The 57671-nt window shown below is 54.3% G+C and carries 50 protein-coding genes and 1 pseudogene (1 of these 51 cut by a window edge); 22 read left to right on the top strand and 29 right to left on the bottom strand.

Features of this window, described 5'->3' with window-relative positions; genetic code table 11:
- On the bottom strand, positions 1 to 1222 hold the 5' portion of the coding sequence (cpxA, locus tag ACS0RQ_RS26840; protein ID WP_039077317.1) for an envelope stress sensor histidine kinase CpxA. It extends 152 nt beyond the left edge of the window; only the first 1222 of its 1374 coding nucleotides appear in the window; the start codon lies at positions 1220 to 1222; its stop codon lies beyond the left edge, outside the window.
- A complete protein-coding gene (gene cpxR, locus ACS0RQ_RS26835) occupies positions 1219 to 1917 on the bottom strand; it encodes an envelope stress response regulator transcription factor CpxR (protein ID WP_039077316.1) in 699 nt (232 codons plus the stop codon). The genes cpxA and cpxR overlap by 4 nt, the downstream gene beginning before the upstream one ends.
- Before the next feature lie 151 nt (positions 1918 to 2068).
- Here cpxR and cpxP point away from each other — a divergent pair, with 151 nt between their 5' ends.
- The 6 genes from cpxP to ACS0RQ_RS26805 all read left to right on the top strand — a co-directional run bounded on the left by cpxP (position 2069) and on the right by ACS0RQ_RS26805 (position 8142).
- Positions 2069 to 2569 (top strand): cell-envelope stress modulator CpxP, encoded by a 501-nt coding sequence (gene cpxP / locus ACS0RQ_RS26830; protein ID WP_039077384.1) that lies wholly within the window; start codon positions 2069 to 2071, stop codon positions 2567 to 2569.
- 157 nt (positions 2570 to 2726) lie between these two features.
- Positions 2727 to 3611: a CDF family cation-efflux transporter FieF gene (gene fieF, locus ACS0RQ_RS26825; RefSeq protein ID WP_271850471.1), complete on the top strand. Its 885-nt coding sequence runs from the start codon at positions 2727 to 2729 to the stop codon at positions 3609 to 3611.
- A 201-nt stretch (positions 3612 to 3812) separates the two neighbouring features.
- Positions 3813 to 4775: a 6-phosphofructokinase gene (gene pfkA, locus ACS0RQ_RS26820; protein ID WP_039077314.1), complete on the top strand. Its 963-nt coding sequence runs from the start codon at positions 3813 to 3815 to the stop codon at positions 4773 to 4775.
- A gap of 147 nt (positions 4776 to 4922) precedes the next feature.
- Complete coding sequence (locus tag ACS0RQ_RS26815; RefSeq protein WP_271850470.1) at positions 4923 to 5912, top strand: sulfate ABC transporter substrate-binding protein; 990 nt, start codon at positions 4923 to 4925, stop codon at positions 5910 to 5912.
- Between the two features lie 96 nt (positions 5913 to 6008).
- Positions 6009 to 6764, top strand: coding sequence for a CDP-diacylglycerol diphosphatase (gene cdh, locus ACS0RQ_RS26810; protein WP_271850469.1), 756 nt, complete (start codon positions 6009 to 6011; stop codon positions 6762 to 6764).
- A gap of 73 nt (positions 6765 to 6837) precedes the next feature.
- Positions 6838 to 8142 carry an SLC13 family permease gene (locus ACS0RQ_RS26805; RefSeq protein WP_079498453.1) on the top strand — a complete coding sequence of 435 codons (1305 nt, stop codon included), beginning with the start codon at positions 6838 to 6840 and terminating at the stop codon, positions 8140 to 8142.
- Positions 8143 to 8212: 70 nt separating this feature from the next.
- Here the strand turns inward: ACS0RQ_RS26805 and ACS0RQ_RS26800 are convergent, their stop codons facing one another.
- Complete coding sequence (locus tag ACS0RQ_RS26800; RefSeq protein WP_271850468.1) at positions 8213 to 9139, bottom strand: LysR family transcriptional regulator; 927 nt, start codon at positions 9137 to 9139, stop codon at positions 8213 to 8215.
- Positions 9140 to 9220: 81 nt separating this feature from the next.
- Here ACS0RQ_RS26800 and ACS0RQ_RS26795 point away from each other — a divergent pair, with 81 nt between their 5' ends.
- A complete protein-coding gene (locus tag ACS0RQ_RS26795; RefSeq protein WP_271850467.1) occupies positions 9221 to 10174 on the top strand; it encodes an MBL fold metallo-hydrolase in 954 nt (317 codons plus the stop codon).
- 139 nt (positions 10175 to 10313) lie between these two features.
- On the opposite strand, the gene tpiA is transcribed toward ACS0RQ_RS26795, so the two are convergent.
- Both tpiA and ACS0RQ_RS26785 read right to left on the bottom strand, forming a co-directional pair.
- Entirely contained in the window at positions 10314 to 11078 is a 765-nt protein-coding gene (tpiA, locus tag ACS0RQ_RS26790; protein WP_334633643.1) for a triose-phosphate isomerase, read from the bottom strand.
- Between the two features lie 110 nt (positions 11079 to 11188).
- The gene (locus ACS0RQ_RS26785; protein ID WP_334633641.1) at positions 11189 to 11776 is read right to left on the bottom strand and encodes a DUF1454 family protein; all 588 of its coding nucleotides are present in this window, start codon (positions 11774 to 11776) and stop codon (positions 11189 to 11191) included.
- A 112-nt stretch (positions 11777 to 11888) separates the two neighbouring features.
- On the opposite strand from ACS0RQ_RS26785, the gene ACS0RQ_RS26780 reads away from it, so the two are divergent.
- Complete coding sequence (locus ACS0RQ_RS26780) at positions 11889 to 12308, top strand: DUF805 domain-containing protein (RefSeq protein WP_039077306.1); 420 nt, start codon at positions 11889 to 11891, stop codon at positions 12306 to 12308.
- Here ACS0RQ_RS26780 and fpr read toward each other — a convergent pair whose 3' ends face one another.
- The 4 genes from fpr to ACS0RQ_RS26760 form a co-directional block, all read right to left on the bottom strand.
- Positions 12309 to 13055, bottom strand: coding sequence for a ferredoxin--NADP(+) reductase (fpr, locus tag ACS0RQ_RS26775; RefSeq protein ID WP_271850465.1), 747 nt, complete (start codon positions 13053 to 13055; stop codon positions 12309 to 12311).
- Positions 13056 to 13151: 96 nt separating this feature from the next.
- Entirely contained in the window at positions 13152 to 14162 is a 1011-nt protein-coding gene (gene glpX / locus ACS0RQ_RS26770) for a class II fructose-bisphosphatase (RefSeq protein WP_271850464.1), read from the bottom strand.
- A gap of 196 nt (positions 14163 to 14358) precedes the next feature.
- On the bottom strand, positions 14359 to 15867 hold the full coding sequence (gene glpK, locus ACS0RQ_RS26765) for a glycerol kinase GlpK (RefSeq protein WP_039077303.1): 1509 nt from the start codon (positions 15865 to 15867) through the stop codon (positions 14359 to 14361).
- Between the two features lie 21 nt (positions 15868 to 15888).
- On the bottom strand, positions 15889 to 16737 hold the full coding sequence (locus ACS0RQ_RS26760) for an MIP/aquaporin family protein (protein WP_039077302.1): 849 nt from the start codon (positions 16735 to 16737) through the stop codon (positions 15889 to 15891).
- Between the two features lie 440 nt (positions 16738 to 17177).
- Between ACS0RQ_RS26760 and zapB the strand changes: the two genes are divergently transcribed.
- Positions 17178 to 17423 (top strand): septal ring assembly protein ZapB, encoded by a 246-nt coding sequence (gene zapB / locus ACS0RQ_RS26755; protein WP_271850463.1) that lies wholly within the window; start codon positions 17178 to 17180, stop codon positions 17421 to 17423.
- 192 nt (positions 17424 to 17615) lie between these two features.
- Here zapB and rraA read toward each other — a convergent pair whose 3' ends face one another.
- The 7 genes from rraA to priA form a co-directional block, all read right to left on the bottom strand.
- Complete coding sequence (gene rraA, locus ACS0RQ_RS26750) at positions 17616 to 18101, bottom strand: ribonuclease E activity regulator RraA (protein ID WP_039077301.1); 486 nt, start codon at positions 18099 to 18101, stop codon at positions 17616 to 17618.
- Positions 18102 to 18193: 92 nt separating this feature from the next.
- Positions 18194 to 19123 (bottom strand): 1,4-dihydroxy-2-naphthoate polyprenyltransferase, encoded by a 930-nt coding sequence (menA, locus tag ACS0RQ_RS26745; protein WP_271850462.1) that lies wholly within the window; start codon positions 19121 to 19123, stop codon positions 18194 to 18196.
- 71 nt (positions 19124 to 19194) lie between these two features.
- Positions 19195 to 20529 carry an ATP-dependent protease ATPase subunit HslU gene (gene hslU / locus ACS0RQ_RS26740; protein ID WP_271850461.1) on the bottom strand — a complete coding sequence of 445 codons (1335 nt, stop codon included), beginning with the start codon at positions 20527 to 20529 and terminating at the stop codon, positions 19195 to 19197.
- A gap of 9 nt (positions 20530 to 20538) precedes the next feature.
- Positions 20539 to 21069, bottom strand: coding sequence for an ATP-dependent protease subunit HslV (gene hslV, locus ACS0RQ_RS26735; protein WP_039077299.1), 531 nt, complete (start codon positions 21067 to 21069; stop codon positions 20539 to 20541).
- 90 nt (positions 21070 to 21159) lie between these two features.
- On the bottom strand, positions 21160 to 22152 hold the full coding sequence (gene ftsN / locus ACS0RQ_RS26730; RefSeq protein ID WP_193794800.1) for a cell division protein FtsN: 993 nt from the start codon (positions 22150 to 22152) through the stop codon (positions 21160 to 21162).
- 95 nt (positions 22153 to 22247) lie between these two features.
- Positions 22248 to 23273, bottom strand: coding sequence for a DNA-binding transcriptional regulator CytR (gene cytR, locus ACS0RQ_RS26725; protein ID WP_271850460.1), 1026 nt, complete (start codon positions 23271 to 23273; stop codon positions 22248 to 22250).
- A gap of 124 nt (positions 23274 to 23397) precedes the next feature.
- On the bottom strand, positions 23398 to 25593 hold the full coding sequence (priA, locus tag ACS0RQ_RS26720) for a primosomal protein N' (RefSeq protein ID WP_271850459.1): 2196 nt from the start codon (positions 25591 to 25593) through the stop codon (positions 23398 to 23400).
- Positions 25594 to 25799: 206 nt separating this feature from the next.
- On the opposite strand from priA, the gene rpmE reads away from it, so the two are divergent.
- The 3 genes from rpmE (at position 25800) to ACS0RQ_RS26705 (ending at position 28720) form a co-directional block, all read left to right on the top strand.
- The gene (gene rpmE, locus ACS0RQ_RS26715; protein WP_039055221.1) at positions 25800 to 26012 is read left to right on the top strand and encodes a 50S ribosomal protein L31; all 213 of its coding nucleotides are present in this window, start codon (positions 25800 to 25802) and stop codon (positions 26010 to 26012) included.
- Positions 26013 to 26387: 375 nt separating this feature from the next.
- A complete protein-coding gene (locus tag ACS0RQ_RS26710; protein WP_271850458.1) occupies positions 26388 to 27068 on the top strand; it encodes an oligogalacturonate-specific porin KdgM family protein in 681 nt (226 codons plus the stop codon).
- Positions 27069 to 27178: 110 nt separating this feature from the next.
- Positions 27179 to 28720 (top strand): MFS transporter, encoded by a 1542-nt coding sequence (locus tag ACS0RQ_RS26705; RefSeq protein ID WP_271850457.1) that lies wholly within the window; start codon positions 27179 to 27181, stop codon positions 28718 to 28720.
- Between the two features lie 422 nt (positions 28721 to 29142).
- On the opposite strand, the pseudogene ACS0RQ_RS26700 reads toward ACS0RQ_RS26705, so the two are convergent.
- Together ACS0RQ_RS26700 and metJ are read right to left on the bottom strand one after the other, a co-directional pair.
- Positions 29143 to 29259 (bottom strand): annotated as a pseudogene (locus ACS0RQ_RS26700) (YiiX family permuted papain-like enzyme); the annotation flags it as partial.
- Between the two features lie 95 nt (positions 29260 to 29354).
- Positions 29355 to 29672, bottom strand: a complete 318-nt coding sequence (metJ, locus tag ACS0RQ_RS26695) for a met regulon transcriptional regulator MetJ (protein ID WP_007369220.1) — start codon at positions 29670 to 29672, stop codon at positions 29355 to 29357.
- Between the two features lie 276 nt (positions 29673 to 29948).
- Here metJ and metB point away from each other — a divergent pair, with 276 nt between their 5' ends.
- From metB to metF, 3 genes are all read left to right on the top strand, one after another.
- Positions 29949 to 31109 (top strand): cystathionine gamma-synthase, encoded by a 1161-nt coding sequence (gene metB / locus ACS0RQ_RS26690; RefSeq protein WP_039077293.1) that lies wholly within the window; start codon positions 29949 to 29951, stop codon positions 31107 to 31109.
- A gap of 2 nt (positions 31110 to 31111) precedes the next feature.
- Positions 31112 to 33544, top strand: a complete 2433-nt coding sequence (locus tag ACS0RQ_RS26685) for a bifunctional aspartate kinase/homoserine dehydrogenase II (RefSeq protein ID WP_039077292.1) — start codon at positions 31112 to 31114, stop codon at positions 33542 to 33544.
- A 231-nt stretch (positions 33545 to 33775) separates the two neighbouring features.
- On the top strand, positions 33776 to 34666 hold the full coding sequence (gene metF / locus ACS0RQ_RS26680; protein WP_039077291.1) for a methylenetetrahydrofolate reductase: 891 nt from the start codon (positions 33776 to 33778) through the stop codon (positions 34664 to 34666).
- Positions 34667 to 34692: 26 nt separating this feature from the next.
- On the opposite strand, the gene nagA is transcribed toward metF, so the two are convergent.
- The 8 genes from nagA to ptsP all read right to left on the bottom strand — a co-directional run bounded on the left by nagA (position 34693) and on the right by ptsP (position 45324).
- The gene (gene nagA / locus ACS0RQ_RS26675) at positions 34693 to 35838 is read right to left on the bottom strand and encodes an N-acetylglucosamine-6-phosphate deacetylase (protein WP_271850456.1); all 1146 of its coding nucleotides are present in this window, start codon (positions 35836 to 35838) and stop codon (positions 34693 to 34695) included.
- A 4-nt stretch (positions 35839 to 35842) separates the two neighbouring features.
- Positions 35843 to 36586 (bottom strand): glucosamine-6-phosphate deaminase, encoded by a 744-nt coding sequence (gene nagB, locus ACS0RQ_RS26670; protein WP_271850455.1) that lies wholly within the window; start codon positions 36584 to 36586, stop codon positions 35843 to 35845.
- A 9-nt stretch (positions 36587 to 36595) separates the two neighbouring features.
- Positions 36596 to 37510, bottom strand: a complete 915-nt coding sequence (locus ACS0RQ_RS26665) for a glycyl-radical enzyme activating protein (protein WP_271850454.1) — start codon at positions 37508 to 37510, stop codon at positions 36596 to 36598.
- A gap of 13 nt (positions 37511 to 37523) precedes the next feature.
- The gene (locus ACS0RQ_RS26660; protein ID WP_271850453.1) at positions 37524 to 39947 is read right to left on the bottom strand and encodes a glycyl radical protein; all 2424 of its coding nucleotides are present in this window, start codon (positions 39945 to 39947) and stop codon (positions 37524 to 37526) included.
- 160 nt (positions 39948 to 40107) lie between these two features.
- Complete coding sequence (locus tag ACS0RQ_RS26655) at positions 40108 to 40857, bottom strand: DeoR/GlpR family DNA-binding transcription regulator (RefSeq protein WP_271850452.1); 750 nt, start codon at positions 40855 to 40857, stop codon at positions 40108 to 40110.
- Positions 40858 to 40993: 136 nt separating this feature from the next.
- Positions 40994 to 42097, bottom strand: a complete 1104-nt coding sequence (gldA, locus tag ACS0RQ_RS26650; protein ID WP_079498478.1) for a bifunctional L-1,2-propanediol dehydrogenase/glycerol dehydrogenase — start codon at positions 42095 to 42097, stop codon at positions 40994 to 40996.
- A 51-nt stretch (positions 42098 to 42148) separates the two neighbouring features.
- The gene (gene fsa, locus ACS0RQ_RS26645) at positions 42149 to 42811 is read right to left on the bottom strand and encodes a fructose-6-phosphate aldolase (protein ID WP_271850451.1); all 663 of its coding nucleotides are present in this window, start codon (positions 42809 to 42811) and stop codon (positions 42149 to 42151) included.
- Positions 42812 to 42822: 11 nt separating this feature from the next.
- A complete protein-coding gene (gene ptsP, locus ACS0RQ_RS26640) occupies positions 42823 to 45324 on the bottom strand; it encodes a phosphoenolpyruvate--protein phosphotransferase (protein WP_271850450.1) in 2502 nt (833 codons plus the stop codon).
- 307 nt (positions 45325 to 45631) lie between these two features.
- Between ptsP and ACS0RQ_RS26635 the strand changes: the two genes are divergently transcribed.
- From ACS0RQ_RS26635 to ACS0RQ_RS26615, 5 genes are all read left to right on the top strand, one after another.
- Positions 45632 to 46711 carry a PTS fructose transporter subunit EIIC gene (locus ACS0RQ_RS26635; RefSeq protein WP_271850449.1) on the top strand — a complete coding sequence of 360 codons (1080 nt, stop codon included), beginning with the start codon at positions 45632 to 45634 and terminating at the stop codon, positions 46709 to 46711.
- A gap of 14 nt (positions 46712 to 46725) precedes the next feature.
- On the top strand, positions 46726 to 47046 hold the full coding sequence (locus tag ACS0RQ_RS26630) for a PTS fructose-like transporter subunit IIB (RefSeq protein ID WP_079498482.1): 321 nt from the start codon (positions 46726 to 46728) through the stop codon (positions 47044 to 47046).
- A 63-nt stretch (positions 47047 to 47109) separates the two neighbouring features.
- Entirely contained in the window at positions 47110 to 49407 is a 2298-nt protein-coding gene (locus tag ACS0RQ_RS26625) for a formate C-acetyltransferase (RefSeq protein WP_271850448.1), read from the top strand.
- Positions 49373 to 50251, top strand: a complete 879-nt coding sequence (locus tag ACS0RQ_RS26620) for a [formate-C-acetyltransferase]-activating enzyme (protein ID WP_271850447.1) — start codon at positions 49373 to 49375, stop codon at positions 50249 to 50251. Before ACS0RQ_RS26625 ends, ACS0RQ_RS26620 begins: the two co-directional genes overlap by 35 nt.
- 1 nt (position 50252) lies before the next feature.
- Positions 50253 to 50609, top strand: a complete 357-nt coding sequence (locus ACS0RQ_RS26615) for a PTS fructose-like transporter subunit IIB (protein ID WP_193794813.1) — start codon at positions 50253 to 50255, stop codon at positions 50607 to 50609.
- On the opposite strand, the gene ACS0RQ_RS26610 is transcribed toward ACS0RQ_RS26615, so the two are convergent.
- The 3 genes from ACS0RQ_RS26610 to argE all read right to left on the bottom strand — a co-directional run bounded on the left by ACS0RQ_RS26610 (position 50596) and on the right by argE (position 55627).
- Positions 50596 to 51456, bottom strand: coding sequence for a helix-turn-helix transcriptional regulator (locus tag ACS0RQ_RS26610; protein WP_271850446.1), 861 nt, complete (start codon positions 51454 to 51456; stop codon positions 50596 to 50598). The genes ACS0RQ_RS26615 and ACS0RQ_RS26610 overlap by 14 nt on opposite strands.
- Positions 51457 to 51551: 95 nt before the next feature.
- The gene (gene ppc / locus ACS0RQ_RS26605) at positions 51552 to 54203 is read right to left on the bottom strand and encodes a phosphoenolpyruvate carboxylase (RefSeq protein ID WP_039077276.1); all 2652 of its coding nucleotides are present in this window, start codon (positions 54201 to 54203) and stop codon (positions 51552 to 51554) included.
- A 272-nt stretch (positions 54204 to 54475) separates the two neighbouring features.
- Positions 54476 to 55627, bottom strand: coding sequence for an acetylornithine deacetylase (gene argE / locus ACS0RQ_RS26600; RefSeq protein WP_271850445.1), 1152 nt, complete (start codon positions 55625 to 55627; stop codon positions 54476 to 54478).
- 172 nt (positions 55628 to 55799) lie between these two features.
- Here argE and argC point away from each other — a divergent pair, with 172 nt between their 5' ends.
- The gene (argC, locus tag ACS0RQ_RS26595) at positions 55800 to 56804 is read left to right on the top strand and encodes an N-acetyl-gamma-glutamyl-phosphate reductase (protein WP_271850444.1); all 1005 of its coding nucleotides are present in this window, start codon (positions 55800 to 55802) and stop codon (positions 56802 to 56804) included.
- 15 nt (positions 56805 to 56819) lie between these two features.
- Positions 56820 to 57596 (top strand): acetylglutamate kinase, encoded by a 777-nt coding sequence (gene argB / locus ACS0RQ_RS26590; protein ID WP_271850443.1) that lies wholly within the window; start codon positions 56820 to 56822, stop codon positions 57594 to 57596.
- The last annotated feature ends 75 nt before the right edge of the window (positions 57597 to 57671 follow it).

Here is a 57671-nt window from a genome sequence, read left to right as displayed (position 1 = left end):
CATCGGTACGGTAGAACGGGCGGAAGATCTGCTCGCGGTCTTCCGGGCTGACGCCCGGACCGTCATCGTCCACGTTAATGGTGATACCGTCTTTATCGACCGAGAAACTCACTTCAATTTTGGTGTGCGAATAACGCAGGGCGTTACGGACGATATTTTCCAGCGCGCTTTCCAGTGCGTTTGGGTTGCCGTACAGCGGCCACGGGCCAGGCGGGAAATTCACCGTCAGGGATTTACCCATCTGTTCCGCTTCGAACGCGGCGTTATCGAGCACCTCATTCCACAACTGATTGGCTTTGACCGTTTCACTGACCAGCGCGTTTTTCTGTTGATTACGCGACATGACCAACAGGTCGTTGATCATACTGTCCAGCCGCTGTGCTTCCGTTTCGATACGCTCCAGCTCTTTGCTCTCGCCGCTGCGACGACGCAACAGCGCGGTGCCGAGCTGTAGCCGCGTTAACGGTGTCCGTAGCTCGTGGGAAATATCGGACAGGAGCCGTTGCTGGGCGGTCATCATGCGCTCCAGCGCCATGACCATCTGGTTAAAACTGGTGCCCGCAGCGAGGAATTCTTGCGGCCCGGCTTCCAGCTCAGGATGCTGTCGCAAGTTGCCCTGTGCCACTTCATCTGCCGCGTTTTTCAGCTTACGCGCGGGTTTTGCCAGGCTCCACGCCAGCCACAGCAGCAGCGGCGAGCTGATAAGCATTGTGACAATCAGCAACAGGAGAGGGCGGTCAAACAGCAGGTTGATAAAGTCAGACTGAGAACTACTGGCAGGTCGAATAAGATAGAGCTGGTAATTGTCCTCACCATCGCGAACGGAAAAAGGCCCTACCAGCTCTACCCGACCATATTTTTTCTTTTGCGGGTGATCTGAGTTATCCGCCTGACCAATAAAGTTGCGGATAATCTGCATTTCATTGCGTTCGGCGCCAATCACTCGCCCTTCGCTGGTCACCAGCAACAAACGTTGCCCCGGAGGGGCCCATTTGTCGATTGCGCGAAACAGCCTGCGCCACCACATCAAATCGTTGGGTGGATCATTGGCCAGTTCCGCTTCAACGTGCTGTTCAATCATCACGCCCTGACGTTGTTCGCTATCAAGCAACTCCGTCATCTGGCGGGAATCAAGTTTTGGAACCATCAAGACCAGCATCAGCACCAGTGCCAGCGTTAACCAGAAAATGGCGAAGATGCGGGCGGTCAAACTTCCTATCATGAAGCGGATACCATCAAGTAGCCCCGGCCTCGTAAGGTTTTAAACCACGGATGACCATCTTTGCGGTCCGGTAACTTACGGCGCAGGTTAGAGATGTGCATATCAATCGCGCGGTCAAACGGCGTTAAGCGTTTACCCAGCACTTCCTGGCTTAAATGTTCACGGGAAACCACCTGGCCCAAATGCTGTGCCAGCAGATAGAGCAGGGTGAATTCGGTACCGGTCAGCTCCAGCGATTGACCATCGAAACTGGCCTCCTGGCGACCTGGGTTGAGGCTCAGGCCGTCGACTTCCAGCGTCGGCGAACCGTTGTCCGTATTCTGTTGCTGTTCGCTCCAGTGGGAACGGCGCAAAATCGCACGGATACGCGCAACCAGTTCGCGGTCGTTAAACGGTTTTGGCAGATAGTCGTCCGCGCCCAGCTCAAGGCCGAGTACGCGATCCAGTTCGCTGCCGCGTGCAGTCAACATAATGACGGGAGTCTGGTGTGTCTGGCGTAGCTCTTTAAGGGTATCAATGCCGTTTTTCTTCGGCATCATGACGTCGAGCAAAAGCAAATCGATGCTGTCATCAAGGAGGTTGAGCGCCTGTTCCCCGTCGTGGGCAACCAGCACGTTAAAACCTTCCATGTCGAGCAGCTCTTTTAACAGGGATGTAAGCTCTCGGTCATCATCTACTAAAAGAATTTTATTCATTGTTTAAATACCTCCGAGGCAGAAATTACGTCATCAAGGCTCGCTAATCCATGACTTTACGTTGTTTTACACCCCCTGACGCATGTTTGCAGCCTGAATCGTAGACTCATTATCGTTGATTCGCGACATAGAAAGTTCTTGGGAGCAAATGATGCGCAAAGTTACCGCTGCCGTCATGGCCTCAACACTGGCGCTAAGTGCTTTTAGCCAGGCTGCTGAAGTCGTAACAGGCGATAACTGGCACCCGACTGAGGGATTCGCGCAGCGTTCCAGTCAGAGCCATATGTTCGACGGCATACATTTAACCGAACATCAGCGTCAACAGATGCGAGATCTGATGCAGCAGGCAAGGCACGACAAGCCCCCTGTTAATGTTAGCGAAATGGAGACAATGCATCGCCTTGTCACCGCAGAAAATTTTGATGAAAACGCTGTGCGCGTTCAGGCCGAGAAAATGGCGCAGGAGCAGATAAGTCGCCAGGTTGAAATGGCGAAAGTCCGCAACCAGATGTATCACCTGCTCACTCCTGATCAGCAAGCGGTTTTAAACCAGAAACATCAGCAACGGATGATTCAACTGCGTGAAATGACGCAAATGCAGCAAAGTTCACCGTTGAGAGTATTGAGTAGTAGCACCCAGCGTTCCCAGTAGTCAGTAGTAATGAACCCTGTTTTCCTTGCCATAGACACCATCCCTGTCTTCCCCCTCATGATGAGGGGGTTTTTTTTGCTCCGAATTCAGCCACCTGATTTTCCTCCGATTGAGTTGCCTTTCGTTATACTACGCACAGAACAGCGTAGGAGCATTTATGATTGAATCTTATGGACGCCTGATCAGTCGCGCAGCTATCGCTGCGACGATCATGGCGTCGTCATTATTGGTCATTAAAATTTTTGCATGGTGGTACACCGGGTCGGTTAGTATCCTGGCCGCACTGGTGGACTCGCTGGTGGATATTGCCGCATCGCTGACCAATTTGCTGGTGGTGCGTTACTCGCTGCAGCCTGCGGACGACGAGCATACTTTTGGACACGGGAAAGCAGAATCGCTGGCGGCGCTGGCACAAAGCATGTTTATTTCAGGTTCAGCATTATTCCTGTTTTTAACCGGTATTCAGCATCTGGCGAACCCTGAACCGATGCGTGCGCCCGGTATTGGCGTTGTGGTGACGGTGATCGCGTTGGTCTGTACTGTGATACTCGTCACTTTTCAGCGTTGGGTTGTGCGAAAAACTCAAAGCCAGGCGGTGCGGGCAGATATGCTTCATTATCAGTCTGATGTTATGATGAACGGTGCAATTCTCATCGCTCTGGGGCTGTCATGGTACGGCTGGCATCGGGCGGATGCCCTCTTCGCACTGGGGATTGGCGGATATATTTTGTACAGCGCGCTGCATATGGGTTATGACGCGGTTCAGTCTTTACTGGATCGGGCATTACCCGATGCCGAACGGCAGGAAATTTTCGATATTGTCACTTCCTGGCCAGGCGTAAGCGGCGCGCACGATCTTCGCACGCGGCAGTCAGGGCCGACCCGCTTTATTCAAATACATTTGGAAATGGACGATAACCTTCCACTGGTTCAGGCGCATATTGTGGCTGAACATGTAGAGCAGGCCATTCTCCAGCGTTTTCCGGGATCGGATGTGATTATTCATCAGGATCCCTGCTCAGTAGTACCTCAAGGACGATAAGCGAATTAAGGCTGTCGTATTTCGTTGTAAAAGAAGTGAGTCAGACCCGATTTTTGTGTATAAATTACCGCCATATGGTCTGACCTGAATCAATTCAGCAAGCGGCAGTTGATATAATATTGCAGCATAGATGTTTACTCCCTCGCGGAGTTTTTTGGCCAACAGAACATTATTTTTGCATTCCTAAGTTCAGAGGTAGTCATGATTAAGAAAATCGGTGTGTTGACAAGTGGCGGTGATGCGCCGGGCATGAACGCAGCAATTCGTGGCGTGGTCCGTGCAGCATTGACTGAAGGTCTGGAAGTAGCGGGTATTTACGATGGTTATCTCGGCCTGTACGAAGACCGCATGATTCAACTCGACCGCTATAGCGTGTCTGACATGATTAACCGTGGCGGTACATTCCTTGGTTCTGCCCGTTTCCCGGAATTCCGTGAAGAACATGTCCGCGCCGTGGCTATTGAGAACATGAAAAAGCGCGGCATTGATGCGCTGGTCGTTATCGGCGGTGACGGTTCCTATATGGGGGCGAAACGTCTGACAGAAATGGGCTTTCCATGCATCGGCCTGCCAGGCACTATCGACAACGATGTTGCCGGTACTGACTACACCATCGGTTACTTCACCGCGCTACATACCGTGGTAGAAGCCATTGACCGTCTGCGTGACACCTCTTCTTCTCACCAGCGTATTTCTATCGTTGAAGTGATGGGCCGCTACTGTGGCGACCTGACACTGGCGGCGGCTATTGCAGGTGGTTGCGAATTTATCGTTCTGCCGGAAGTTGAATTCAGCCGTGAAGATCTGGTCGCTGAAATCAAAGCGGGCATCGCGAAAGGTAAAAAACACGCGATCGTGGCTATCACCGAGCACATCTGTGATATCGATGAACTGGCAAAATACATCGAAGCCGAAACGCAGCGCGAAACCCGTGCGACCGTTCTGGGTCATATTCAACGCGGCGGTTCCCCGGTTCCTTATGACCGTATTCTCGCTTCCCGCATGGGCGCATACGCAATTGAACTGCTGCTGCAGGGCCACGGTGGCCGTTGTGTCGGTATCCAGAACGAGAAGATGGTTCATCATGACATCATCGACGCTATTGAGAACATGAAGCGTCCGTTCAAAGGCGACTGGCTGGACTGCGCTAAGAAACTGTACTGATTACCTTAAACGCCCTCCCCTGAGAGGGCGTTTCTTTGCCTTCTGTTATTTCCTAAAGTTATAGCCAATCTTTTTTTATTCTTTAATCATTGGTCTGCTTTCTGGCAGGCTGAGCACATCAAAATAGATAACCTGAGAGAGTGGGCGATGAATAAATGGGGCGTGGGGTTAACTTTGCTGCTGGCATCCGGCAGCGTTCTGGCAAAGGATATTCAGTTATTAAACGTTTCGTACGATCCAACACGTGAATTGTACGAGCAATACAACAAAGCGTTCAGCGCCCACTGGAAACAGGAAACGGGCGATAACGTCACGATTCGTCAGTCACACGGCGGTTCAGGCAAACAGGCAACCTCGGTTATCAACGGTCTTGATGCCGATGTCGTGACCCTGGCGCTGGCGTATGATGTCGATGCGATTGCCGAGCGTGGCAGCATCGACAAAAACTGGATCAAACGCCTGCCAGATAACTCCGCACCTTACACCTCCACCATCGTTTTCCTGGTGCGTAAAGGCAACCCAAAACAGATTCATGACTGGAATGATTTAATCAAACCGGGCGTGTCGGTCATTACCCCGAACCCGAAAAGCTCTGGCGGCGCACGCTGGAACTACCTGGCTGCGTGGGGTTATGCCCTGCATCAGAACGGTGGCGATCAGGCTAAAGCGCAGGAGTTCGTGAAAGCGCTGTATAAAAACGTCGAAGTGCTGGACTCCGGTGCGCGCGGCGCGACCAATACCTTCGTAGAACGTGGTATCGGCGATGTGCTGATTGCCTGGGAAAACGAAGCGCTGCTGGCATCGAACGAGCTGGGTAAAGATAAGTTTGAAATCGTGACGCCAAGTGAATCCATTCTTGCAGAGCCAACCGTGTCTGTTGTCGATAAAGTTGTCGAGAAGAAAGGCACGCAGAAAGTGGCAGAAGCTTACCTGAAATATCTTTACTCCCCGGAAGGGCAGGAGATAGCGGCGAAGAACTTCTACCGTCCGCGTGACAAAGACGTGGCGGCAAAATACGCAAACGAATTCCCGAAACTGAAATTGTTCACCATTGACGATGTCTTTGGCGGCTGGACGAAAGCGCAGAAAGAGCACTTCTCTAACGGCGGCAAGTTCGACGAAATCAGCAAACGCTAACCTTAATCCTCCAGCGGCCCTTAACAGGGCCGTTTTCGTTTTATCCCAACCGATCTCTGCGCTATGCTTCCTGTTCCTCCCTGTAAGGAGAGATCGATGAAAACAGTGCGCCTGTTTGGCATAGCGTTGTTGATTGCGGTGGCTGCGGCCGTGGTGGGTAGCGAATACTGGTGGAACAGCAGTAAACGGGACGTATTGCGTCATATCGTGCTTGAGCAATGTGTGCCGAATCAGCGGAACAACCATCTACCCGCGCCCTGTGCGCAGGTCAATCTCGACAGTGGTTACGTGTTGCTTAAAGACCGCAACGGACCATTACAGTATCTGCTGATGCCAACGTACCGTATCAACGGTATTGAAAGCCCGCTGTTATTAAAATCCCACACACCCAATTTTCTCTGGCAGGCCTGGCAATCGCGCGGCGTGCTGGGTAAAACGCGGGGAGCACCACTCCCGGATAATGCTCTGTCGCTGACAATTAACTCTCGCGTCGGACGTACCCAGAACCATTTCCATATCCACATTTCTTGCCTGCGCGAAGATGTGCGTGTGAAGCTTGATCAGCAAGCCTCGCGTATCAGTAGTCAGTGGCTGGCCTTTCCGGGCGGCATTCTTGGGCATCCTTATCTGGCGCGCCGCGTAACGGAAGCTGAACTGGTACAGCGAAGCCCGTTCTTAATGCTGGCGGAAGAGGTGCCGACAGCGCGTGAACATATGGGGCGCTACGGCATGGCGATGGTACAGCAGGCTGATGGCTCCTTTGTGCTGCTGGCGACGGAGCGTAATCTGCTCGCCTTTAACCGTGGTTCCGCCGAGGAAATTCAGGATCATCAATGTAATATCCTGAAATAGCCCCACCAGTTTTGGCGTTTACCAGGCAAGCCTGTCGCCGTAGACTTGCCGATAAATTCTACAGGAGACAGGTATGTCGCTCTGGTTTACTCACCCTCTGTTTCTGCCTTCCATTATTATTGGCCTCACTATTGTGCTGTGGGCTACCTCGCTGCTACCGGAATTCATCACGGCGCTGCTGTTTTTTGCCGCCGCGATGGTGGCGAAGATTGCGCCGCCGGATGTCATTTTCGGCGGTTTTGCCTCCTCCGCTTTCTGGCTGGTATTTAGCGGTTTTGTCCTGGGGGTCGCCATTCGTAAAACGGGGCTGGCCGATCGGGCCGCGCGGGCGCTGTCGGCCAGGCTAACCGATTCGTGGTTGCAAATGGTCGCAAGCGTTGTATTGCTGAGCTATGCGCTGGCGTTTGTTATGCCGTCGAACATGGGACGTATTGCTCTGCTGATGCCAATTGTGGCGGCGATGGCGGCGCGTGCGGGCATCAACGAAGGGACGCGCTCCTGGTATGGCCTTGCGCTGGCGGTGGGGTTTGGCACCTTCCAGTTGTCGGCGACGATTTTACCCGCCAATGTGCCCAATCTGGTGATGAGCGGGGCGGCGGAAGGATCCTACGGTATTCATCTCAACTATCTGCCGTATCTGCTGCTGCATACGCCGGTGCTGGGCATTCTGAAAGGCCTCATCCTGATTGGTCTTATCTGCTGGCTTTTCCCCGGGCAGCCGCATGCGCCAAAAGACCTTACGCCGCCGGAACCCATGAGCCGGGAGGAGAAGCGCCTTGCCTGGCTGCTGGCGGTGGTCTTAACGATGTGGGTCACGGAGAGCTGGCACGGCATTGGCCCGGCCTGGACGGGGCTGGCTGCCGCCTGTATTACTCTGCTGCCGCGCGTTGGGTTTATTAATGGTGATGAGTTTTCCAGCGGGGTAAATATCCGCACCTGTATTTATGTTGCCGGGATCCTTGGGCTGGCCATTACGGTCACGCAAACGGGGATTGGGGCGGCGGTAGGGAATGCGCTGCTGCACATCATGCCGCTGGATCCGGCGCATCCTTTTACCAGCTTCCTGGCGCTCACCGGCACCACGACCGCGCTCAACTTCATTATGACGGCTAATGGTGTACCTGCGCTTTTCACCACGCTGGCGCAGAGTTTTTCTGATGCAACGGGCTTCCCGCTACTGTCGGTGATTATGATTCAGGTGCTGGGCTATTCCACACCACTGCTGCCGTATCAGGCGTCACCGATCGTAGTGGCCATGGCATTAGGCAAAGTGCCGGCACGGGCGGGGATGTTGTTGTGTATTGCCCTGGCGGTGGCAACGTATCTGGTGCTGCTGCCGCTGGATTATGCGTGGTTTAGTGTACTGGGGAAATTGTAGTTCTGGCGCGATCTGCCCCTCACACCGGCCTTTGTGGGGGGCTACCAAGTCTGTACAAAGACGAGGTGAATTACGGCAGTGCGTTTATGATTTTGTGTAATACCGTTCTTAGCCAGTTCAGCGGCATATCGTTATCACAACATTTATGCCACAGCAGCGAGAGGGCAATTTCCGGCGTCTCAACCGGAACGGGGCTACAGCGTAAACCGTAATGGGAAATCCAGTCGGCAGCCAGCCCGGAGGGGACGGTCGCTAAAGCGGGTATGCGTTTTAGCAGCGGCGGCAAAGAAGAAAAATGCGGCGTAACGTAGCGCACCCTTCGTGATTTCCCCAGCAATGCTAACTGTTCGTCGACGGCGCTCCATGCCGCACCGCGATAGGAAACCAGTACGTGGTCATGCTCCACGTAATCACTTACCGTCAGCGGTGCTTCCAGCGAAAGCTGATCGGGGTGCCAGAACGTACAAAAATTGAGTGAACGGAGATGTTCACGCCTCAAGGTGGCGGCGGTGCTCTGACCAACCGAAATCGCCAGGTCTATCTCCCTTTGGATCACTTGCTCACCATCCCGGAACGGATCGCTGGCCGTCACCTGCAAGGTGATTCCCGGCGCTTCGCGTGTCATGTATGCCTGTAATTCCGGCATCAGCCAGCGCTCCACCCAGTCGCTCATCCCCAGACGAAACACATGGCTTGCCTTCGCTGGGGTAAATGACGGTGGTTGAAAAAGAACATACTGCATCTGTTCCATCAGGGGGCCGAGTGAGGCAATAAGCGCTTCGGCACGCGGCGTCGGTACCATGCCTCCTGCGGTACGCACAAACAGGGGATCGTCGAACATGTCACGCAACCTGGCCAGCGCATTACTGACCGCCGGTTGCCCCAGATGCAGTTTTTCAGCGGTACGTGACACGCTGCCTTCCCGCTGCAGGACTAACAGTACCGTCAACAAATTCAGATCGATACGATGAAAATCATTTTCTCTGATAGTGAACATTATATTAATCAATTTGAGTGATACTGGTTTGCTGAGGATACTGCTGAGCACGGTTAAATGACACTGTGATGAGGCAATTTTATGAAAATGATACTGGCGCTGGTGGCGACACTTCTCTTTTCCAGCCAGCTTCTGGCCGCCGGGCAGACGAGTGCGCTGGATCAACAGGCTCCCGGTTACTATCGCATGAAACTGGGCAAGCTGCGGGTTACCGCCGTATCCGACGGCACGGTGACGGTCCCCCTGAATAAACTACTGACGAACATCTCACCGGAAAAATTACGCCAGGCGATGGCGGGCGAAGCAATGACGCCGCAAGCAGAGACCTCGATTAACGCCTATGTCATCGACAATGGCAAAAAACGTATTTTAGTGGATACCGGCGCCGGTGAGCTGTTCGGTAGTCAGGGCGGGCATCTGCTGGAGAACCTTGCCGCAGCAGGGTATCCGGCTGAATCCATTGATGATGTATTGCTGACCCATATTCATGCCGATCACTCTGGCGGTGTGTCACGTGCTGGCAAACCCGCCTTTCCGAATGCCGACGTGTATGTGGACAAACGCGATGTCGACTTCTGGCTTAACCCGTCAAACGTCAATAAGGTGGAGCCAGGTGAAGCGCACACTTTTGCTGAAAGTGAAAAGACGCTTCGTCCGGTTATCAATGCCGGGCGGCTAAAAACATTCCAGGCGCCTGCAACTCTCGTGGAGGGGATCAGTGCGGAATCTACCGCGGGTCATACGCCGGGAAGCGTACTGTATCGTGTGGAAAGTGAAGGTCAGACACTGGTTTTATGGGGCGATATTATCCACGCCAAAGCGGTACAAATGCCCGATCCGCACGTGGCAATACACTTTGACGTCAACCGCCAGCAGGCCATTAAAACGCGGGAGCGTGTGCTCAAACAGGCTGCGGAGCAGGGGTATTGGGTCGCCGCCGCACATATTTCTTTTCCGGGGTTTGGCCATGTAAAGCGCGAGGGGAACGGATATCGCTGGGTGGAAAGTAATTATACGACCCAGTTAGGACAATAACCTGCATTTATTCTGGATGCCCGCATCGATAAAGCCGGGGCGGTAACAGGTTATAGAGTGTATCTCTCCCCTTGTGGGGAGAGATAACGTGAACACTCCCTGCCTTAACAGGAAGTGAGTGCTCACAGGGGCAAGCGAATTACGCTTTTGCTGCTTCTGCCGCTTTAACGATCACCGCGAAAGCGTCAGCTTTCAGGGATGCACCGCCAACCAGCGCGCCGTCGATATCCGGCTGGGTGAACAGCTCAGCAGCGTTAGCCACATTAACGGAACCGCCGTACTGAATGATAACCTGCTCAGCCACTTTCGCGTCTGCTTTAGCAATGTGGTCACGGATGAATTTGTGAACCGCCTGAGCCTGAGCCGGCGTCGCGGATTTGCCGGTGCCGATTGCCCATACTGGTTCGTAAGCGATGACCGCGCCTTCGAATGCCGCTGCGCCCTGAGTTTTCAGAACTGCGTCGATCTGACGTGCACACACTTCTTCGGTTTTGCCCGCTTCGTTTTCTGCTTCGGTTTCACCGATGCACAGAACCGGAATCAGACCTTGTTCTTTCAGAACGGCGAATTTTTTAGCAATGAGTTCGTCAGATTCTGCGTGGTAAGTACGACGCTCGGAGTGGCCGATAATGATGTACTGCGCGCCGATATCTTTGAGCATTTCAGCGGAGGTTTCGCCGGTGAATGCGCCAGACAGGTTAACGTCGACGTTCTGAGCGCCCAGAATGATGTGGCTGCCTGCAGCGGCTTGCTTAGCCAGATCCAGGTACATAGCCGGCGGAGCGATAGCAACGCCACAACCTGTCACGCCAGCCAGCTCTTTACGCAGGTTAGCTACCAGTTCGTTTACCATGTGGCGGCTGCCGTTCAGTTTCCAGTTACCCATCACTAAAGGATGTCGCATTTGAATTCTCCACGCTATAAGAGCGAATTTAAGTAAGATGTCTGCCCGTCAGGGCAGTTTGGTCTGTGAAACAGTATAGAGATTCGTCATGGGAAAGGCTTTGCTTTTTGTCATTTATTGTCGCCTTCCAGGCTTTCAGATAGCGCCAGCTTAATCGGTTCAACAGCGAAGGTCAGCCCCTTTTCGCCGTCATCTGCTACAACATAACGGATAGCCCCTTCCGTTTCGGCATGCCAGAGCTTGTTTTTGCCGTTGTTCAGTAATTTTTGCAGCTTTTGCAGACTTTGCGCTTTGGTCAGCGTCGGTGAAAACGCGCGAATCAGCGCCGCCATATACTCCTGGGCTTTCGCTTTGGCCGCCTTTTGCTCTGGCCCCCGGACCGGTAGCCAGGTCATCTGCATGGATTTAATTTTCAGCGTACCGCGTTCCAGCGCGGTGGAGGCATACAGGTTGTCGTTAATTTTGGTTGCGGCGCGGGTCAGGCGCTCAGTATCACCACGCGAATCGACAGCGCGAAATTCATTGAGCTGCAGGTCGGGATTATCTTCGTTGAATTTTTCCCTGAACTGGCTGATGGATTGTTCGAAGGTGGGAGCACCCGGCAGCAGATACGGGGCCGCCGCCGCAGGTGGCGTATCCTCTGCGATGGCATAGTGATTGATGAAGAGCACCGTAAACAGGAGCCACCAGGTTTTCATTAACATCGTCCTCACTTCTCTTTGCTCACGATTAAAACGATAACAGTCTGGCTTGTCAAAAACTCACGCGACCAGGGTAAACTACGCAGCACTACAATTAAAGGAACCTTACATGGGTATTCAGCAGTGGTTGTTCTCATTTAAAGGCCGCATTGGTCGTCGTGATTTCTGGATCTGGACCGTTATCTGGGTGCTGGCGATGGCGGCGTTGTTTTACGCGGTCAGTTTTGAACTCCTGGCCAGCCAAAATGCCGCGTTTATGCTGGTTTGCCTGCTCTGGCCAACCGCGTGTGTGATTGTGAAACGACTGCATGACCGCAATAAGTCTGGCAGTTGGTCGTTATTATTTATTCTTGCCTGGATGCTGCTGGCAGGGCACTGGGAGATACTGGGCGGTACATGGCAATGGGTTGTTGGCCGCTTCGTGCCGGTGCTGATTATGGTGACAATGCTCATCGACCTGGGCGCGTTTATTGGCACCCAGGGCGAGAATAAATTCGGCAAAGATACGCTTGAAGTACAGTTCCGCTGATCACCAGTAGTGTTCGGCGGTAATGTGGCCCGGGCGGCGGCGCAGGTGTTTCGCCATCTGCCGGGTCTCTTTCAGTAACTGCTGGGTGTCGCGCACCATCTGCGGGTTGCCGCAGAGCATGACGTGGCTGGTGTCGCTGTTCATCGGCAATCCCACCGCCGCTTCCAGTGCGCCGTTCTCAATCAGCGCAGGGACACGTCCTGTGAGCGATCCGGGCACGGTTTCCCGGCTAACCACCGTTTGAATCCGCAATTTGCCTTCATAGCGTTTCTGCAGTTCGAGCATCAGCGGCAGATAGCTTAAATCCGCGGCATAACGCACCGCATGCACCAGCACCAGATTTTTGAAGCGATCCAGGTCCTTACCTTCCTGCAGGATAGACAAATAAGGCCCAATCGCGGTCCCGGTCGCCAGCATCCACAGCGTGTCACAGTCCGGCACCTCTTCAAGAACAAAGAAGCCTGCCGCCTCGCTGACGATCAATACCACATCGTCGGGCTGTAACGCAGCCAGGCGCGGGCTGAGTTTGCCCTCAGGGACGGTGACCAGATAAAATTCCAGGTCGGGGCTGCCTGGGGCGTTGACGTAGGAATAGGCACGCTGTACCCGTTCGCCATCGATTTCGAGGCCCAGTTTGGCAAATTGCCCGGCAGTGAAGGGATGAACGGGGGCATGAACGGTCAGGCTGAACAACGCGTCGGTCCAGAACTCGACTTTAACGACTTTTCCTGTAACCCAGTCGGCCATGATTTTCTCCTGTTCAGAATCATTGCCTTATCTTCGTCGTGAATGGGGAGGATTTCCAGCCCGGATGCGCCGGAAAGCTCTCCCTGATAAATAATCTTACAGAATGTGCGTCTGCACGTCCGGGTCTTTGCGATCCAGGTAGTGAATGGACTGGATACGGCGAATGGTGCGCGATTTCCCGCGGATCAGCAGGGTTTCGGTGGTGGCGATGTTGCCTTTACGGCTAATGCCTTCCAGCAGGTCGCCTTTGGTAATTCCGGTTGCGGAGAAAATCACGTTGTCGCTGCGTGCCATTTCATCCAGACGCAGTACTTTATCGGCCTCGATGCCCATTGCCTGGCAGCGTGCCAGCTCAATTTCCCCGATACGACGGTTCTCTTCGTTGTCGCCTTTCACGTGATGACGTGCCAGCAAGCGGCCATTCATATCGCCATCCAGCGCGCGGATGACGGCGGCTGAGACGACACCTTCCGGCGCACCGCCAATACCGTAGAGAACATCGACTTCACTGTCCGGCATACAGGTCAGAATGGAAGCCGCAACGTCGCCATCCGGAATAGCGAAAACGCGGACACCAAGCTTCTGCATTTCAGCGATGGTGGCGTCGTGGCGAGGTTTGGCCAGAATCGTTACCGTCAGCTCACTGAGCGGTTTACCGAGCGCATGAGCAACATTACGCAGGTTATCGGCAAGTGGCAGGTTCAGGTCGATAGTGCCTTTCGCGCCGGGGCCGACAATCAGTTTTTCCATGTACATATCCGGCGCATTGAGGAAGCAGCCTTGATCACCCACAGCCAGTACTGCCAAAGCGTTGGCCTGGCCCATGGCGGTCATACGGGTGCCTTCAATCGGGTCAACGGCGATATCCACCGCGTCGCCTTTACCGGTACCGACTTTTTCACCGATATAGAGCATTGGGGCTTCGTCGATTTCCCCTTCGCCAATCACAATGGTCCCGGCGATATTGACCTGGTTAAGCATGATGCGCATAGCGTGAACGGCAGCACCGTCGGCGGTATTTTTGTCGCCGCGACCCAGCCACTTATAGCCAGCCAGCGCCGCTGCTTCGGTCACGCGGGAAAATTCAATGGCAAGTTCTCGTCTCATAGCAAACTCGTGAAGTGAAAGAAATTGCGCGAAGTTTAACACACAGAGCAGGTCCGGGCGCGGTCTGGTCCCCTCGCCCTGGCACTCTCTCTAAAGGAAAGAGGGGCGAGCCAGCGTGACTTTTGGAGCAGAAGGTGAGCGAGCGTGCGGGGCAGGTTTTCACCCTCTCCCCCAAAAGGGAGAGGGTAGGGGGAGATTACTCGTCGCGCTCTTCCCATGCCAGCGCGCGTTTCACCGCTTTTTTCCAGCCCTCGTAACGGTAGTTACGTTCGGTGGTTTCGATGCCTGGACGGAATTCGCGCTCAATGACCGCTTTTTCCTGCAGTTCGTCCAGGTTTTGCCAGAAGCCAACTGCCAGACCCGCCAGGTAAGCTGCGCCCAGCGCCGTAACTTCACGCACTTCCGGACGCTCCACGCGGGTGCCCAGAATGTCCGACTGGAACTGCATCAGGAAGTTGTTGGCTACCGCACCGCCATCCACACGCAGGGCGTGCAGACGAATGCCGGAGTCAGCCTGCATGGCTTCCAGTACATCACGCGTCTGGTAGGCAATAGATTCCAGCGTTGCGCGAATGATGTGGTTTGAGTTTACGCCACGGGTCAGGCCGAAAATCGCGCCACGTGCATACGGGTCCCAGTACGGTGCGCCCAGGCCGGTAAAGGCAGGCACTACGTAGACGCCGTTGGTGTCTTTCACTTTGGTCGCGAAATATTCCGAGTCAAACGCATCGCTGATCAGTTTCATCTCGTCGCGCAGCCACTGAATTGACGCACCTGCCATGAATACCGCACCTTCCAGCGCGTAATTCACTTCGCCACTCGGTCCGCATGCGATGGTCGTCAGCAGACCATTTTCTGATTTCACCGCTTTTTCGCCAGTGTTCATCAGCATAAAGCAGCCAGTACCGTAGGTGTTCTTCGCCATCCCTTCTTTGACGCACAACTGACCGAACAGCGCTGCCTGTTGGTCACCGGCGATCCCGGCGATAGGAATACGTGTACCGCCTTTACCACCGATGTTGGTCTGGCCATAGACTTCGGACGATTTACGCACTTCCGGCAGCATGGCACGCGGGATATCCAGCGCATCCAGCATCTTGTCGTCCCACTCCAGGGTATTGATGTTGAACAGCATGGTACGGGAGGCGTTGGTGTAGTCAGTGACGTGTACGCGGCCCTGGGTCATTTTCCAGATAAGCCAGGTGTCGACGGTACCGAACAGCAGCTCGCCACGCTTCGCACGTTCGCGGGAGCCTTCAACATGATCGAGAATCCACTTCACTTTGGTGCCGGAGAAATACGGGTCAACCACCAGACCTGTTGCGTTACGCACGTACTCTTCCATGCCATCACGTTTGAGCTGCTCACAGATTTCTGATGTACGACGGCACTGCCAGACAATGGCGTTATAGATAGGTTTACCGGTTTCGCGCTCCCAGACGATGGTCGTTTCACGTTGGTTGGTGATACCAATCGCGGCGATTTCATCTGAGTTGATATCCGCTTTAGCCAGCACTTCTACCAGCGTGGAGCTTTGCGTTGCCCAGATTTCCATTGGGTCATGCTCAACCCAGCCTGGCTTAGGATAAATTTGTTCGAATTCGCGCTGCGAAACGCTGATGATGTTGGCGTCATGATCCATTACGACGGCGCGGGAGCTGGTGGTACCCTGGTCCAGCGCAACGATATATTTCTTTTCAGTCATGATTTATGTCCCGTAGTCACATTACAGCGGAGCTTTTTGTTGTGAAGTCGTGGTGGCGTCTTTGTCATCTTCCACAGCACAAACGTCACACGGTAAGTTACGGCCAATCAGTTTACGATAACCGAAGGCACCCAGTGATGCGCCGACAATAGGCCCAAACAGCGGTACGAGGAAGTAAGGAATATCTTTCCCACCGGTAAAGGCGACATTGCCCCAGCCTGCCAGCCAGGCGAACGCTTTCGGTCCGATATCACGAGCAGGGTTCATCGCAAACCCGGTCAGCGGACCCATAGAGGCACCAATAACAGCAATCAGCAGGCCAATCAGCAGCGGAGCCAGCGGGCCACGCGGGATCCCGTTGCCATCGTCGCCCAGCGCCATGATGACGCCCATCAGAACCGCGGTAATCACCATCTCAACAGCAAAGGCCTGGAAGAAATTGATGTGCGGGTTAGGGTAGGTTGAAAAGATGCCTGCCAGATCGAGGCTTTCGACGCTGCCACGCACCATATGGTGAGTTTGTTCGAAATCGAAGAAAAGATTGTAATAAAGCCCGTAAACAAGTGCGGCCGCGCAGAATGCGCCGGCAAATTGAGAAGCAATAAAGGGTACAACTTTGCGCCCGTCGAAGCAGGCAAACAGCCACAATGCAATGGTCACTGCCGGGTTAAGGTGTGCGCCGGAAACCCCTGCGGTCAGGTAGATGGCCATCGCCACGCCCAGACCCCAAATGATACTGATTTCCCACTGTCCGAAGCTGGCACCTGCTACTTTAAGTGCCGCAACGCAGCCCACACCGAAGAAAATCAACAACCCGGTGCCGAGAAACTCGGCGATGCACTGACCTTTTAAGGTTGAGGTTTGACTCATAATCGGATCCTGCAAAGAGTTTAATGGTTATAGTTTGCATGGAGGGAGAAGACTCCAAGATGCCGTGTAGACATACTGTTAATTTATCGTTAACGAGCAAAAACGAGAAATATCGAAATCAAAATGTGTGTACTGCGTCAATAAAATGAGCGTTTTCGCGCGATGAGGCGCGTTTGCGAAGGAGGGGGAAGTGTGAGCTGAATCATTTTTGTAACCCTCAATTTAACAATTTATTGAAGCGGACCGCAAATGCACCAGGTTTAGACTGAAAAGTGTTGCAAAGCGCGATCTGCGCGGGTTGTCGCTGGACAGGGGCTAAAGGGCTTCATACAATCGGGTACTAAGACCGTGCGCTAAATACATTAAGGCGTCGCCGTTCACGGAACGCGGATTTACCCGAGTGGTATATACCCATCAACGCCTTGCAATTCAGGAGAGGTATGACGATGTCATTAGAAGTATTCGAGAAGCTGGAAGCGAAAGTACAGCAGGCGATTGATACCATCACGCTGCTGCAGATGGAAATCGAAGAGCTGAAAGAGAAGAACAACAGTCTGTCCCAGGAAGTACAGTCTGCTCAACACGGCCGCGAGGAGCTGGAGCGCGAAAACCACCACCTGCGTGAACAGCAGAATGGCTGGCAGGAGCGGCTGCAGGCTCTGCTGGGCCGTATGGAAGAAGTCTGATTACGCGTCATCTTTCGTGCCGTAGCGGCGTTAGCTGCGCTCACTTTCCCCTGGCACGTCGTTGTCTGTGTTCCCGGGGATTCGCTCAGTTGTCAGCTTGCTACAACATGAAATTTTTCGCGTAGCTGCTCTGGCTTTCTTTTCCAGAACGGTACAGCGCATAAAAAAGGCACCTTGCGGTGCCTTTTTTGATCACTCGATATCCAGTGGATCTTCGGAAAGGATGATGCCGGTATTATCGGCATAGAGATGGTCGCCGGAAAAGAAGGTCACGCCGCCGAAATTGACGCGAATGTCGCTTTCGCCGATGCCTTCTCCAGCGGCACCCACCGGAATCGCGGCAATGGCCTGAATGCCAATGTCCAGTTCTTCCAGATCATCCACCTGGCGCACCGCGCCGTAGACCACAATCCCTTCCCACTCGTTTTGCAGAGCGATGCGCGCCAGGTCCGCATCAATTAACGCACGACGCACAGAACCACCGCCATCAACCAGCAGTACACGACCACGGCCATTTTCTTCGAGCAGATCGTACAGCAACCCGTTATCCTCGAAACATTTCACCGTGATGATTTGACCGCCGAACGACGACCGTCCACCAAAATTGGAGAACAGCGGTTCCACGACGTTGACATCTTCCTGGTAGATGTCACAGAGCTCAGACGTATCGTATTTCATAGGCTTAACGTTCAGTTGCTGCGAGAGTTGTCAGTATATCGCGCATCACGCATTGTTGGCAAAATCATCAATTGTTAATTGACTTTTGTCAGTTAAAAATGCGTCTGACTCAGCATAATCCCAATCACAAACAACAGGTTAGTCAGTAAAGCCCCTTTTACAGTACGTTCGAGCATCGGCGGCATGGCTTTCGGATCCCGCTCGCGCATCACAAAACGCGCCTGTTTTAGCAGCAACGGCGCGGCAAGAACGAACAGCCAACCCCATACGCTATGCAGTGACAGCAGGTTAAACAGCGCCAGACAGAGAAGTGCGCTGGCCAGCAGACCCGCATGGTAGCGGCGCGCGTTCACCGGCCCTAAGCGCACCACGAGCGTGATTTTGCCATTGGCGCGATCGCTGTCGATATCACGCAGGTTGTTGATATTCAGCACCGCAGTCGCCAGCAGGCCACACGCCGTAGCGGGTAAGATAATTGCAGGGATCAGCATATGCGTTTGCAGATACCAGCTTCCCATTACGCTCAGCCAGCCAAAGAAAATCAGTACCGAAACATCGCCAAGGCCGATATAGCCGTAAGGTCGTTTGCCGATGGTGTAGGTGATAGCGGCGATGATAGACAGCGCGCCAAGCACCACAAAGCCGATGAAATCCGTCAGGGTTTGCGAGGCGGCCAACAACAACAGCAGGCCGGAAATGCAGCTCAGGACAATGACAATGATGAGCGCACGCTTCATTTGCTCAAGCGAAATCGCCCCTTTTTGCATGCCGCGCAACGGCCCAATACGGTCGGGCTTGTCACTGCCTTTGACCGCGTCGCCATAATCATTGGCGAGATTGGAGAGGATTTGCAGCAATCCGGCGGTGCTTAATGCCAGTATGGCAACCAGCGGATCGAAGAAACCCTGCCACCAGGCCAGCGTCGTCCCTACCACGATAGCGGCAAACGCCAGCGGCAGTGTTTTTGGGCGCAGGCTTTCCAGCCAGGCCTGGGTGCGGCTCAAAGGTTGTGCATCAGTCATAGTCACCAGCCAGTCATAAAAAATGGGGGCATAAGCCCCCATCGGAAATGATGAAAACGTTGTGGCGGCGATTATAAGATAAAACGGCTCAGATCTTCATCTGCCACTAAAGCATCAAGGTGCTTACTCACATAGTCGGCGTCGATGATGATAGTTTCGCCATTCAGGTCGCTGGCGTCATAGGAAATATCTTCCATGAGACGTTCCAGAACGGTGTGCAGACGACGCGCACCGATGTTTTCGGTGGTCTCGTTCACCTGCCAGGCCGCTTGCGCGATGCGTTTAATCCCGTCGTCAGTGAAATCGATATTGACGCCTTCTGTTGCCATCAATGCTTTGTACTGCACGGTAACCGATGCATTTGGCTCGGTCAGAATGCGTTCAAAGTCTTGCGTGGTCAGCGCTTTCAGTTCAACGCGAATAGGCAGACGGCCCTGCAGTTCCGGGATCAGGTCGGACGGGCTGGCCACCTGGAATGCGCCGGAGGCGATAAACAGGATGTGGTCAGTTTTCACCATGCCGTGCTTGGTGGAAACGGTACAGCCTTCAACCAGCGGCAGCAGGTCGCGCTGAACACCTTCGCGGGAAACATCCGGGCCGGATGTGTTACCGCCGCGCTTACAGATTTTGTCGATTTCGTCGATGAAGACGATACCGTGCTGCTCAACCGCGTCGATTGCATCTTGTTTCAGTTCTTCCGGATTCACCAGCTTCGCGGCTTCTTCTTCAATCAGCAGTTTCATTGCATCTTTGATTTTCAGCTTACGCGACTTCTGTTTTTGCCCGCCCAGATTCTGAAACATGGACTGGAGCTGGCTGGTCATCTCTTCCATTCCTGGAGGCGCCATGATCTCTACGCCCATCGGTGACGCGGCCAGATTAATTTCAATTTCTTTATCGTCGAGCTGGCCTTCACGCAGTTTTTTGCGGAAAGACTGACGTGCAGCAGACGGCTCAGCAACGGTTTCCGGCTGGCCCCAGTTGTTTTTTGCCGGGGGGATCAGTACGTCCAGAATACGCTCTTCCGCCATCTCTTCGGCGCGATAGCGGTTTTTCTCGATGGATTGCATGCGGACCATTTTCACGGCGGCATCGGTAAGATCGCGGATAATGGAATCCACTTCTTTACCGACATAACCCACTTCGGTGAATTTGGTTGCTTCAACTTTGATAAATGGCGCGTTTGCCAGTTTCGCCAGACGGCGGGCAATTTCGGTTTTACCGACACCGGTCGGCCCGATCATCAGAATGTTTTTCGGGGTCACTTCATGGCGCAGCTCTTCATCAAGCTGCATACGACGCCAGCGGTTACGCAGGGCAATCGCCACGGAACGCTTCGCCGCATCCTGACCGATAATGTGTTTGTCCAGTTCGCTGACAATTTCGCGTGGGGTCATTTCAGACATGAGGAATCCTTACGCCTTGGTGGTCAATTCTTCGATGGTGTGGAAGTGGTTAGTGTAGATGCAGATATCACCGGCGATATTCAGCGCTTTCTCAGCGATATCGCGCGCGCTGAGGTCGGTGTTTTCCAGCAGCGCACGGGCAGCAGCCTGGGCATATGGGCCGCCAGAGCCAATGGCAATCAGGTCATTTTCTGGCTGCACAACGTCACCGTTACCGGTGATGATCAGTGAGGCCGTTTCATCGGCCACAGCCAGTAACGCTTCCAGCTTGCGCAGCATGCGATCGGTACGCCAGTCTTTGGCCAGTTCCACCGCCGCTTTCACCAGATGGCCCTGGTGCATCTCCAGCTTACGTTCAAAGAGTTCAAACAAGGTGAAGGCATCAGCCGTGCCCCCGGCAAAGCCTGCGATGACTTTGTCGTTATACAGACGGCGAACTTTCTTCACGTTGCCTTTCATAACGGTGTTGCCCAGTGTCGCCTGGCCATCACCAGCGATAACGACATGGCCGTTACGGCGTACGCTTACTATTGTTGTCACGAGCAGACCCCCTGGTTACGAATGCAGAATACAAGCCCCGTAGTGATACGGGGCACAATGCAAGTATAGATGGGGGAGATTTTGGGGGTTTCAACCCCCGGCGGCGAGACGGATGCAGTTTGTGTGACCGGCCAGTTTCAGACGGCTAATGGTGCCATCTGCGTTATCTTTGCCTTTAACCGGGCCGATAACCACGCGATTCCAGCCGTTATTGCTGGTGATGCGAGAGTCAAACCCTTCAAAGGCGAGCTGGGCACGAACGGTCTCTGCCTGGTCAGCACCTTTGAACGAACCACACTGTACCATCCAGCGGCGTTCGTCTTTTTTCTCGGCCGTTTGCTTCGGCGCTTCTTCATGCGTCACCGGAGCGGCCTGCTGCGTTTTCGGCGCGGCCGCCGTGGTATGGGCTGGCGTTTGCAGCAGATCCTGGTACGGCTGCTGGCTGGCGGCAGATGGCCTTTGCTGAGGCGTTTGCTTCGGTGCCTGCACCGGCGCGGTTTGCGCCGTGCGTGGTTGCTCCGTCACCCGTGGCGGCGTCCGTGTCGGTTGCTCAACCTGCACGTTGCTCCACTGCTGTTGTTGCATCTGCTGCTGTACCTGTTGCTGCGCCTGACGCTGGCGTTGCAGCGTTTGCTGGCGCTGTTCCTGCGTCTGCTCGTTCCACGGCACTTCGTTTAACTGCGTAGGCTGCTGGCGCATATCCGCCTGCATTTGCGCCAGCAACTGACGTTGCTCATTGGTCAGTTGCTCCGGTTTTTCCACTTCACCACCCGCAGATGGCTCGGTAGGCGCACGTACGCCTGGCTGGCGACTTTCCAGCTCTTTAATGTAACGCCAGCGCTCTTCCGGTTTTGGCGGCAGACCATTGCCTGCAACCTTCTGGCTTTGCAGCGTTTCAGATTCTTCTTTCTTGTGGTGGGTAATGAAGTACAGGCCACCGATAAAAGCTACCAGTACTGCGGCGGCAATCGCGACCATTGCGGGCGAGACAGCGGATACGCTACGTTGCTTCTTCCTTGAGCTACTCTTTTTTTGCCGCGAAGGAGCCGACTGGCTGCGGCGTACATAATCTCGTTGTGCCACTATCGTTTCGCTGTATTTATTTCGTTTGTCAGCCCGTCATGTTACTTAAGCGACGGGCTTTTGACCAGAAGAGGGATTCCGATAACGCATTTACGTTAAGTCAACGCCTTAGTTGACCCACGAATGACCAATTCGCAATCCAGTAATCGGGAACCGCTGCTTACCGTATGCCCTTGTAACTGTTCAAGTAATAACAGCATTGCTTCGCGACCAATATCGAAACGCGGCTGGGCGACGGTGGTGAGAGGAGGATCGCAAAATTCCGCCAGCGAGATGTTATCGAAACCAATAATAGACAAATCATTCGGCACTTTCAGACCACGGCGCTTCGCATAAGACAATGCGCCAAGCGCCATGACGTCGCTATGACAGAATACCGCAGTGGGCGGTTTCGGCAGCGAGAGTAACCGTTCCAGCGCCTCGCTACCGGCGGCAAAGGTAAAGTCGCCACGGGCAATATAGTGCGGGTCAACGGTAATGCCGGAGCGACGCAGCGCCTGTACATAGCCCTGCAGGCGATAGTGGCACAGCGGCATCTCTTCCGGGCCGGCGATGCAACCAATGTATTGATGCCCCTGTTCGCGCAGGTAATTCACGGCATTAAAGGCGGCGGTCAGGTTGTCGATATGTACTGTGGGCAGTTCCAGTTCCGGGGCAAATTCATTCGCCATCACCATTGGCGGCAGGTTACGCTGTTCTTCGATGCTGGCATCAAAAGGCAAGCGTGAACCGAGCAGCAACATGCCATCTATCTGCTTAGTGATGATTAAATCGATAAAGGTTTTTTCTTGCTGATTCTGATGAGCACAATCGCCGATCAATACCAGATAGCCCTTTTCTGCGGCAGTGACTTCAATACCACGGATAATTTCACTAAAAAACGGATCGCAAATATCCGGCACGATCACCAGGATCGTCCGGGATTCATTACGTTTAACGTTACGTCCCATCGACTGCGGCAAATAACCCACTTCCATTGCCGCCTGCTCAACCCGATTGCGGGTAGCCTGCGACACTTTATCCGGGTTCATTAACGCACGGGACACCGTTGCCGTGGATACCTTCGCTTTAACGGCAACATCTTTCATGGTCGCGGCTGCAACCTGATTCCTGGTCTTCACCTTCTTCTCCTCGCATGCGCGGCGCAGGCGCAGACACATTTTTATCAGATAGTTAATCTAATCGGTTACAGAATTTTCATTAAAAATGTGATGAAAGTTGAATTTTTCGAGGTGCCTCGCAACCTTAGCCCTCAATGGGGTCCACATCCAGCACCCACTTCACTTTGCGGGCTTCTGGTAAGGTGTTGATAAGCGTAAGCGTGCCGCTGACAATTTGTTGCAGGCGCACGCGGGAAGGATGTTGTAGCAGGAGCTGCCAGCGCCAGCGCCCGGCGCGTTTGGGAGCCAGTGCCGGAACCGGGCCAAGCACCCAGAGATGCTGGTCTGCCAGCGGGCTGGATTGCAGCAGATTTTTTAGCTGTTGCAGGAACAGCGGCGCCTGTTGGTTGTTATGATCTTCCGCACGGATGAGCACATGACTGGTCCAGGGGGGAAGCTGGAGCGTCTGACGTTCCGCCAGTGCCTGCTCCGCGAAGGTGTCGTAGCCTTTATGCAGAAGCGTCTGCAATAAAGGGTGTTCCGGATGGTGGGTTTGCAGTACCACTTCACCCTGTTTCCCCGCGCGCCCGGCACGCCCGGAGACCTGGGTATAAAGCTGCGCAAAGCGTTCAGCGGCGCGGAAGTCAGCGGAGAAGAGCGCACCGTCGACATCCAACAGGGCAACCAGCGTGACATCCGGGAAATGGTGCCCTTTCGCTAGCATCTGCGTGCCGATAAGAATACGCGCACCGCCGCGATGTACTTCCGCCAGGTGTTGCTCGAGCGCGCCTTTACGGCTGGTGGTGTCCCGGTCGATACGCGACAGCGGTACCCCCGGAAAAAGTGGGGCAAGCGCCTGCTCCAGTTGTTCTGTACCCAGTCCAACCGGCATCAGATGGGTTGAGCCGCAGGAAGGGCATTGCCGTGGCACCTGGCGCTGGCTGTCGCAATGGTGGCAGCGTAGATGCTGCTGGGCCTGGTGTAACGTGTAGTAATGATCGCAGCGCGGACACTCGGCAATCCAGCCACAATCATGGCACAGCAGTGCCGGCGCGAAGCCTCGACGGTTCAGGAACAAGATGACCTGATTGCCTGCCTGCAAGTGCTGGCGCATGCGATTCACAAGAGCAGGGGAGAGTCCTGCCTGTAGCGCCTGGCCTTTCAGGTCCAGAACATGCTGCATGGCGGGGCGGGCGTTGCCGGCGCGGCGCGTCAGGCGCAGCATCTTATATTTCCGCGCCCGTACATTGTGGAGCGTCTCCAGGGCGGGCGTCGCCGAGCCGAGTATTATTGGAATCTGCTCGCTGTGGGCACGATAGACGGCCAGGTCGCGCGCATGGTAGCGCCAGCCTTCTTGTTGTTTATAAGAGCTGTCGTGTTCTTCATCGATCACGATAACGCCCAAATTTTTAAACGGGGTAAACAGTGACGAACGTGTGCCAATGACAATCGCCGCTTCGCCGTTTTTGGCTTTTAACCAGGCCGACAGGCGTTCACTGTCATTGAGTCCGGAATGCAGTACCTCGACCGGGGCAGAAAAGCGTTCGCGAAAACGGGCGATGGTCTGCGGCGTCAGGCCAATTTCCGGCACCATCACCAGCGCCTGTTTCCCCTGTGCCAGCACATTTTCCAGCACGCTGAGATAGACTTCTGTTTTGCCAGAACCGGTTACACCCGCCAGCAGCCAGGCCGAGAACTGGTCCGCCGCGCTGTGAATGGCCCCCACCGCGGTTGCCTGTTCAGTGTTAAGACGCAGACGCTCGCCGCAGACGGAAAAGCCATGCCGCCAATCATGATGCGCGGGCTCCTCACTGTTGAGCTCTGCCAGCCCCTTGGTTCGCAGTGATTGTAGCGCGGCGTCATTGAACTCAAGCTCAGCAACCTGATGACGCCAGATGCGCCCCTGGCGCAGGGCTGCCAGCGCCTGCTGCTGCTTTGGCGAACGTTTAAGGCTATTAAGATCGACCGCCTGTCCTTGCTCGGTGGCAAACCAGAACCACTGTACTGCGGCACTGGCGGGTTTACCCTGGCGTAGCGGTACAGGAATAGCGTTGAAAAGCACATCGCCAATGGCGTGGTGATAATAATCCGCCGCCCAGAGCAGAAGCCGCCAAACCGGGACGGAAAAGACAGGAACACTGTCCAGCACTTCAAGCACGCTTTTCAGCTCATTGAGGGGCAATTCGCTGGTCTCACCGACGGAGACCACAATCCCCACCCGTTGCTGGGTGCCAAAGGGCACGCGTACCCGGCAGCCCGCGCTGGCGACCATGCTATCGGGAAGCAGGTAGTCAAAGGTGCGGGGCAACGGTACGGGTAGCGCTACATGGGCGACGGGCATCTCAGGATCCTGGCTTGAAAACTGGCGGGATAGTATACACATTGTTATAGGTGGGGCGCGGATCAGTTTGCATACGTTGGTTAATTTCTGTATGATTCGCCGCCTTTGGTGCGTATTCACGAGCCAGAGATCCACTAATACATTAACTCGCGTGGTGTCTGGCGTTAGGGCTGGAAGAGCGACGCGGCCTTAAACTGAGGTTTCCCATGAAAAAAGGTATTCACCCGAATTATGTAGCTATTACTGCAACCTGTTCTTGCGGTAATGTGATCAAAACCCACTCTACCGTGGGTCACGACCTGAACCTGGACGTGTGCGGCAACTGCCACCCGTTCTTTACTGGTAAACAACGTGTTGTTGATACCGGTGGTCGTGTTGAGCGTTTCAACAAACGCTTCAGCATCCCGGGCAGCAAATAAGTTGCCAGATGAAAAAAGCGCCGCAAGGCGCTTTTTTTGTCCCTGAATTCCGCCCCTTTCTGTGTAACTCCCTCTTGCTTTTCACGCCCTACTGCAATTTTTCGCAACGCCAGTTCTTGTGATTTGGCACGGTGTTTCTTTTTTAAAAATCCAATGTTTCAGTTGGTGACATCAAGCCGACATATCTTTGCTTTTTTGCCACTTAAACGGAATGCTGGCAAAAACTCAAAGGTTTGTATATTTACACTAAAATACAATTCCTCACGTTATTAGGACATTTTTAATTTGTAGCTGTCTTTCACTCGTTACGCTGGCCTGCGAATCCATAGCTACACGCTTTTCTTTTATTGAAATTTACGTCAAAGAGGAATTTCCATGAAGTTGAAATATGCGTTGTTATTACTGCCGGTACTGGCAGGAACAGCCCATGCGGGTTACGTAGACTATCGTCATGAATATTATGATGACGGGCGTAACTATGACCGCGTATATATGTCACAGCGTTTTGCCAGCGGCTTTGGGGTGGCCTTAGAAGGTATTTCCCGTTCTGATGATGCGGATGCGAAAAAGCCGCTAAATAATATGGAAACGAACGGGATTGAGTATACAGCCAACTACCAGTTTACCTGGAGCAACCTGGTCTGGTTGCCTGGTATTGCCATCGAAACGGACGAGAACCAAACCATTTATAAGCCGTTCGTGCGTGTTCAGTACAATATCAACGACAACTGGTGGACCGCCTTCCGTTACCGTTTCGAGTACACTCGTCGTAACGCAGAAGGTCGTGATGACCGTCGCGTTAATCGCCCGGAAGCGTGGATTGGTTATAATACCGGGAACTGGATGTTTGAGTTAAACGGCATTTATAAATTTGCTGAGTCTGAAAATCTTTATAACAATACTAAGCGTGATTACGAATATAACGGTCGTATTGCCTATAAATTTGGTTCCTGGGTGCCATTTGTTGAAGTAGGTAATGTGTCTTCTGGTTATAAAACGGCAACGACAGATGATCGCCAGACGCGTTATCGTGTCGGTATCGGTTATAACTTCTAATTACCTTTCTTTCTGTGTTCGAATAATGCGGCGGCAATAGATATTGCCGCCGTATCCGCTCGCAATTTTTAAGTCGGAATTTTATATTTCGCTAAGGATTGGGTTAAACAATGTCTACACGCAAAATTGGTTTAGTGAATTATCTGGCGTACGGCTCCGGAGATTTTCTGGGCGCGGGTACAACAGCACTGACCGCCGCATGGTTACTTTATTTTTATACAACGTTTTGTGGCTTAACGCCGATTGAGGCGACCTTCATTTTCGCCATGGCCAGGGTGCTGGATGCCGTTGTCAGCCCGCTGATGGGTTATCTGACCGATAACTTTGGCAATACCTGGTTTGGTAAACGCTTTGGTCGTCGTAAGTTCTTTATTCTGCTCGGTATTCCCTGCGTATTTTCCTATACGCTGATGTGGGTTGGCCACATGAACTACTGGTACTATTTATTCACGTACCTGCTGTTTGATGTGGTGTACACCATGATTCTGGTGCCTTACGAAACGCTGGTACCGGAGATGACCGATGACTTCAAACAGAAAACCAAATTTTCCGGGGCGCGTATCGCGCTGGCGCAGCTTTCCGCCATTCTTGCCGCATTCCTGCCGGGCATTCTGTTAAGCCATTTCGGCAAAGATAATGCCGTCTCCTTCTTCTATGCCAGTATCGTGTTCGCGGTGATTTGCGCGATCGTCCTGACGCTGGTGTGGACCTTCACCTGGGAGCGCCCGCGTGATGAAGAAGCGGAAGCGGCGAAACCGAAACTGACGCTTGGGCAAAGCCTGAGTCGTCTGATCATTGAGCTGAGTTCCACCTTCCGTATCCGTATTTTTCGTCAGCATCTGGGCATGTATCTTGGCGGGTATATTGCCCAGGACGTCTTCAACGCGGTCTTCACCTACTATGTGGTGTTTGTGTTGATGCAGAGCCCGACACTGGCCTCCAGCCTGATGGGAACCATGGCGATTCTGCAATTTATCGCGGTCATGGGGATGATACCGCTCTGTATTCGTTTCGGCGCAGCGCCGTCTTACCGTATTGTCGTAGTGCTATTTGGTCTGGCTGCGGTTTCGTTTGCCCTGCTGTCGTTGGCTGGACAGAGCGATAACATGTCGCTGCTGTTGTTTATTTCTGGTGTTGCCGGGTTAGGGCGTGGCGGCATCAACTATATTCCGTGGAACATCTATACCTATATCGCCGATGTGGACGAGGTGGTGACAGGTCAGCGTCGCGAGGGCATCTTTGCCGGGATCATGACGTTAACGCGTAAAGCCTCTCAGGCTGGCGCTGTGATGCTGGTGGGTATTGTGATGCAGATGTCCGGTTTTGTTTCCGGGCAGAGTACGCAGGTGCCCGGAGTGGGCCATACCATCCTGATGATTCTGAGTATCGGTACCGTGCTGGTGCTGTCGATCGGTTTCCTGGTGTCGTTGCGCTTCCGCCTGAACTTGTCCACGCACAGCGTTCTACGCGAAGAGACGGCAAAAATGCGTAGTGCGGGCCGCCTGACGCCGGAATCCATCACCCCACAAGCGCGTAAGACTGTGGAAATGCTGGCGGGTATGCCTTATGACCAGCTATGGGGCAACAACGATATCGGCTATATCAATCGCCAGAAGGCGCGTGAAGCGCAATCTCACGCCTCAGTCATATAGGCGATCATTTGAGCAATATTTTTGTGATGTATGTCACAAAAATATTGCCGATGAGGGTAAACAGGCATATGCTTTTCACTGCGAAAGAGGTTATCAACAACGTGTGAAAGGAAAATGAATATGCTGAATGCACTCAAAAATGTCGTTGTGTCTTACTTCACTTCTCTGGCAGAGGTTCACCCGGAAGTGACCCGCTTCTGATTCAGCCAGCGCAACAGACAGACAAACAAAAAGGCAGAAGATTTCTTCTGCCTTTTTGTTTGTCTCTGCTCCATTACTGGGGATAGCAGTGCTCATTCAGGCATGTTCTGTGGTTCTCCACTGCGCGTATAACACTTCCCGCCGTTAACGTAAGCGACGTATCCAGCGTCATTCCTGCGCTTTCCAGCCTCTGGCTGTGTAGGTATTCAGTATGCCGTAGCAGTGTGGCTAAAATGCGAACGAGTGGCTTGCTGGATAGCTTTACTTTGCGACGAGCGAGACATCTGAAAGATGATATCGCCCGTCTGCGGTTCATAAGCCAGAACCGGGAAAACCATCACCGCGAGCAGCAAGAGGACAAACTTCTTTGTCATGATTTACATCCTTGTTCGAGACAAAAAAGGCGATTCAATCCATGAGCCGCCTTTTTAAATCAGTACTCCCACGTATCGGGGTCGATACCCAATTCGCGCATAATCACTTTTGCCTCCTCCGGGATTTCATCGCTGCGCTCTTTACGCAGGTCTTCATCGTTGGGCAAAGGTTGGCCGGTAAACGCATGCAGGAATGCCTCACACAGCAGTTCGCTGTTGGTGGCATGACGCAGGTTGTTAACCTGACGACGGGTGCGCTCATCGGTGAGGATTTTTAACACCTTCAGAGGAATGGAAACCGTAATTTTTTTTACCTGTTCACTCTTCTTACCGTGCTCAGCGTACGGGCTGATATATTCGCCGCTCCATTCAGCCATGAGATACCTTTAATCCTCTCAGTCATTAATAAAAGGTCAGAACCTGATCAACGCAGCGCCCGGACCATAATCTCGCGTAGTTTACCGTAGAGTCAGTACCGTGACACGGTGTATCGCTCTGCGTCACTTCACTAAAGCATATAATTTTAACGGCTATTGCGATTTTGCTCAATCTATACGCAAAGAAGTTTAGATGTCCAGATGTATTGACGTCTATTATTCTTATGTTTACTCTGGTGCCTGACTTTTCATCCATTAAGCCAGGAAGCCTTCACCATGACGCGTAAACAGGCCACCATCGCAGTGCGTAGCGGATTGAACGATGACGAGCAGTACGGTTGCGTTGTTCCGCCCATCCACCTCTCCAGCACCTATAATTTCACCGGATTTAATGAGCCTCGAGCCCATGACTATTCACGCCGCGGTAACCCGACGCGCGATGTCGTGCAGCGTGCCCTGGCAGAGCTGGAAGGCGGTGCGGGTGCCGTGATGACCAACACCGGTATGTCGGCGATTCATCTGGTGACTACGGTTTTCCTGAAACCGGGCGACCTGCTGGTTGCGCCGCATGACTGCTATGGTGGTAGCTACCGTCTCTTCGACAGTCTGGCAAAACGCGGCTGCTATAAGGTTTTGTTTGTCGATCAGAATGATGAGCAGGCATTAAAATCGGCGCTGGCGCAAAAACCAAAGCTGGTACTGGTGGAAAGTCCGAGCAACCCATTGTTGCGCGTCGTGGATATTGCGAAAATCTGTCAGCTCGCGCGTGAGGCAGGTGCGGTCAGCGTGGTGGATAACACTTTCCTGAGTCCGGCGTTGCAAAACCCGCTGGCGTTGGGCGCTGATTTGGTATTGCATTCATGTACTAAATACTTGAATGGCCACTCAGATGTTGTCGCGGGCGTGGTGATTGCCAAAGACCCGGAAACTGTCACAGAACTGGCATGGTGGGCGAATAATATCGGCGTCACCGGTAGTGCCTTCGACAGCTACCTGCTGTTGCGTGGCCTGCGAACACTGTCTCCACGTATGGAAGTGGCGCAGCGTAACGCCCAGGCGATCGTTGAGTTTCTGAAAAAGCAGCCGCTGGTGAAAAAACTTTATCACCCGTCGCTGCCGGAAAATCAGGGGCACGAGATTGCTGCGCGCCAGCAGAAAGGCTTTGGCGCAATGTTGAGTTTCGAACTGGATGGCGATGAGCAAACACTGCGTCGCTTCTTAAGCGGTTTGTCATTATTTACGCTGGCGGAATCTTTAGGTGGGGTTGAAAGCTTAATTTCCCACGCTGCCACCATGACACACGCGGGCATGGCGCCGGAAGCACGTGCTGCCGCCGGGATTTCAGAGACGTTACTGCGTATCTCAACCGGCATTGAAGATGGTGAAGATTTGATTGCTGACCTGGAAAATGGCTTCCGGGTCGCAGCTGAGGGATAAACATGAGTGTGAATGCGCAGGCAGGGGCGAAGGTTCGTCAACTGCATAAGTTTGGTGGGAGCAGTCTGGCTGATGTGAAATGTTACCTGCGCGTCGCGGGGATCATGGCGGAATATTCGCAACCGGGCGATTTGATGGTCGTTTCGGCAGCAGGCAGTACCACTAACCAGTTGATTAGCTGGCTTAAATTGAGCCAGACCGATCGTCTCTCTGCGCATCAGGTTCAACAGTCGTTACGTCGTTACCAGAGCGAGCTGATTGCCGGGTTGTTGTCACCGGAGGTGGCTGATGGCCTGATTAGCGAGTTTATTCGTGACCTCGAGCGCCTGGCCGGGTTGCTGGACGGTGGCATTACCGATGCGGTCTACGCCGAAGTGGTGGGGCATGGGGAAGTGTGGTCTGCGCGTCTGATGTCTGCCGTACTGAATCAGCAAGGGCAAGCGTCGGCATGGCTTGATGCGCGCGAGTTTCTGCGCGCGGAACGTGCGGCACAGCCGCAGGTCAACGAAGGTGCCTCCTGGCCGCTGTTCCAGCAACTGCTTGCGCAGCATCCGGATAAACGTATCGTTGTGACGGGTTTTATCAGCCGTAACGAGGCGGGCGAAACCGTACTGTTGGGGCGTAATGGTTCTGACTATTCGGCAACGCAAATTGGTGCATTAGCCGGTGTTACCCGCGTGACGATCTGGAGCGACGTGGCCGGGGTGTACAGCGCCGACCCGCGTAAAGTGAAAGATGCCTGCCTGCTGCCTCTGCTGCGTCTGGATGAAGCCAGCGAACTGGCCCGTCTGGCAGCACCTGTACTGCACGCCCGAACCTTACAGCCGGTATCCGGCAGTAATATCGATTTGCAGTTGCGTTGTAGCTATAACCCGGAGCAGGGTTCCACGCGTATTGAGCGCGTGCTGGCATCGGGCACGGGTGCCCGCATCGTCACCAGTCATGATGATGTCTGCCTGATCGAGTTTCAGGTGCCTGCCGGGCAAGATTTCAAACTGGCGCAACGTGATATTGAGGTGATCCTCAAGCGCGCTCAGGTTCGTCCGCTGGCGACAGGCGCGCACGCTGACCGTAATTTGCTGCAACTCTGCTACACCTCGGAAGTGGTGGATAGTGTCTTTAAACTGCTCGACGAAGCCGGTCTGCCGGGCGAGTTGCGTTTACGTCAGGGGCTGGCGCTGGTGGCGTTGGTCGGGGCGGGCGTTTGCCGTAATCCGTTGCATAGCCACCGTTTCTGGCAGCAATTGAAAGGCCAGGCCGTGGAATTTGTCTGGCAGTCAGATGAGGGTATCAGCCTTGTTGCCGTGCTGCGTGTGGGGCCAACGGAAAGCCTGATTCAGGGGCTGCATCAGTCACTGTTCCGCGCGGAAAAACGCATTGGCCTGATGTTGTTTGGTAAAGGCAATATTGGTTCTCGCTGGCTGGAACTGTTTGCCCGCGAACAGAGCGCGCTGTCTGCCCGTACCGGGTTCGAATTTGTTCTCGCAGGGGTGGTGGATAGCCGCCGCAGCTTGTTGAATTACGATGGTCTCGACGCCAGCCGGGCGCTGGCTTTCTTCAATGATGAGGCGGTCGAGCAGGAGGAAGAGGCGTTATTTCTGTGGATGCGTGCGCACCCGTACGATGATTTGGTGGTGCTGGATGTCACCGCGAGCCCACAGCTTGCCGACCAGTATCTGGATTTCGCCAGCCACGGTTTTCATGTGATCAGTGCCAATAAACTGGCAGGTGCCAGCAGCAGTAATAAATACCGCCAGATCCACGACGCATTTGAAAAAACCGGACGTCGCTGGTTGTATAACGCCACCGTCGGGGCCGGGTTGCCGGTAAACCATACGGTGCGCGATCTTATCGACAGCGGCGACAGTATTCTGGCCATCAGTGGTATCTTCTCCGGTACGCTCTCCTGGTTGTTCCTGCAATTTGATGGCACCGTGCCGTTTACCGACCTGGTCGATCAGGCCTGGCAGCAGGGATTGACCGAGCCCGACCCGCGCGTCGATCTCTCCGGTAAAGATGTGATGCGTAAGCTGGTCATTCTGGCGCGTGAGGCAGGCTATGACATCGAGCCAGACCACGTGCGCGTGGAGTCCCTTGTGCCGACGAGCTGTGAAGAAGAATCTATCGACCACTTCTTTGAGAATGGCGATGAGCTGAATGAGCAAATGACACAGCGTCTGGAAGCCGCTCGCGAGATGGGGCTGGTGCTGCGTTATGTGGCGCGTTTCGATGCCAACGGTAAAGCGCGTGTGGGTGTAGAAGCGGTGCGTCCGGAACATCCGCTGGCGGCACTGTTGCCTTGCGACAATGTGTTTGCCATCGAAAGCCGCTGGTATCGCGATAACCCGCTGGTGATCCGTGGGCCGGGAGCCGGTCGTGATGTCACCGCCGGCGCAATTCAATCGGATATCAACCGCCTGGCGCAGTTGCTGTAGTCGGTAGGTTTTCTCCCTCTCGCTGTGTGAGAGAGTTGGGGTGAGGGCATCAGCGCGCACTCACCCCATACCGCCATGAACTTTTTTCATCTTCGCTGAACATTCCTCACGCATTATGATGATTTTCCTGTTGACGCCCGTCCGCTTTTCCGTCATTTTTACATCTGGACGTCTAAACGGATAGATGTTCGTAGCGCAATAAATAACAACACGCGATTGATGAGGTAAGGTATGAGCTTTTTTCACGCCAACCAGCGGGAAGCCCTGAATCAGAGCCTGGCTGAAGTGCACGGTCAGATTAATGTTTCATTTGAATTTTTTCCGCCGCGCACCAGTGAAATGGAACAGACCTTGTGGAACTCCATTGATCGTCTGAGCAGCCTCAAGCCGAAATTTGTCTCTGTCACCTACGGTGCCAACTCCGGCGAGCGCGACCGCACCCATAGCATTATCAAAGGCATTAAAGATCGTACCGGCCTGGAAGCAGTACCGCACCTGACCTGTATTGATGCGACCCGTGATGAACTGCGTGCTATCGCAAAAGATTATTGGGACAACGGTATTCGCCATATCGTGGCGCTGCGTGGCGATCTGCCACCGGGTAGCGGCAAGCCGGATATGTATGCTGCCGACCTGGTGACCTTGCTTAAAGAGGTGGCGGATTTTGATATCTCCGTTGCTGCTTACCCGGAAGTGCATCCAGAGGCAAAAAGCGCACAGGCAGATTTACTTAATCTGAGACGCAAGGTTGAGGCGGGCGCTAACCGTGCCATCACCCAGTTCTTCTTCGACGTAGAAAGCTATCTGCGTTTCCGCGACCGCTGTGCGTCCACGGGCATTGACGTTGAAATTATTCCGGGGATCCTGCCGGTCACTAACTTTAAACAGGCGAAAAAATTTGCCGATATGACCAACGTGCGTATTCCGGCGTGGATGTCACAAATGTTTGAAGGACTGGATGACGATGCCGAAACGCGTAAGCTGGTTGGCGCCAGCATCGCCATGGACATGGTAAAAATTCTCAGCCGCGAAGGGGTTAAAGACTTCCACTTTTATACCCTGAACCGCGCGGAAATGAGCTACGCCATCTGCCACACACTGGGCGTACGCCCGGCGGTATAAGCCAGCGCAAATGCCGGGTGAGCGCATCATCCGGCGACGCTATATGCCACCTCGCCACAACAGAACGTGGTGTGCACATCATAGTTATCCTCCAGCACTACAATATCGGCGTCATAGCCGCGCTGCAGTTTTCCTTTGTGTCCGTCAAGCCCCAGCAGCCGCGCCGGATTGATCGTGCAGGATTTAAGCGCTGCGCCAAACGGCACCATCGCGCCTTCGACCATATTGTATAAACCGCGATTCAGATGCAGCGTGCTGCCGACCAGCACGCCATTCTCACGTCGCGTGGCGCCATCTTCACCTAAAATCATCGGTTCGCCGCCAAACATATAACGTCCTGGCGGGCATCCCTTCGATTTCATGGAGTCGCTGATCATAATGACGTCGTCGTCATTCTTCACCCGGTACAGATGGGAGGCAGACACTAGGCTCACGAAGATACCATCGGCGATCACTTCCCCGTACAGACCATCCAGGCGAAAAGCAGCACCGAGCAGCCCCGGTTCGCGATTTACATATTTCGCCATGCCGTTATAGACATGGGTAACGTTTTTCGCACCGTTGGCGACCGCTTCCAGCACCTGATCAAACGAGGCATTCGAGTGACCCATGTTGACGGCGATCCCCCGTTGCGCGCAGTAACGGGTCAGGGCGAGGCCTTTATCGTTTTCTGGCGCCAGGGTAATGGCGACAATGCGGTTCTGTGCTGCTTTTTCGAAGGTCTGAAACTCAGCCACGCTGGCCGGGCGAATCTGTTTTTCTGGCTGTGCACCGCGGTATTTCTGGCACAGAAAGGGACCCTCGAGATGAATCCCGAGGATCTCCGCGCCCGCATAACCTTCATCCATCACGCGGGAAATATTCTCCAGCGCAGAGATCAGTGTGGCATCGTCGTCTGTCACCGTGGTGGGGCAAAAAGCTGTGACCCCTTCTGCCGGGAGGTTCGCCGCCCAGCGGCGTAAGCCTTCGGGATTATTCTCGTTGGTATCGTAATCCCATCCGCCGTGAGCGTGGCTATCGATAAGGCCGGGGATAATACGGCGCTTAGTAAAATCGAAGTTGGCGTTGTCAGACAGGCCCATGACGACATTGCTGATCCGGCCATTCTCTATGTGAATCGTTGCCGGATAAAAGCCGCCGGAAAGCCAGACACGCTCGCTTTGGATGATCATGATGTCACCTCAGAGAAGGAATAAGTGAAGCGGCTTCCCGGTCACAGATAATGGTGACATCGGGATGCAATAACAAAAAAGATGCCGGGAAAAGCGGGTCAATCGCCGTGCATTCATAGAGCTGTTTCATGACGTGCGCTTTTGACTTGCCGTTGGCAATCAGCACAATCTCTTTGCTTTTGAGGATAGTCCCCATGCCAAGGGTAATGGCCTGGCGTGGCACATCTTCACGGCGTTCGAAGAAACGGGCGTTGGCTTCGATGGTCTCGTCATTCAGATCGATAACGTGGCACACCGGGCTGTGTGTACTGTGGGGTTCGTTAAAACCGATATGTCCGTCATGGCCGATACCGAGGACTGCGAGATCGAAATTGCCGTGGTCCTGAATCACGCGTTCATAGCGGGCGCATTCAACCGCCAGATCGGCGGCCAGCACATCGGGCACAAAGCGGTTTTCAACAGGCAGGTTGGCATGCTGGTAAAAGTAATTTTCAAGGAACCAGTAATAGCTCTGTGGATCGTCTTTGGTCAGCGGGATGTATTCATCAATATTGAACGAATACGCCTGCGAAAAATCCGCTTCGTTGTCGCGAGCCATGCGGCTCATCTCTTGTAATAAGCCGATTGGCGTGCCGCCGGTGGGCAGCGCCATCACTAAATTGGGTTTACGCTCCAGCGCCTGTGCGACATGTTTTGCCGCCAGCGTGCTCATTTCAGCGTAGTTATCCGTCAGGGTAAAGTTCAGCATCTGTTTTCCTTAACCGCCGATGGTAGCCTTGAGGCCAATATCTTCGGCGTACTGTTTTATCTGTGCGATCATGTCCCGCTGAACGGGCGGGAGATCATGAAGAAGGTAAGGCATACCGAGCTTTTCATATTTGCCGATGCCATAAATGTGATACTCCAGAATATCCACCTGCTGTACGGCGCTGCCGAGGCTGTGGATAAAATCAAGCCGCTTGCGGATATCTTCCGGCTGATCGTTACGCGTCGGGACGATCACCATGCGCGCCAGAATGGGCTTTCCTGTGGCGGCGATCGCTTTTGCGTTTTCCAGGATCAACCGGTTATCCACTCCCGTACAGGCAAGGTGGATCTCCGGGTCGAACGCTTTAAAGTCGTAAGAAACCATATCCACCGTGTCCACCAGGGGCAGCAGCTTGTCACGGCGTATGTTACCGGCAGTGTCGAGACAAAGATGAACACCTTCTGCTTTTAGATGCTGTGCGGTCTGCGTGATAAATTCCGCCTGCAGTGCGGGTTCACCACCGGAGAAGGTCACGCCGCCGTGGCTTTCATCGTAAAAGGCTTTATCGCGTAACAGCAGATCTGCCAGTTCGCGGGAGGTCATCTCTTTACCGACTTTTTCGTAGGCGTCGTAAGGGCAAATATCGACCATCTCAAGCAGGTTGCTACACTGCTTACGGTCAATATTCACCCCCTCGCCAGGTGCGGCAAAGGTAATGGCGTTATTCGCTGCCGCCTGCACACAGGAACCGCACTGACGGCAACGTTCTTTAAACCAGAACACGTTAAAGCCAGGCTTGATGGTTTCCGGATTCGCACACCACTGGCAGCGCAAATTACACTGCTGCATGAATACGGTACTGCGTATCCCCGGACCATCTTTGGTCGAGTAGCGCTGAATGCGGGATATCAAACCTGTTTTCATGGTGCTCTCCGCCTTACCAGGCCAGTTCTGTGCGGGCGATAATCGCATCCTGCGCTTCCGGCATCAGCGTTGAGAACAGCGCACAATAACCGGCCACGCGGACCATCAGGTTCGGATAATCTTCCGGGTGTGCTTTCGCCGCCCGCAAAATATTTGAATCGATAATATTGAACTGGTTATGGAAGATATTTTTCTCGCGGCTGGTCTCCATGAAGGCGGTGAATTTCTCCAGGTTTTCGTCGCCTTCCAGCGCGCTCGGGGTGAATTTCATATTCAGCAACTGACCGCCAGCGATTTTCTGGTTTGGCAGTTTCGCCACGGAGTTAATCACTGCGGTCGGGCCTTCTTTATCCGCACCGAGGCACGGAGACGCGCCTTCGTTTAGCGGCAGAGTTGCCAGACGACCATCCGGCGTTGCCCCTACATCAAAACCGTTCGGTACGTAAGAGGTAATGTTGGATGTGGACATGGTATAGCCACAGCCCTTCGGTCCTTTACCGTAGCGATCGGTTTTGTATTTCGGCAGCAGTTTCAGGTAGGACTCGAATACGTCGGCGACAATATGGTCGACATAGTCGATATCGTTACCGAACTTCGGTGCGTTGCGGCACAGCTTACGCACGCGGGCGCCTTCAATGCCTTCGAAGTTACTGTCCATCGCGTCGCGCAGTTGTTTGAGCGTGAGTACCTTGTCATCAAAGACCAGTTTTTTCACTGCGGCGAGGCTGTCGCCCACCACGGAAGGTCCGATGTTGGAGGAACTGACAAAGTCATATTCCGCGCCGCCGTTTTTCAGGGTCTTGCCACGCTCCAGCGAGCAGTTAATGGTCGCAGAGGCAAAGGCATCGGCATCGTGATATTTCAGTGCGCGATCGCATACCAGATCGCAGTCCACCGCCAGATCGGAGTAGAACTCCAGCAACTGGTTCCATGCTGCCCAGACTTCGTCATAAGACTCATAATTGATCTCGCGCCCCTCTTTGCCGTTTATTTTGACCAATTGGACGCCGGTCGCCGGATCGCAGCCGTTGTTCATGACCAGCTCAAGGATTTTGCCGAAGTTCACATAGGTCATGCCGGTGGCGCGGTGCCCCCAGCGGCCCGGAATGGCGGTTTCCACGCAGCCCATTGAGGCATATTCGCGCGCCACTTCTTCCGTCAGACCAAGGGTCATCATCGCCGGGATCACCACTTCGTCGCAGAAGATAGACGGCATGCCAAAGCCTTTACGGATCAATTTTGCAGCGTCCTGCATCAGCGAATGCGGGGTGTCTTTGGAGAAACGCACACTCAGGTTTGGCTCCGGCAGACCGGTCAGCGCCATGGCTTCCAGCGACAGATAAGAGAGATCGTTGGTGCCGTCAGTACCGTCCGGCTTCATGCCCCCCACCATCAGGTTGGAGTAGAGCGGGTAGCCGCCGCTGTACTGGGTGTGGCCCCACGGACGTACTTTGTTCAGGCTGTTGGTCATGATGAAGAAGTGGGTCAGGATCTCCAGCGCCTTCTCTTTGCTGATTTTGCCGGCGTTAATGTCTGCTTCGTAGTACGGCCAGACGTACTGGTCAAAACGGCCGAAGGAAAAGGAGTGGCCGTTACTTTCGATCATCATTAGCAGGTGGGTCAGATAGACCGCTTCCACGGCTTCGTAGAAGCTCTGCGCTTTGCCTTCCATCAGATGGGCGAACATCTCACTCATTGCCAGCAGCTCTTCGCGGCGTTTGGTGTCGGTGGTTTTCCCGGCTTCTTCTTTTGCCAGTACAGAGAAGCGCTTGCAGTATTTCAGCGCCGCTTCCATGGTGATGATAACGGCCTGGTAGAAGTCGGTCTGTTCTTCGGTCAGGTCTTTATCTTCGGCCAGATGCTGTCTGGCGATATCGCGCATGCCGCCGTAGCCGACTTCCAGCACGAAATCATGATTGGGGATGATGTGACCGTCACCAGACATGCTGATGCCGCCACGGTGCAGAACGCCCTGTTTCTCCGCCAGGCGGTTAATTTGCGGCAGGTTTGCCAGCACCTCATCCTGGTGAGTTTTTCCCTGCCAGTAATCTTGCAACACGCGCAGGCGCGCTTTGGTCTCTTCTGAAACCTGGAAGCTGTCACCGGAGCGTTTGTCGAATTCGTCCAGCTCGTCGATAACCCAGTTGAAGGAAAATTCCGGGAAGACGGGTGCGGCGAAGTTTGCACTGGCCTGGTTACCGACGATCAGCATGTCCGGCTCAATGTAGATCGTCATTTTTTCCAGAATGTCGGCCAGCGCGAGGGCGCGGCGAATAACGATCGATTTCCCTTCTGAGCGTTTGAAGGAGTCGGTAATGATTTCGGCACGTTCCGGGCAGAGGGTCGCCACGCGATGGAACATCTGATCCTGTTTTTTGGCGATGCGCGCAAAGTCGCAATCATTGTTGGTGGGTTTGAAGCTGAGCAATCCGTTCATAAATTCCCTCACTGGTGAAATGGTTTTATTGCATTTCATGCCTGAGGTGTGCTTTTGTCAACCATAAAATGATCTATTGTGTTCTTTTTGTCACAAAAGAATCCAAATAGAACATTTAAAGGCACAAAAAAACACAAGCGCCCGTGAAGGGCGCAGAGGGTTATTCGACGGTATCGGCGAGGATGAGTTCAGCACAGTGGCGGGTAAGAAGGGTCAGGACGTCGGCAGAAATGCCGCTTTGGCTGATTACGACATCAAAATCGTCCAGTTGGCCATGACCGGCAAGGAAGGTCTGGCCGAATTTACTTTTATCGGCCAGCAGGAATTTTTGCCGTCCGGCACGCGCCAGCGCACGCTTCACATGGGCATCAGTGATTTTGGGGACCGTCAGTTCCCCTTGTTCGTTGATGCCCTGAGTGCTCAGAAACACTTTGTCGGCATGCAGCGTAGTGAAGAACTCAGCCGTGCTAAAAGAGACCATTCCCTGGGTGTCATCTTCATACTCGCCGGGTGCGACAATCAATTTGATGTTGCTGCGGCCCTTGAGCAGGTTAACCACCGGCACGGAGTTGGTGATCACCATGATTTTTTTATCAAAGAGACATTGAGCAAACGCCAGCGCCGTGGTGCCGCAGTCGATAATGATCGTGTCACCATCTTCCACCCGTTCAGCCGCTTTTTGTCCAATCAGGTGCTTATCATCAACCATCTGTACGGATTTGAGCTGAAAACTGGGTTCCACGCTGGCACCGCTTGTCAGATACGCGCCGCCGTAGCTGGTTTTCACAATGCCCTGCTTTTCGAAGAAGGAGAGGTCGCGGCGAATGGTCATTTTGGTGACGCCAAACTTCTCCGCCAGGTCATTGACCACGACCTTTTTGTCCTGCTGCAGAATGGCATAGATGCGCATTCTTCTGTCTGATGATTGCATGGTGCGGGTTCGCTAAGAGGAAAAACGCACTATAAAGCACATAAACTGCAGTGACAATATCGCCAGAAAGGAACATAAAGAAACACTCCCGGACACTGCCGGGAGTGTGAATGGGTTATTCCCACTCTTGAAGGAAGCGCTGACCGTACTGGTCGGCGACCAGGAGCGCGGCGTACACCTGATCTGCTGTTGCCCCACCCGGCATGTTGTGGATGGTTTCGCCTTCGGCACAGGCCGCTTCTGCCACGATGCGCATTTTTGCAGGAATGTCTTCGGTAATATCCAGCTGTGCCAGCGTAATGGGCAACCCAACGGCGTGAGTAAGCGCGGCGACGGTTTCAATTTCTTCCGCTGGCGCGTTTTCCAGAACCAGTTGTGTCAGCGTACCAAAAGCGACTTTCTCGCCGTGGTAGTAGTGGTGCGCATCGGGAATGGCCGTCAGACCGTTATGCACCGCGTGTGCCGCTGCCAGACCGCCGCTTTCAAAACCCACGCCGCTCAGATAGGTATTGGCTTCAATAACACGCTCCAGCGCCGGGGTGACCACGTGCTGTTCTGCGGCCAGCATCGCTTTTTCGCCCTCTTCAAGCAGCGTGTTGTAGCAAAGCTCCGCCAGCGCTAATGCAGCCTGAGTGCACTGACCACCTGCCATGGTCGTGGCACCGCTGCGCGAACAGGCGCGAGCCTCAAACCACGTTGCCAGCGCATCACCGATACCCGCTGCCAGTAAACGAGCCGGTGCGCCAGCCACAATTTTGGTGTCGACAATGACGCGGTCCGGGTTATTGGGCAGCAGTAGATAACGGTCAAATTCACCGGCGTCGGTATAGATAACCGACAGCGCACTGCACGGTGCATCTGTTGAGGCGATAGTCGGCGCGATGGCGACAGGTACGCCCATAAAGTGCGCCAGCGCTTTTGCAGTATCCAGCGTTTTACCGCCGCCAATACCGAGCACGGCGCCGCAATGTGCACTTTCCGCGATAGCACGCAGACGGTCTATCTCATTTTGTGAACATTCGCCGCCGAAAGGCACCACTTCGCAGGCCAGTCCGGCATCGGCCAGGCTTTTTTGCAACGCCTCCTGGGCAAAACCTAAAACAAATTTGTCTCCCACCACCAGCCAGCTTGCTGCCAGTGGTTTGAGATACTCACCGAGACGGGTGATAACGTCTGCACCCTGAATATACTTACCTGGGGATTGAATAATGCGGTCCATATATTTCCTCCATTGGCGATGCGGGCCACGTACCGTGACCCTGACGCCCGGTTACAGGTTGAGATTGCCAAATGCGTTATTCCAGTCCTGCTCAAACTTCGCTATTGCTGACTCTACCGCAGGGGTATCGAGCATTTGTTGCGCTACATCCAGGGGAAGCGTGATAGCTTCGCAACCTGCCAGCAGGCAATCGAGCGCCTGGCGAGGGGTTTTGAAGCTGGCTGCCAGCACTTTGCTTTCCGGGGCATGTTGTTCCAGCAGGCTTTGCAGTTCTTGCACGGTGCGAATACCGTCTCCGCCCTGAGCGTCGACACGGTTGACGTAAGGCGCCACATATTTCGCGCCAGCCAGGGCGGCAAGCAACCCTTGTGCCGCGCTGTAAACAGCAGTGCCGAGTGTCGGAATGCCTTCTTTTTTCAGAAGCTTAATGGCGGCGAGGCCTTCGGAGGTGACCGGGATTTTGACAACAACGCCGGGTACGGTATTGCTGAGGCGTCTGGCTTCTTCCACCATCCCCTGCGCGTCGCGGCTCATGGTCTGGGCGAACAGAATGCCTTGCGGCCCGATAGCCTTTTGCAGGCGTGGTAACACATCCCAGATGGATTCTTTACCCGCAGCAACAATGCTTGGGTTAGTGGTCACGCCCGCGATGGGGAAGATGCGCGCCAGACGTTCGACTTCTTTCACATTGGCGGTGTCCAGGTACAGTTCCATGATACGTCCTCTTAAAGTTCAAGTTCGTGTTGCAGCAGGCTGGCGATAGCGTCGGCAGAAGCGGCGTTGACCAGCGCGTTGCGGAATTCTTCGTGCATAATGCGGCGGGCCAGGCGTGAGAAAATACGCATATGCTGGTCGCCAGCGGCGTGTTTGTTGAGTGTCAGCATGATGATGAATTGCGCATCGTCATCGCCCCAGCGTACCGGCGCTTTCAGGCGCGCCACACTGATGGTGGACTGCTCAATATGTTCAGATTTGCTGTGCGGAATAGCGAAGCTAAAGCCTAATCCAGTGGAGAAAACCGCCTCGCGCGCCCACAGATCGGCTTCCAGCTTGCGCGGGTAGCGACAACGGCTTGCCAGCAGCAGGTTGTCGGTCATCCCTTTGATCACCTCTTCTTTGCTGCGCCAGTCGCTGTTCAGGGTGATGCATTGGGCGGTAACCAGCGGCGCGTCTTGCTGGGTCATGCGGAACTGCGCCAGCAGATGCTCTACCTCCAGCGAGGTGCGACAAGCCATTGCCTGGTTCAGTAACTGGCGGCAGGCGCGGCTGTCGAGTTGCGCCATCCGTGCTTTGGCTGCGGGAATTGACGGCGCGCTCATGCTTATCTCGTCCAGTCCCAGACCGACCAGCAGCGGGAGCACAGACCCTTTCGCGCCAAGTTCACCGCACAGGCCAATCCATTTGCCCTGACGGTGTACCGCCTGCACCGCGTAATCCAGCGCACGCAGGAAAGCAGGATTCAGGCTGTTGTAATGACGCGTGACTTTGGCGTTGTCGCGATCGACCGCCAGCAAATACTGCGTCAGGTCGTTACTGCCAATACTAAAGAAATCAATCTCTTCGCAGCATTGATCGATAATGAACATGACCGAGGGCACTTCCAGCATGATGCCGAGCGGGATCTTTTCATCAAACGGAATGTGTTCATTACGTAGCTGCTGTTTGGCCTCCGCCAGCTTCTCTTTGACCCACAGGATCTCTTCCATTGAGGAGATCATTGGAATCATAATTTTCAGCTTGCCGTGTGCTGACGCACGGAGGATCGAACGTAGCTGGGTGGTAAACAGCGTGGCGTACTCTTCATAAATACGGACAGCACGATAACCGAGGAACGGGTTGGCTTCGGCAGGAATATTCAGATAATCAACGGGCTTATCGCCGCCGATATCCATGGTGCGCACAATAATGCTGCGTCCCTGAGCGGACTCCAGCGCCTGGCAAAAAATGTTGTACAGCTCGTTCTCATCCGGCGCGCAGGCGCGGTCCATATACAGCATTTCGGTTCGGAACAGGCCAACGGCTTCCGCGCCATTGCCAAAGGCCGCCTGCGCTTCCACGGAGTGGGCGATATTGGCGGCAACTTCCATGCGAATGCCGTCAGCCGTGCGCGCTTCCTGAGTCAGCCAGATACGCTGCTGCTCGCGCAGGGCTTCTTGTACGCGGGCCTCCTGCTGATAGTAACGAGCAACGGGTTCATCAGGGGCAACGACGATGGCGCCTGCGTTGCCGTCGATATAAACCGTCTGCTGTAGCCATGGTGACAACGCCTCAATTTCCACGCCAACCAGCGTTGGAATGTTGAATGAACGGGCGAGAATAACCGTGTGCGAGGTGGTGCCGCCGCTTTTTAACAGCAGACCTTTGAGAAAGGTTTTGTCCAGTTCGAGAAACTGGCTTGGCGTGAGTTCATCGGCCATACAGACCGCGGGTTGGGTGAGTTTTCCCGGCGCCGGGAAGCGCTGCTCGCCATAGATTTGCTGTAAGAGCTGGAAGCAGACATCACGAACATCCAGCGCGCGCTCCTGTAAATAGCTGCTGCTGGAACGGGCGAATTCCTCGCAGAAGTGGCTGCCGCTTTCGACAATCGCCTGAGCGCAGCTTAACCCGCGGGAAACACCTGCCAGCAGATGCTGACGCAGTGAAGCGTCACCCGCCAGCGAGCGGTGAGCTTCCAGAATAGCGCTGGTGGCACCGTCGCTGTCGAGCAGGCGGAACTCAATATTCTTGATTAATAGCGTCAGACCATTATCCAGCGCGGATTGTTCTGTTTCCGCATCTTTAGCGGGCGGCAGGGAACCCAGCGCGTCGAGATCCAGTGAGGAGAGCCGCGTCAGAACGCCCCCGGCGCTGCCGGTGCATACGCTGCGGGCGCGGAAAATCTGCGGATTCAGGTTTGTTAGTGAGGCCGGAAGGGGATCCAGTTCACTGCTTTTAACCTCTGCCAGCGGCGCATCACAGTGCGGAAATTCATCACGTAGCCACTGGCTCAGGCGTTGATGGGCTGCCTGTTCGTCGGCCCCAGAAATCAGTAACTGACAACTGTCGCCCGCCAGCGTGTCGGTGCCAATGAGTGCCAGCGCGCTCTTCGCATTACCCTTCCGGTCGGTGCGCAGATTATGCCACTCAATCTGTGAGGTAAAGGTGTTGCAAAGCGTCTCAACGTGGCTTGCCGGACGTGCATGGACGCCATTGGGCAGCTCACAGGTAAATTCCACAACCAGGGCCATAGCCTCTCTCCCATAACGATTACTTGCTACAGGATAAAAGGCCAACCACTGAAGGTGCCACGCGACAAATCTGTCAAAAACTGGACAAATGTAATGTAACCCTCAAAGTGAGAGATAACTCACAAGTCAATGCATGTCATATAAATTCCGAGATTAACTAAGTTATGAGGCGGATCGCATTTTTGTACTGATATTACAAAAATCCAGTAAATGGCCTTTTTATCCACTGTCTGCACCTTATCGGATTGCCTATTGTTTCCCGCATCAACGTTATGGATATGGGCCTTCACTGGCCCGGGAGCGACTTATGAAAGAGTTGGTGCAGATCCTGAAAAACACCCGTCAGCACTTGATGACCGGGGTTTCGCATATGATCCCCTTTGTGGTGGCAGGCGGTATTTTACTGGCGGTCTCCGTGATGCTGTATGGCAAAGGCGCTGTACCCGATGCCGCGTCGGATCCTAATCTCAAGAAACTTTTTGATATTGGCGTCGCAGGGCTGACGTTAATGGTGCCTTTCCTTGCCGCGTATATCGGCTATTCGATTGCCGAGCGCTCTGCGCTGGCGCCTTGTGCGATTGGCGCATGGGTAGGCAACAGCTTCGGCGCCGGGTTCTTTGGCGCGCTGATCGCCGGGATTATCGGCGGCATTGTGGTGCACTATCTGAAAAAGATCCCCGTGCATAAGGTGCTGCGCTCGGTGATGCCCATCTTTGTTATTCCTATCATCGGCACCTTTATTACCGCAGGCATCATGATGTGGGGGCTGGGTGAGCCGGTCGGCGCGCTGACCACCAGCCTGACCGCATGGCTGCAAGGGATGCAGCAGGGCAGCATTGTGGTACTGGCCGTTATTTTAGGACTCATGCTGGCTTTTGATATGGGGGGGCCCGTTAACAAAGTCGCCTATGCATTCATGCTGATTTGCGTGTCGCAAGGGGTTTACACCGTGGTGGCAATCGCCGCTGTGGGTATCTGCGTTCCACCGCTGGGTTTAGGGCTGGCGACGCTGATTGGCCGTAAAAATTTCTCTTCAGAAGAGCGTGAAGCCGGTAAAGCCGCGCTGGTGATGGGCTGCGTTGGGGTGACCGAAGGGGCGATTCCTTTCGCTGCCTCCGATCCGCTGCGCGTGATCCCCTCCATTATGATTGGCTCTGCCTGTGGCGCGGTAACGGCTGCGCTGTTTGGCGCACAGTGTTATGCCGGTTGGGGCGGCTTAATTGTTCTGCCGGTTGTGGAAGGCAAGCTGGGTTATGTTGCGGCCGTTGCCGTTGGCGCGGTGGTGACAGCGATCTGCGTGAACGTGCTGAAAAGTCTGGCGCGGAAGAAAGTGTCTCAGGTTGACGAGAAAGAAGACGACCTGGATTTAGATTTTGAAATGAATTAAGTGAGGAATGAGCCATGACTAAGATTGTTGCAGTAACCGCATGTCCTTCTGGCGTTGCGCACACCTATATGGCAGCCGAAGCGCTGGAAAGCGCAGCCAAAGCCAAAGGCTGGGAAGTAAAGGTTGAGACTCAGGGTTCGATTGGTCTGGAGAACGAACTGACCGCAGCGGACGTGGCGGACGCCGATATGGTGATTCTGACGAAAGATATCGGCATCAAGTTTGAGGAGCGTTTTGCGGGTAAAACCATCGTCCGCGTCAACATCAGCGATGCGGTGAAACGTGCCGACGCCATCATGAACAAGATTGCTTCACATCTGGCGCAAACCGCTTAATGTTATTTTGCCGGATAAGGCGTTCACGCCGCCATCCGGCAATCGTACCCACAGGAGTTCCTCATGACCACTCGTATTCAACGCCTCAAAGCCGCTCTGTTTCAAAACAACCGTGAAATTTCGCTTGAGCGCGCGCTGCTCTACACCGCCAGCCACCAGCAGACGGAGGGAGAGCCGGTTATTCTGCGTCGGGCTAAAGCGACCGCGTACATCCTTGAGCATGTTGAAATTTCGATTCGTGATGAGGAGCTGATTGCCGGGAACCGTACCGTTAAGCCGCGTGCGGGTATTATGTCGCCGGAAATGGATCCTTACTGGCTGCTTAAAGAGCTGGATCAGTTCCCGACGCGTCCGCAGGATCGCTTTGACATCAGCGAAGAGGATAAACGCCTCTATCGCGACGTGCTGTTCCCGTACTGGGAAAAACGGTCGATGAAAGATTTCATCAACGGGCAGATGACCGATGAGGTGAAGGCTGCCGTCAGCACCCAGATTTTTAGCGTTAACCAGACGGATAAAGGGCAGGGGCATATCATTATTGATTACCCACGCCTGCTGAACCACGGGCTGGGCGAATTGCTGGCGCAGATGCGCCAGCACTGCCAACAGCAGCCGGAGAATCATTTTTATCAGGCCGCGCTGTTACTGCTTGAAGCGTCGCAGCGGCACATTCTGCGCTACGCGCTGCTGGCGGAGAAGATGGCGGAAAGCTGCCCGGATGCGCAGCGCCGTCAGGAGCTGCTGACCATTGCCGCTAACTCCCGTCATAACATGCAGCACAGGCCGCAGACCTTCTGGCAGGCGTGCCAGTTGTTCTGGTACATGAATATCATTTTGCAATATGAATCCAACGCCAGCTCGCTCTCGCTGGGACGTTTTGACCAGTATATGCTGCCGTTTTACCAGGCCTCGCTGACTCAGGGCGAAGCCCCGGCATTCTTAAAAGAGATCCTTGAATCGCTGTGGGTGAAATGTAATGACATCGTGCTGCTGCGTTCCACCAGCAGCGCACGCTATTTCGCCGGATTCCCGACAGGGTATACCGCGCTGCTAGGCGGGCTGACGGAGAATGGACGCAGCGCGGTGAACGTGCTTTCGTTCCTCTGCCTTGATGCGTATCAGAGCGTGCAGTTGCCGCAGCCGAACCTTGGCGTGCGCACCAACGCGCTGATTGATACCCCCTTCCTGATGAAGACGGCGGAGACGATTCGCTTCGGCACCGGCATCCCGCAGATCTTTAATGATGAAGTGGTGGTGCCCGCGTTTCTGAACCGTGGCGTTTCGCTGGAAGATGCGCGTGATTACGCTGTGGTGGGCTGCGTGGAGCTGTCGATTCCCGGCAGAACCTACGGCCTGCACGATATCGCCATGTTCAACCTGTTAAAAGTGATGGAAATCAGCCTCTACGAAAACGAAGGCAACAGCGTGCTGACGTATGAAGAACTGCTGGCGCATATTCGCGCCAAAATCAGCCACTACATCACGCTGATGGTGGAAGGCAGCAATATTTGCGATATCGGCCATCGCGACTGGGCACCGGTGCCGCTGCTCTCTTCGTTTATCAGCGACTGTCTGGACAAGGGGCGTGATATTACCGATGGCGGCGCGCGCTATAACTTCTCCGGCGTGCAGGGTATTGGCATCGCCAACCTGAGCGACTCCCTGCATGCGCTGAATGGGTTAGTGTTTGAGCAGCAGCGCTTAAGTTTTGACGAACTGCTGTCGGTATTAAAAGGCAACTTCGCCACCCCGGAAGGCGAGAAAATTCGCGCCAGGCTGATCAACCGCTTCGAAAAATACGGCAACGATATTGATGATGTGGATAACATCAGCGCTGAATTGCTGCGTCATTACTGCAAAGAGGTGGAGAAATACCAGAACCCGCGCGGCGGGCAATTTACGCCGGGTTCCTATACCGTCTCCGCGCACGTGCCGCTGGGGTCGGTGGTGGGAGCGACGCCGGACGGTCGTTTCGCCGGGGAACAACTGGCGGACGGCGGTCTGTCGCCGATGCTGGGCCAGGATATGCAGGGGCCGACGGCGGTACTGAAATCGGTAAGTAAACTGGATAATACGCTGCTGTCGAACGGCACCTTGCTGAACGTGAAGTTTACCCCTGCGACCCTTGAAGGGGAGGCGGGCCTACGCAAGCTGGCGGATTTCCTGCGCGCGTTTACCCAACTCAAGCTGCAACACATCCAGTTTAACGTGGTGAATGCCGAAACGTTGCGCGAAGCGCAGCAGCGTCCGCAGGATTTCGCCGGACTGGTGGTGCGCGTAGCGGGCTACAGCGCCTTCTTTGTCGAGCTGTCGAAGGAGATTCAGGATGACATCATTCGCCGCACCGCGCATCAGTTGTGAGGTGATGGAGTCGCGTGGCGATGAGGTCGCGCGCATCTTCAACATTCAGCGCTATTCACTGAATGACGGACAGGGAATTCGCACGGTGGTCTTTTTTAAAGGCTGCCCGCATACCTGCCCGTGGTGCGCCAATCCTGAAGCTATCTCCCCACGTATTGAAACGGTGCGGCGGGAGAGTAAATGTCTGCACTGTGCGCCGTGTCTGCGCGATGCTGACGAATGTCCTTCTGGCGCGTTTGAGCGTATTGGCCGCGATATCACGCTGGATGAGTTGGAACGCGAAGTGCTGAAGGATGATATCTTCTTTCGTACCTCCGGCGGCGGGGTGACGCTCTCCGGCGGTGAAGTGCTGATGCAGGCGCCTTTCGCCACCCGTTTTTTACAGCGCATGAGGCGGCTGGGGATTCAGTGCGCCATTGAAACCGCAGGTGATGCCCCGGCCAGCCGCCTGTTGCCGCTGGCAAAGGCGTGCGATGAGGTATTGTTCGATCTCAAAATAATGGATGCCGTTCAGGCGCGCGAGGTGCTCAATTTGAATCTGCCGCGCGTGCTGGAGAATTTACGGCTATTAGTTAGTGAGGGGATCTCTGTGATTCCTCGGCTGCCGTTGATTCCGGGCTTTACGCTCAGCGCAGAGAACTTACAGCGCGCGCTGATGTTGTTGACATCATTAGGCATAAAGCAGGTACACCTGCTACCGTTTCATCAGTACGGCGAACCGAAATATCGTCTGCTGGGGCAGCCGTGGTCGATGAAGGATGTCCCTGCCCCGTCGGCGCAAGAGGTGGCGGCATTGCGTGAAATAGCAGAACGTGCCGGATTTCAGGTAACCACAGGGGGTTAACATGGCAGTCGCACCTGTACGACATCTGGTGGCAGTGACCGCTTGCGTGAGCGGCGTGGCGCATACCTATATGGCTGCCGAACGGCTGGAAAAGCTCTGCCAGCAGGAGAAGTGGAGCATTAAGATTGAAACCCAGGGGGCGCTGGGAACTGAAAATCGCCTGACGGAAGAGGATATCAGCCGCGCCGATGCGGTATTGCTGATAACCGATATTGAACTGGCGGGCGTGGAACGATTTACCCAAAGCCGCTACGTCCAGTCGGGCATTAGCGCTTTTTTGCGGGAACCTCAGCGGGTGATGAGCGCGGTGCGTAAACTTCTTTCAGCGCCGCAGCATACCCATCTTATTCTGGAGTAGTCTTCTTTTCCGTCAACTGGCTGTGATACTGCCGACGATACTCTGACGGAGAACGCTCTGTATTTTTGCGAAACAGGCGGCAGAAGTAGTTGCTGTCGACAAACCCACAGGTGTGAGCCACCTCTTTGACCTTCAGATCGTAACCCTTCAATAGCGTTTTGGCGTGTTCCAGCCGCGTATGGTTCAGGTATTCGTTAAAGCCGATGGCACCCGTTTTCTGAAACAGGTGCGAGAGGTAATTCGGCGAGATATAAAACGCCTGCGCCACCGACTCACGGGTTAACGGCATGGCGTAATTTTCGTCGATATAGTCGCGAATGGCTTCGAAAAGTGCCTGGCTACGCGAGGCCGTTTGAATCTGACTGCCCAGCAAATCGGCGCAGTGGCTCAGCAGGCTGGCGACGATAAGGCGAGCGGTTTGCTGTTCTTTCGGCTGCATTTGCATCTCGTGCAAGGTTTGCAGAAGGAATGAACCAATACGAGGTCCCCGGCGCGCGACGTGTTGTTTGGCCAGGTTATGCAACTCAGCGCCATCCCAGTGAGTGACGCTGAAACCGAGTTGTTGCTTACCGAATAGTACGCTCAGCATAGTGACAGGTTTCTGCCATTGCGGGGCGTTCCAGCCGCCAGCGGGGATGTAAAGCACATCCTGTTCGCTCATCAATGACGTCTCTCCATTGATGCCCATATCTGTCAGCGTTCCTTCCAGCACAATTTCCAGACGCGGGAAATCCACCTGTAACGCTGAGGCGGGTGCAGGACCAGTGGCGGTGGCAAAACAGATGTACCGCAGAGGTGTCTGGCCGCTAATCAGGCGGGTAAGCAGATGGCTGACGTCGTAATTCATGGTTTCCTTTTCCGTGCGCGCGAACCGCTCAACCTTAACTGGCGGCATAAAAAAAGGCCACACAATGTGTGACCTTTTACGCCTGTCTGTGAGGGTTAGCCGGTATTACGCATACCTGCCGCTACGCCTGCGATGGTGACCATCAGCGCCTGCTCTACGCGGCGATCCGGCTCTTTACCTTCCTCTTCCGCTTTACGGGAACGGTGCAGCAACTCAGCCTGCAGCACGTTCAGCGGGTCGGTGTAAATATTACGAAGCTGAATAGACTCAGCAATCCACGGCAGGTCGGCCATCAAATGGGAGTCGTTGGCGATCGCCAGAACCACGTTGATATCGGCTTCGAGCAGTTTACGCAGCTCGCTGCCCAGTGCCCACAGTTCTGGTTTCACCAGACGCTGGTCGTAGTATTCCGCCAGCCACAGATCCGCTTTGGAGAAAACCATCTCCAGCATACCAAGACGGGTTGAGAAGAATGGCCAGTCGCGACACATGGCTTCCAGCTCGCTCTGTTTGCCGTCTTCTACCACTTTTTGCAGTGCCGCGCCCGCACCCAGCCAGGCTGGTAACATCAGGCGGTTTTGCGTCCAGGCGAAAATCCACGGAATGGCGCGCAGAGATTCTACGCCGCCGGTCGGACGGCGCTTGGCCGGGCGTGAACCGAGAGGCAGTTTGCCCAGTTCCTGCTCTGGCGTCGCAGAGCGGAAGTACGGCACGAAGTCTTTGTTTTCACGCACGTAGCCACGATACAGATCGCAGGAGATATCTGACAGCTCGTCCATGATGTGACACCAGGACTCTTTCGGCTCCGGCGGAGGCAGCAGGTTGGCTTCCAGAATGGCGCTGGTGTACAGCGACAGGCTGCTGATGGTCACTTCCGGCAGACCGTATTTGAAGCGGATCATCTCACCCTGTTCGGTCACACGCAGGCCACCTTTCAGGCTTCCCGGTGGTTGTGAAAGCAGTGCCGCATGGGCCGGGGCACCGCCACGACCAATCGAGCCGCCACGGCCGTGGAACAGCGTCAGTTCAATGCCCGCTTTCTCGCAGGTTTTGATAAGCGCGTCCTGTGCCTGATATTGCGCCCAGGATGCGGCCATCACGCCCGCGTCTTTTGCGGAGTCGGAATAGCCAATCATGACCATCTGTTTGCCCTGAATAAAGCCGCGATACCAGTCAATGTTCAGCAATTGGGTCATCACGTCGTTGGCATTGTTCAGGTCGTCGAGGGTTTCAAACAGCGGTGCAACCGGTAGGGCATAGTCGATACCGGCTTCTTTCAGCAGCAGGTGAACACCCAGCACGTCGGATGGGGTCTTCGCCATGGAGATCACGTAGGCGGCTACCGATCCTTTCGGGGCATCAACGATCGCTTTGCAGGTCCGGAGAACCTCGAGGGTTTCATTGCTCGGCTCCCAGTTACGCGGTAGCAGAGGACGCTTGGAGTTCAGTTCGCGGATCAGGAAAGCCTGCTTATCGGCTTCGGACCAGCTTTCATAATCGCCGATACCCAGGTAACGGGTCAGCTCGCCCAGCGCTTCGGTGTGGCGGGTGCTCTCCTGACGTACATCAATACGCACCAGCGGCACGCCAAAACATTTCACGCGGCGCAGGGTATCGAGAAGTTCGCCATTAGCGATGATGCCCATGCCGCATGCCTGCAGCGATTTGTAACAGGCATATAGCGGTTCCCATAGCTGTTCGTTCTGGCTCAGCAGACCTTCTGGTTTCGGCAGTCGTTGGCCTTTCAGGCGGGCTTCCAGCCAGGCCTGCGTTGCCATCAACTGGCCGCGCAGTTTTTTCATCAGGTAACGATACGGTTCCTGCGCGCCTTCAGCACCGGCCAGCTCGCGAAGCTCGTCGGTACATTCGACCATCGAGAGCTCAGAGATCAGCAACTGAATATCTTTCAGGAACAGGTCGGTCGCCTTCCAGCGGCTCAGCAACAGGACGTGACGGGTAATGTCTGCGGTGACGTTCGGGTTGCCGTCGCGGTCGCCGCCCATCCAGGAGGTAAAGCGTACCGGTACGAAATCGACCGGTAACTTGTAATTCAGGTTCTCTTCAAGCTGTTCGTTGAGCTCGCGAAGATAGTTAGGCACACCTTCCCACAGGCTGTTTTCCACCACCGCAAAGCCCCATTTGGCTTCGTCGACCGGGCTGGGACGGTGTTTACGGATTTCATCGGTATGCCAGGACTGCGCAATAAGCTGGCGCAGACGGCGCATCAGTTGATGGCGCTCATAATCGGCGATATCGGTATTATCCAACTGCTTTAAGCAGTTGTTCACTTCCACCATTTTATGGATCAGCGTACGGCGGGTGATCTCTGTCGGGTGGGCGGTCAGCACCAGCTCCAGCGACAGCGATTCGACGGCTTGCTTGATGGTCGCTTCGTTGAGATCGGGTTGGTCTTTCAGTTTACGCAGAGTACGAGCAATCACTTCCGGGTTGCTTGCAGCTTCGCCTTTTGGCGAAATGCTGTGGTATTGCTCAGCGGTGTTGGCAAGGTTCAGAAACTGGCTGAATGCGCGGGCAACCGGCAACAGTTCATCATTGGACAGGTTTTGCAGCGTATTGAGCAGCTCCTGACGACTCGCTTCATTACCAGCACGTGAAGATTTGGACAGCTTACGGATTGTTTCGACCTTATCAAGAATGTTCTCTCCCAACGCATCCTTGATGGTATCCCCCAGCAGCTTGCCGAGCATACTGACATTACTACGCAAAGCGGAATATTGTTCGTTCATGTTAACCCAGACACCCCATCTCATTTTATTTTGTTATATCCACCGTCCTGCAACGTGAAACGGATAGATATCAGACACCGCCTTTTATAAAGCCACGTAAAACCCACGACGTCAATTGCGGCGAAATCGGTTCAGCAAACGAATAAATGGCGTGAATTTACGAAATTTAATTCGCTTGCCAGCTAATAAGCGTTGCTTATGGAATTGTGAACAACGTCACTCTATTTTATCCTCACTCCGAATGTGGTTAATCGGAGTGAGGTGGTGACATATCAATGCCAGCAGAAGTGATGAACCACCTGTGTGATTAACTCACGGGTGGGTTTAATAAAGCGGGTCTCAAGATATTCATCGGGCTGATGAGCCTGATTGATTGATCCTGGCCCCAACACCAACGTCGGGCACAGCGTCTGGATAAACGGCGCTTCGGTGCAGTAGTTCACCACTTCTGTTTCTACACCCAACAGTTTTTCGACCACGTCGACCAGTTGATGGTCCTGCGGGCATTCATAACCCGGGATCGGCGGATGAAGTTCAGAAACCGTCAGGCGACCTGGCCAGCGGCTGCTTACTGGTTCGAGCGCGTCATTGAGCAGGCCGTTCAGATCGTCGAGAGTCATACCCGGAAGCGGGCGGATGTCCATATGCAATTCACAGCAGGCGCAAATACGGTTGGAGGAGTCACCGCCGTGGATGCTGCCGAGGTTCAGTGTCGGATAGGGCACGGTGAACGCATCGTAGTGGAAACGCTCTTTCAGATTGTCGCGCAGTTGCAGAATATGGCCGATGGCGTCATGCATCAGTTCAATGGCGTTCACCCCGCGTGCGGGATCGCTTGAGTGGCCCGATTGCCCCAGTATGCGAATGGCGCTAGAGATATGGCCTTTATGCGCGCGGACCGGTTGCAGTGAGGTCGGCTCGCCGATGATGGCGCAATCCGGTCGCAACTGTGTATTTTCGGCAAAGTAACGCGCGCCTGCCATGCTGGTCTCTTCATCGGCAGTCGCCAGAATGTAGAGCGGCTTTTTCAGTTTCGTCACATCAACATCACGCAGCGCATCAAGAATGAAGGCGAAGAAGCCTTTCATGTCGGCAGTGCCCAGGCCGTAGAGCTTATTATCATGCTCGGTCAGGGTGAAAGGATCGCGCGTCCAGCGACCATCATCAAAGGGAACGGTATCGGTATGGCCGGTCAACAGAAGGCCGCCAGCACCCTCACCGATGCTGGCTAATAGATTAAACTTGTTGCGTGTGCCGGGGACGGGTTGCACTTCAACCTTGAACCCGAGGTCGCCAAACCATCCAGCAAGCAGATTGATTAAAGAAGCATTGCTTTGATCAAGGGCTTCTTCCGTTGCGCTGATAGACGGAGTGCCAATCAGGGCGCGGTAAATCTCGATAAATGGTGGCAAATTCATTTTCATTGTTGACATACCTGAGTTCGTGATAGTATCAATATTCATGCATTAATAGTGAATAAAAATACATTAATGCTGAGCGTAAAGGAACCCATTCGGCGCCTTTACAGCGCGACGTGGGATTGATGCCGAATCACTCCCTGGCAAACATGACGTACTAAGAAGGTAGACTGCCCCGATGTTGAACACATTAATTGTGGGTGCCAGCGGTTACGCCGGCGCAGAGCTAGTGACCTATGTAAATCGCCATCCTCATATGAACATAACCGCTTTGACGGTTTCAGCGCAAAGTAATGATGCAGGAAAATGGGTCTCTGATTTACATCCGCAGTTGAAAGGCATTGTCGACCTGCCGTTGCAGCCGATGTCGGATATCAGCGAGTTCACCCAAGGTGTGGATGTCGTGTTTCTGGCGACGGCGCATGAAGTGAGCCACGACCTGGCGCCGCAATTCCTCGCAGCGGGCTGCGTGGTTTTCGACCTGTCTGGTGCGTTTCGTGTTAACGATCCCGCGTTCTATGAAAAATTCTATGGCTTCACTCATCAGCATCCGGACCTGCTTGCGCAGGCAGTGTATGGCCTGGCGGAGTGGAGTGCGGATGCGCTGAAAGAGGCGAATCTGATAGCCGTGCCGGGCTGCTACCCAACGGCAGCGCAACTCTCCCTTAAACCGCTGATTGATGCGGGCGTGCTGGATCTCAACCAGTGGCCGGTCATTAATGCGACCAGCGGCGTGAGTGGCGCAGGGCGTAAAGCTGCTATCTCGAACAGTTTCTGTGAAGTCAGCCTGCAGCCGTATGGCGTGTTCAATCATCGTCATCACCCGGAAATCACTACCCATCTGGGTGCTGAGGTTATTTTTACCCCGCATCTGGGTAATTTCCCGCGCGGCATTCTGGAAACCATTACCTGCCGTCTGAAACCTGGCGTAACACAGGCGCAGATCGCGGAGATTTTCCAACAGGCTTATGGCGATAAACCGCTGGTGCGTCTGTACGATAAAGGTGTTCCGGCGCTGAAAAATGTGGTTGGCCTGCCGTTCTGTGATATTGGTTTTGCCGTGAAGGACCAACACCTGATTGTCGTGGCCACCGAAGATAACTTATTAAAAGGCGCGGCTGCGCAAGCAGTGCAGTGTGCCAATATTCGTTTCGGCTACGCTGAAACCCAGTCTCTTATCTAATTGAGTGCAGGCCTGATGATGAATCCATTAATTATTAAACTCGGCGGCGTACTGCTGGATAGTGAAGAAGCGCTGGAGCGTCTGTTTACCGCGCTGGTGAATTACCGCGAGTCGCACCAGCGCCCGCTGGTGATTGTCCACGGCGGCGGCTGCGTGGTGGATGAGCTGATGAAACAGCTCAACCTGCCGGTGAAAAAGAAAAATGGTCTGCGCGTGACCCCGGCCGATCAAATCGACATTATTACTGGCGCACTGGCTGGGACGGCGAACAAAACCTTGCTGGCCTGGGCGAAGAAACATCAGATTGCCTCTGTCGGCCTGTATCTTGGCGATGGTGACAGCGTGAAAGTGACGAAACTGGATGAAGATCTGGGCCATGTCGGCCTGGCGCAACCGGGTTCACCGAAACTGATTAACACGCTGTTGGACGGTGGTTTCCTGCCGGTGATCAGCTCTATCGGCGTGACGGATGAAGGCGAACTGATGAACGTCAACGCAGATCAGGCGGCGACGGCACTGGCGGCAACGCTGGGCGCAGACCTGATTCTGCTCTCTGATGTGAGCGGTATTCTGGATGGTAAAGGCCAGCGTATTGCCGAGATGACGGCGGCGAAAGCGGAGCAGTTAATCGCCCAGGGCATCATCACCGATGGCATGATTGTGAAAGTGAATGCGGCGCTGGATGCTGCGCGTACGCTGAATCGCCCGGTGGATATCGCCTCCTGGCGGCATGCGGATCAGCTACCGGCGTTGTTTAACGGTACACCGATCGGCACACGTATTCTGGCTTAAAATTTTCCCTGAACCCTCTCCTGAGAGGAGAGGGTGAGAGACAGGCAACACTAAACGAATTTAAGGAAGCATGTT

Source organism: Phytobacter diazotrophicus (assembly GCF_052061655.1).
GTDB lineage: Bacteria > Pseudomonadota > Gammaproteobacteria > Enterobacterales > Enterobacteriaceae > Phytobacter > Phytobacter diazotrophicus.
This window is presented reverse-complemented; position numbering and strand designations above follow the sequence as displayed.

What these genes read in the sequence shown, in the direction of transcription:
- ACS0RQ_RS26800 (WP_271850468.1), bottom strand. Translation starts at nt 9,139, where the DNA reads ATGTTCACTATCAGAGAAAATGATTTTCATCGTATCGATCTGAATTTG.
- ACS0RQ_RS26710 (WP_271850458.1), top strand. Translation starts at nt 26,388, where the DNA reads ATGAAGTTGAAATATGCGTTGTTATTACTGCCGGTACTGGCAGGAACA.
- metF (WP_039077291.1), top strand. Translation starts at nt 33,776, where the DNA reads ATGAGCTTTTTTCACGCCAACCAGCGGGAAGCCCTGAATCAGAGCCTG.
- gldA (WP_079498478.1), bottom strand. Translation starts at nt 42,097, where the DNA reads ATGGACCGCATTATTCAATCCCCAGGTAAGTATATTCAGGGTGCAGAC.
- ACS0RQ_RS26635 (WP_271850449.1), top strand. Translation starts at nt 45,632, where the DNA reads ATGAAAGAGTTGGTGCAGATCCTGAAAAACACCCGTCAGCACTTGATG.
- argB (WP_271850443.1), top strand. Translation starts at nt 56,820, where the DNA reads ATGATGAATCCATTAATTATTAAACTCGGCGGCGTACTGCTGGATAGT.
- metJ (WP_007369220.1), bottom strand. Translation starts at nt 29,672, where the DNA reads ATGGCTGAATGGAGCGGCGAATATATCAGCCCGTACGCTGAGCACGGT.
- ACS0RQ_RS26665 (WP_271850454.1), bottom strand. Translation starts at nt 37,510, where the DNA reads ATGAAAACAGGTTTGATATCCCGCATTCAGCGCTACTCGACCAAAGAT.
- ACS0RQ_RS26705 (WP_271850457.1), top strand. Translation starts at nt 27,179, where the DNA reads ATGTCTACACGCAAAATTGGTTTAGTGAATTATCTGGCGTACGGCTCC.
- menA (WP_271850462.1), bottom strand. Translation starts at nt 19,123, where the DNA reads ATGACTGATGCACAACCTTTGAGCCGCACCCAGGCCTGGCTGGAAAGC.
- rraA (WP_039077301.1), bottom strand. Translation starts at nt 18,101, where the DNA reads ATGAAATACGATACGTCTGAGCTCTGTGACATCTACCAGGAAGATGTC.
- ACS0RQ_RS26785 (WP_334633641.1), bottom strand. Translation starts at nt 11,776, where the DNA reads ATGAAAACCTGGTGGCTCCTGTTTACGGTGCTCTTCATCAATCACTAT.
- ACS0RQ_RS26685 (WP_039077292.1), top strand. Translation starts at nt 31,112, where the DNA reads ATGAGTGTGAATGCGCAGGCAGGGGCGAAGGTTCGTCAACTGCATAAG.
- cpxP (WP_039077384.1), top strand. Translation starts at nt 2,069, where the DNA reads ATGCGCAAAGTTACCGCTGCCGTCATGGCCTCAACACTGGCGCTAAGT.
- glpK (WP_039077303.1), bottom strand. Translation starts at nt 15,867, where the DNA reads ATGACTGAAAAGAAATATATCGTTGCGCTGGACCAGGGTACCACCAGC.
- rpmE (WP_039055221.1), top strand. Translation starts at nt 25,800, where the DNA reads ATGAAAAAAGGTATTCACCCGAATTATGTAGCTATTACTGCAACCTGT.
- fpr (WP_271850465.1), bottom strand. Translation starts at nt 13,055, where the DNA reads ATGGCCGACTGGGTTACAGGAAAAGTCGTTAAAGTCGAGTTCTGGACC.
- ACS0RQ_RS26805 (WP_079498453.1), top strand. Translation starts at nt 6,838, where the DNA reads ATGTCGCTCTGGTTTACTCACCCTCTGTTTCTGCCTTCCATTATTATT.
- ACS0RQ_RS26795 (WP_271850467.1), top strand. Translation starts at nt 9,221, where the DNA reads ATGAAAATGATACTGGCGCTGGTGGCGACACTTCTCTTTTCCAGCCAG.
- ACS0RQ_RS26620 (WP_271850447.1), top strand. Translation starts at nt 49,373, where the DNA reads ATGACATCATTCGCCGCACCGCGCATCAGTTGTGAGGTGATGGAGTCG.
- ACS0RQ_RS26660 (WP_271850453.1), bottom strand. Translation starts at nt 39,947, where the DNA reads ATGAACGGATTGCTCAGCTTCAAACCCACCAACAATGATTGCGACTTT.
- nagA (WP_271850456.1), bottom strand. Translation starts at nt 35,838, where the DNA reads ATGATCATCCAAAGCGAGCGTGTCTGGCTTTCCGGCGGCTTTTATCCG.
- ptsP (WP_271850450.1), bottom strand. Translation starts at nt 45,324, where the DNA reads ATGGCCCTGGTTGTGGAATTTACCTGTGAGCTGCCCAATGGCGTCCAT.
- ppc (WP_039077276.1), bottom strand. Translation starts at nt 54,203, where the DNA reads ATGAACGAACAATATTCCGCTTTGCGTAGTAATGTCAGTATGCTCGGC.
- ACS0RQ_RS26615 (WP_193794813.1), top strand. Translation starts at nt 50,253, where the DNA reads ATGGCAGTCGCACCTGTACGACATCTGGTGGCAGTGACCGCTTGCGTG.
- zapB (WP_271850463.1), top strand. Translation starts at nt 17,178, where the DNA reads ATGACGATGTCATTAGAAGTATTCGAGAAGCTGGAAGCGAAAGTACAG.
- ACS0RQ_RS26815 (WP_271850470.1), top strand. Translation starts at nt 4,923, where the DNA reads ATGAATAAATGGGGCGTGGGGTTAACTTTGCTGCTGGCATCCGGCAGC.
- argC (WP_271850444.1), top strand. Translation starts at nt 55,800, where the DNA reads ATGTTGAACACATTAATTGTGGGTGCCAGCGGTTACGCCGGCGCAGAG.
- cpxR (WP_039077316.1), bottom strand. Translation starts at nt 1,917, where the DNA reads ATGAATAAAATTCTTTTAGTAGATGATGACCGAGAGCTTACATCCCTG.
- ACS0RQ_RS26610 (WP_271850446.1), bottom strand. Translation starts at nt 51,456, where the DNA reads ATGAATTACGACGTCAGCCATCTGCTTACCCGCCTGATTAGCGGCCAG.
- hslU (WP_271850461.1), bottom strand. Translation starts at nt 20,529, where the DNA reads ATGTCTGAAATGACCCCACGCGAAATTGTCAGCGAACTGGACAAACAC.
- fsa (WP_271850451.1), bottom strand. Translation starts at nt 42,811, where the DNA reads ATGGAACTGTACCTGGACACCGCCAATGTGAAAGAAGTCGAACGTCTG.
- ACS0RQ_RS26655 (WP_271850452.1), bottom strand. Translation starts at nt 40,857, where the DNA reads ATGCGCATCTATGCCATTCTGCAGCAGGACAAAAAGGTCGTGGTCAAT.
- ACS0RQ_RS26780 (WP_039077306.1), top strand. Translation starts at nt 11,889, where the DNA reads ATGGGTATTCAGCAGTGGTTGTTCTCATTTAAAGGCCGCATTGGTCGT.
- nagB (WP_271850455.1), bottom strand. Translation starts at nt 36,586, where the DNA reads ATGCTGAACTTTACCCTGACGGATAACTACGCTGAAATGAGCACGCTG.
- cdh (WP_271850469.1), top strand. Translation starts at nt 6,009, where the DNA reads ATGAAAACAGTGCGCCTGTTTGGCATAGCGTTGTTGATTGCGGTGGCT.
- metB (WP_039077293.1), top strand. Translation starts at nt 29,949, where the DNA reads ATGACGCGTAAACAGGCCACCATCGCAGTGCGTAGCGGATTGAACGAT.
- glpX (WP_271850464.1), bottom strand. Translation starts at nt 14,162, where the DNA reads ATGAGACGAGAACTTGCCATTGAATTTTCCCGCGTGACCGAAGCAGCG.
- pfkA (WP_039077314.1), top strand. Translation starts at nt 3,813, where the DNA reads ATGATTAAGAAAATCGGTGTGTTGACAAGTGGCGGTGATGCGCCGGGC.
- tpiA (WP_334633643.1), bottom strand. Translation starts at nt 11,078, where the DNA reads ATGCGACATCCTTTAGTGATGGGTAACTGGAAACTGAACGGCAGCCGC.
- ACS0RQ_RS26625 (WP_271850448.1), top strand. Translation starts at nt 47,110, where the DNA reads ATGACCACTCGTATTCAACGCCTCAAAGCCGCTCTGTTTCAAAACAAC.
- priA (WP_271850459.1), bottom strand. Translation starts at nt 25,593, where the DNA reads ATGCCCGTCGCCCATGTAGCGCTACCCGTACCGTTGCCCCGCACCTTT.
- ACS0RQ_RS26760 (WP_039077302.1), bottom strand. Translation starts at nt 16,737, where the DNA reads ATGAGTCAAACCTCAACCTTAAAAGGTCAGTGCATCGCCGAGTTTCTC.
- fieF (WP_271850471.1), top strand. Translation starts at nt 2,727, where the DNA reads ATGATTGAATCTTATGGACGCCTGATCAGTCGCGCAGCTATCGCTGCG.
- ACS0RQ_RS26630 (WP_079498482.1), top strand. Translation starts at nt 46,726, where the DNA reads ATGACTAAGATTGTTGCAGTAACCGCATGTCCTTCTGGCGTTGCGCAC.
- argE (WP_271850445.1), bottom strand. Translation starts at nt 55,627, where the DNA reads ATGAAAATGAATTTGCCACCATTTATCGAGATTTACCGCGCCCTGATT.